The following is a 57671-nucleotide window of genomic DNA, read 5'->3' as shown; positions in this document are numbered from 1 at the left end:
GCAGCCGGTGACGGGACGTTCGGTGTGCGGCATACTCGCATCGCCTGATGTGAACGGCCGTTCACCGCGACCCGGTGCCGACCGCTCCGACCAGCGACGATCCGTGCCGCACCCGGCGAATCCCGGGTCCGGCGCCCGACCGAGGAGGCTTGTGCCCGTGACCGCCGGACGTCCCGAGCCCGTGGACCGCCAGCTGCCCAGCGACGAGGCGCGGGAGCTGCTGGCGCTCACCCGCGACCTGGTGGACCGCGAGGTCCGCCCGCGCTCCGCGGAGGACGAGGCCGCCGCCCGCTTCCCCCGCGAGGTGTTCCGCACCCTCGGCCGGGCCGGCCTGCTCTCGCTGCCCTACGGCGAGGAGTACGGCGGCGGCGACCAGCCGTACGAGGTGTACCTGCAGGTACTGGAGGAGCTGGCGAACGGCTGGCTGGCGGTCGGCCTCGGCGTCTCGGTGCACACCCTGTCCTGCCACGCGCTGGCCGGCTTCGGCAGCGAGGAGCAGAAGCGGCGCTGGCTGCCCGGCATGCTCGGCGGCGAGCAGCTCGGCGCGTACTGCCTCTCCGAGCCGCAGTCCGGCTCCGACGCCGCCTCGCTGCGCACCCGCGCCGACCTGGACGGCGAGCAGTACGTGGTCAGCGGCACCAAGGCGTGGATCACCCACGGCGGGCGGGCCGACTTCTACTCGACGATGGCCCGCACCGGCGACGAGGGCGCCTGCGGCATCTCCTGCCTGCTGGTCCCGGCCGGCAGCGAGGGCCTGTCGGCGGCCCCGCCCGAGCGGAAGATGGGCATGTGGTCCTCGCCGACCGCGCAGATGCACTTCGACGGGGTGCGGGTCGACCGCGAGCGCCTGGTCGGCAGCGAGGGCCAGGGCTTCCAGATCGCCCTCGCCGCGCTGGACTCCGGCCGGCTCGGCATCGCCGCCTGCGCGATCGGCGTCGCCCAGGCGGCCCTGGACCTGGCGGTGGAGTACGCGGGCACCCGGCAGCAGTTCGGCCGGCCGATCGCCGACTTCCAGGGGCTGTCCTTCCTGCTGGCGGACATGGCCACCCAGATCGAGGCCGGGCGCGCGCTCTACCTGGCCGCCGCACGCCGCCGCGACGCCGGACGGGCGTTCACCAAGGAGGCGGCGATGGCCAAGCTGTTCTGCACCGACACCGCGATGCGGGTCGCCACCGACGCGGTGCAGGTGCTCGGCGGGTCCGGGTACACCCGGGACTACCCGGCCGAGCGGTTCATGCGGGAGGCGAAGGTGCTGCAGATCGTCGAGGGCACCAACCAGATCCAGCGCCTGGTGATCGGACGGCACCTCACCGGCCGGTGACCCCGGGGGCCCGCCGAGCGGCCCCGGTGCGCGGCTCAGCCGCGGACCGGGGCCTTCCGCTGTGCGGGCACGTGGGCCCGGACGGCGCGGTGGACGGCGGCGTGCGAGAACGGCTGGGTGCGCCAGTCGAGCGCGCCCGGCGCGGTCAGCAGCGCCTCCAGGCCGGTGCCCTGACCCTCGTGCTCCTCGCACTCGGGCAGGTCGTCGGTCGGCGCGCCGGTGCCCTGGCACAGCGCGGGGGAGAAGGGGTGCCAGGCGGACGGCAGGACGGCGTGCTGCGGGAGGCGCTCCTCGTCGGACAGCAGCGCGATCGGGCGGTCGCAGGCGGGGCAGTGCACCCGCACGATCTCCCAGGTGTCGGAGTCGCCCGGGTCCACCCCGAAGGTGGTCTCGGGCTCGGTACGTTCGCCCTCGGCGTTGCTGGAACGCTGGTCAGTGGCAGGCATGTGATCCCCCTCGGATCGGGCCGGACCACCTGCGGTCCGAGCCACCAGCAGCATTTCCCGCCGACACGGCGTCATAACCCTGCGGAGGAGCGCACGGTGATGCACCGGGTGTGGCGTTCGCCACATTCCCTCGGCATGTGCCCCCCGAATGCGCCCCCTGCGGGGTATCGACACGCCGGGCGCCCGATCGAGTAGGTTGGCGCCCGTGGAGGATCTCGACCAGCGCATCGTCCAGCTGCTCCTCCAGGACGGCCGGATGAGCTACACCGACCTGGGCAAGGCCACCGGCCTGTCCACCTCGGCCGTGCACCAGCGTGTGCGCCGCCTCGAACAGCGCGGGGTGATCCGCGGCTACACCGCGATCGTCGACCCCGAGGCCGTCGACCTGGCGCTGACCGCGTTCATCTCGGTCAAGCCGTTCGACCCGAGCGCCCCGGACGACACCCCGGAGCGGCTCGTCGGCCTGCCCGAGATCGAGGCCTGCCACAGCGTCGCCGGCGACGAGAACTACATCCTCAAGGTCCGCGTCCCCGGCCCCGGCGACCTGGAGGACCTGCTCGCCCGGATCCGCTCCGCGGCCGGCGTCTCGACCCGCACCACCGTCGTCCTGTCCACCCCGTACGAGGCCAGGCCCCCGAAGCTCTGACAAAGGTTGAGCGGGTGAAAGACTGGCGGCATGACCGAACGCACCAACCGGACCGTGCTGCTGCGCGGCGGCAACGTCTACAGCCCCGCCGACCCGTTCGCCACCGCGATGCTCGTCGAGGGCGAGCACGTCGCCTGGGTCGGCAGTGACGGCGCCGCCGAGGCGTACGCCGACGTCGCCGACGAGATCGTCGACCTGCACGGCGCCCTGGTCACCCCCGCGTTCGTCGACGCCCACGTGCACGCCACCTCGACCGGCCTCGCCCTGACCGGCCTGGACCTGGGCGGCTGCGCCTCGCTGGATGCGGCGCTGGCCCGGATCGCCGCCCACGTCGGCCACAACGGCGCCGAGGTGCACATCGGGCACGGCTGGGACGAGACCGCCTGGCCCGAGGGCCGTCCGCCGACCCTGGACGAGCTCGACCGGGCGGCCGGCGGGGCACCGGTCTACCTCTCGCGCACCGACGTGCACTCGGCCCTCGCCAGCACCGCGCTGCGCGCCCTGGTCGACGGCCTGGACGGCCTCGCCGGACACTCCGCGACCGGCCCGCTCAGCCGCGACGCCCACCACGCCGTCCGGCGGGCCGCGCTCGCCCACCTGACCGCGGAGCAGCGCCGCGCCGCCCAGCTCGCCACCCTGCGGCGGGCCGCCGAACTCGGCATCGCCGCGCTGCACGAGTGCGCGGGCCCGGACATCTCCTCCGCCGAGGACCTGGCGGCGCTGCTCGCCCTCGCCGCGGAGACCGACGGCCCGGAGGTCTTCGGCTACTGGGGCGAGCTCGGCAGCGCCGGGGTGGCGACCGCGCAGCGGCTCGGCGCGGTCGGCGCCGGCGGCGACCTGTTCGTCGACGGGGCGCTCGGCTCGCACACCGCCTGCCTGCACGCGCCGTACGCCGACGCCGAGCACACCGGGACGGCGTACCTGAGCGCCGAGCAGGTGGCGGAGCACGTCGCGGCGTGCACCGAGGCCGGGCTGCAGGCCGGCTTCCACGCGATCGGCGACGCGGCGATCACCGCCGTGCTGGACGGGGTCCGGGCGGCCGGGGAACGGGTCGGCGAGGCCCGGGTGAAGGCACTGCGCCACCGGGTGGAGCACGCCGAGGCGCTGGACGACAAGACCGTCGCCGCGTTCGCGGAGCTGGGCTTGACCGCCTCGGTGCAGCCCGCCTTCGACGCGGCCTGGGGCGGGCCGGACGGCATGTACGTGCAGCGGCTGGGCGCCGAGCGGGCGGCCGCGCTGAACCCGTTCGCGGCGATGCTGCGGGCCGGCGTCCCGCTGGCCTTCGGCTCGGACGCGCCGGTCACCCCGCTCGACCCGTGGGGCACCGTGCGGGCCGCGGCCTTCCACCGCACCCCGGAGCACCGGATCTCCGCGCGGGCCGCGTTCACCGCGCACACCCGCGGCGGCTGGCGCGCGCTCGGCCGGGACCAGGACGGGGTGCTGGTGCCCGGCGCGGTCGCCAGCTACGCGGTCTGGGACGTCGCCGTGCTGGTCGTCCAGGCCCCCGACGACCGGGTGGCGGGCTGGTCCACCGACCCCCGCTCCGGCACCCCGGGCCTGCCCGACCTCACCCCGGGCGAGCCGCTGCCGGTCTGCCGCCGCACGGTGGTCCGCGGCCGAACCGTCCACAGCCGGGGCTAGCCGGGAGCGGCCGGGCCGGTGGTCCGGACACTGGGGTACCTTTGCTGGTCAGTGTTGATCGGATACGGCCAGAGAGGTGGTGCGCGCGTGGCACTGCCCGTGGAGCAGGAGCGCCCGGTGGCGGAGGACGTGGAGCCGCCCGTGCCGGCGAGGCCGGGACGGCTCGCGCGCCTGCGGGCCGGACTGCCCAGGACCGCCGCCGCGGCGGTGAGCGGCGTCCTGATGGCGCTCGCCTTCCCGCCGTACGACCTGTGGCCGCTGTCGATCGTGGCCGTCGCGGGCCTGTCGCTGCTGACCCGGGGCCGCACCGTCCGCCAGGCGGCGTGGACCGGCTTCGCGTTCGGCCTGCCGTTCTTCCTCGGCCTGCTCAAGTGGCTCGCCGTGATCGGCTGGGACGCCACGATCGGGCTGTCCGTGGTGGAGGCGCTGTTCGTCGCCGCGATGGCGGCCGGCCTCGCGCTGACCTCGCGGCTGCCGCTCTGGCCGCTGTGGGGCGCCTGCCTGTGGGTCGCCCAGGAGTGGGCGCGCGACCGGCTGCCGCTGGGCGGCTTCCCGTGGGGCCGGCTCGCGTTCGCCAACACCGCGAGCCCGTTCACCCCGCTCGCCGCGCTGGGCGGAGCTCCGCTGGTGACCTTCGCGGTCGCGCTCTGCGGCACGCTGCTGGCGTGGACCGCGCTGCGCCTGCGGGCCGCGCCGCGCCGGGCGCCGCTGCTGACCGCCGCCGGTGCGACCGGCGCGCTCGCCGCGCTGCTCGGCGGCTACCTGGTGCCGGTGCCCACGGCCGCCGACGACGCGGTGAAGGTGGCGCTCGTCCAGGGCAACGTGGACAAGCCCGGCATGGACTTCCTCGGCCGCCCGATGATGGTGCTGAACAACCACGCCGCCGCCACCGAGCAGTACGCCGCGGACGTCGCGGCGGGCCGCACCCCCAAGCCGGACCTGGTGATCTGGCCGGAGAACTCCTCCGACCTCAACCCCTTCCTCGACCCGGCCGCCTACCGCCGCATCGACGAGGCCGTGAAGGCGGTCGGCGTCCCCACCCTGGTCGGCGCGCTGGTGGACGGCCCGGACGCGGTCCACGTCCAGAACGAGGGCATCGTCTGGGACCCGGTGACCGGCCCCGGCGCCTCCTACACCAAGCAGCACCCGGTGCCGTTCGGCGAGTACGTGCCCTTCCGGGACGAGCTCTCCAAGGTGATCACCCGGCTGCAGCGGGTCGGCCGGGACTTCTACCCCGGCACCGGCAACGGTGTGATGCAGGTCGGCCCGGCCCGGATCGGCGACGTGATCTGCTTCGAGGTGGCCTACGACGAGATCATCCGGGACACCGTCAACGACGGCGGCCGGGTGCTGGTCGTCCAGACCAACAACGCGACGTACGCCAACAGCGGGCAGCCCGAGCAGCAGCTGGCGATGTCCCGGCTGCGTGCGGTCGAGCACGGCCGCGCGGTGCTGATCGCGGCGACCAGCGGCATCAGCGCGGTCGTCGCCCCGGACGGCACGGTCGTCACCCAGAGCCGGCAGATGACCGCCGAGGTGCTGACCGCCACGGTGCCGCTGCGCGACGCGCGCACGGTGGCCGACCGGGTCGGCGCGGTGCCCGAGTGGACGCTGGCGATCGCCGGCCTGCTGGCCGCCGGATTCGCGGTCGCGCTCGGCGCCCGCGGGCGGCGCAAGGGTGGAACACCCGAAGCCGACGAGCCGTTGTCCCAGGTGGTGCCGTAGTCGCGGCCGGGAGCTGCCGGCCGGTGGAGAGCACCGCGTTGGAGTGAAGTCGCCCGTGACCCAGCAAGCAACCCCGACCCGTCCCGAACGCCGCGGCCCGCTGCGCCGGGTGCTGCCGCTGCTGGCCGCCGCCTGGCTGGTGCTGGAGATCTGGCTGGTGACGGTGGTCGCCGACGCGATCGGCTGGGGCCCCGCGCTGCTGCTGCTGATCGCCGGCATCTTCGTGGGCGGCGCGGTGATCAAGCGGGCGGGTGCCCGGGCGTTCTCGGCCGCCGTCGAGCAGTCGAAGAACCCCCAGTCGGCCCAGCCGCAGACCGGCACCAGCATGACGGTGCTGGCCGGTGTGCTGCTGATGGTGCCTGGCTTCCTGTCCGACCTGGTCGCGCTGACCCTGCTGCTGCCGCCGACCCGGGCGCTGTGGCGGATGGCGGGCCGCAGGCTGGCGGGCAGCGCGCTGCGCTCGACCGCCCCGGTCGGCGCGGACCGGTTTGCCGACGCGGTGCGCCTGCAGGAGCAGATGCGGATCCACCGCCCCGACGGCAAGGTGATCCAGGGCGAGGTGGTGGACCCGGCCCGCGGCCCGCAGGGCCCGGACACCGAGTACCGTCCGCCGATCACCAACTGAGAACGATCACCGGCTGAGAGCGGAAAACGGGACGGGAAACGGGAGGGGCCCCGGGCGATTCGCCCAGGGCCCCTTTCCGTTTTCCGGTGTGTCGCGCGTGTCGCCTAGGCGGTCACGCGCTCTTGCGGCTGTCCCGCGGGTGGACCGCGAGGTTCATGCCGCCGGAGCGGAGGACGGCCAGCCGCTCGGCCAGCACCTCCTCGAGCTCCTCCCGCGTCCGGCGCTCCATCAGCATGTCCCAATGGGTGCGGGTGGGCTTGATCTTCTTCTCCTCAGGCTCCTCACCGTCGAGGAGTGCGGCCTCCTGACCGCAGAACCGGCACTCCCACACCGCCGGGATCTCCGCCTCGACGGAGAAGGGCACCTCGAAACGGTGTCCGTTCTGACATGCGTACTCGACGGTCTGGCGCGGCGCCAGATCAATGCCGCGGTCGGTCTCGTAGCTGGTCGCCCCGAGTCGCGTGCCGCGGAGAGCTCGCTCGCTCATGAATCGTGCCTCCCGGGCTTCTGGCCCACAGGACTAGTGGTCGTTGTCTTCGTCGTTCGGTCAACGCTCGGCCACCGACGAAGATTCCCGTCCCGGGACATGCGTCGCCTGTCGTGCCGCCCCTGTTTGTACCCATCGTCGCCCGATTTGTCACATCTGATCGTTTATATCACCCGGTGTGTCACATATTGTGCACATCGTGACCGTGTCGGCGGGCGGCCGGATCTGGAAGATCACCCTATCGCCGTCGGGTCACCAGACCGGGCGCGGACGCACGGCGGGCGACTCCTTGGTCAGCCGCACCTCCTCGTCGGCGTCGGGGACGACGGCGACGAGCTGTTCGACGTTCTGCGGGGTGGCCTTGGGAGCGACCTGCGGGGCGGCCGCCTCGGTGCGGGTGTCACGGTGCGGCAGCAGGGCGATCACCGCGTCGCGCAGCGCGGCCGGCGCCTCGTCGTCCAGCGGGTCGACGGTCGCCGGGACCTGCAGCCGGACCGGGGCGGTGGTACCGATCCGGGCGTAGCCGCGGCCGGGCGGGGTCTGCGCGGCGGGCACGATGTCCAGCGGCACGCCCAGTGCCGACGAGCCGGTCTCCGGCGTCACCGGGCCGAGCACCACCCGGGCCCGGGCGGCCGAGCGGACGGTGGGCGAGATCCGGTCCCGCGCCTCCAGGTCGTCCACGAACACCACGGTGACGCGCGCTGCCCGGCCGTGCCGCAGCGGGGTCTCCAGCAGCTCCTGCGGATCCGGGTGACCCTCCGCCTGGGCCAGCTCGCTCAGCTCGGTCGGGTGGTCGAGCAGCAGCCACAGCGGGCGGGTGGCGTCCTCGGGCGCGGCCACCCCGTGGTGGCGGGCCGCGTTCAGCGCCACCAGCCGGCGCTCGGTCTCCTTCGCCACCCACTCCATCGCGGCGACCGCGCCGTGCAGGCTGGTCTCCACGGTGTGCACCCCGGGCCGGTTCACCAGGCAGGCGTGCTCGCCGGTGCCCGCGCCGTCGATCACCACCAGGTCCCCGTGCGGCAGGGCCTGCAGTGCGATCGACCGCAGCAGCGTGGACGTCCCGTACCCGGCGGCGCCGAGCGCCAGCAGGTGCGGCTCCGCCGACCGCGGCCCGACCCGCCACACCACCGGCGGCTGCTGCGCGGTCGCCCCGGCCTGGGTCACCGGGATGGTGCGCCGGCTGCCCAGCCCGTCGGTGAAGCCCAGCACGATCTCGCCCGGCGCGGTGACGAACGGCTGCGCCGCGATGTCGGCGGGCAGCGCCGCCAGCGCCGCCACCCGCAGCCGGTTGGACTCCTCGTCCCAGTCGAAGCGGTATTCGCGGGAGCGGCCCGCCTTGCCCTGGATCACCTGCTCGATCCGGGCCCGGGCGGCCGGCTCGGTGTCGGTGAAGTACGGCGGGTAGGCGAGCTCCAGTGCCGCCAGCCGGCCCTCGTCGTCGAACTCCCAGGAGGAGAACGCGCCCTTGTAGCCGCCCTCGGCCCCGTACAGCGGGCAGGGGTCGTCGAGGCCGGCCAGGTACGGGGTGAGTGCCGCGTACAGGGCGGTCAGCTTGATGTCCGCGACGTCCGGCTCGGGCGGCGCGGCGGGCTTCGGGTCGCGGCCCACCCACGCGGCGCTCGCCATCAGCGCGACCACCGCGAGCAGCGGGCCGTGCGGCAGCAGGAAGACGCCGAGCACCGCGGCGGCGGCCAGGAACAGCGTCGGGCCGCGCCGCTCCTTCGGGGTGGCCGCCCAGCGGGCCTTCGCCCAGTCGGCGTGGCGGCGCAGGCCCCGGCCGATCAGGGACAGCGGGGCGAACATGTCGGCGGCGTGGTCGCCGGCGGTACGGGCGAGGTCGCGACCCCGGGTGAGGTGGCGGGTGAGGGACATGCAGGCTCCGTTGGCTGTGGGGCGGGCCCGGTGGGACGGGGGCGTTCGGATTCGAAGAAGGCCCGGGCGGTGGGATCCGCGCCCGGGCCGACAGGGGAGCGCTCGCTCAGAACTTCAGGCCGCCGATCAGGCTGGCCAGGCTCGCGCCGCCCGCCTGGATGCTCGGGGCGATCGAGGAACCCGCGACGTAGAAGCCGAAGAGCGCGCACACCAGGGCATGCGAGATCTTCAGGCCGTCCCGGCGGAAGAAGAGGAAGGCAATGACGCCGAACAGGACGATTCCGGAGATGGAAAGGATCACGGTTCTGCTCCTCGATGAGGGGAGGGGGACAGTGTTACAGAAAGTGCCTTTATGGTGACAAAAAGTAATAGATGATGTGGCGTGGCAAATGGGTGGATCTCGGTCGGTGTCGCACATCGGCGGTATACGTCCGGCCCCCCGGACGCCGCGCGGGGCCGTGCAGGCAGGGCTCCCCGGGCCTCGACGGGGTGCGCGGGCCCGTTCGGAAGTTCGCCCGAATGGACGCGCGACCCGCGGGGCCGACCGCTTCCGCTACCGTGCGTGGTGACACGAACTGTTGAGACCGACCAGTGAGGCCATGACGTGACCGACTCCGCCGACGCCGCGTTCGACCCCGAGGTGATCGAGCTCGCCGGGAAGCTCTTCGACGCCGCCCGGGCGGGCGACGCCCCGCTGCTCGCCGCCTACCTGGACGCCGGGGCGCCCGCCGACCTCGCCAACGACCGCGGCGACACCCTGGTGATGCTCGCCGCCTACCACGGCCACGTCGACGCGGTCCGGGTCCTGCTGGAGCGCGGCGCCGACGCCGACCGGGTCAACGACCGCGGGCAGACCCCGCTGGCCGGCGCGGTCTTCAAGGGCGCCGAGGCGGTCGTCGACGCGCTGCTCGCCGGCGGCGCCGACCCGAAGGCCGGCACGCCGTCCGCGCTCGACACCGCGCGGATGTTCGGCAAGGACGCGCTGGTGGCGCGCTTCGAGGCCTGCTGACCCGGTCACCTAGGCTGGGGACCATGGAAATTCGTATGACCGGCTTCGGCCATCCGGACGCCGTGAAGCTGTCGGACGAGGTGCAGCAGGAGTACGTCCGCCGCTACGGGGACGGGGACCAGACCTCGATGCACACCGACCACTTCGACCCGCCCGCCGGGCTCTTCGTCGTCGCCTACCTCGACGACGAGCCGGTGGCCTGCGGCGGCTGGCGCGCCAAGGAACAGGACGACGACGGCCTGCTCGACGGCGACGCCGAACTGAAGCGGATGTTCGTGGTGCCCCAGGCCCGCGGCAAGGGCCTCGCCCGGGCCGTGCTGCGCCACCTGGAGGAGCGCGCGGTCGAGGCCGGGCGGACCCGGCTGGTGCTGGAGACCGGCAACAAGCAGCCCGAGGCGATCGCCCTGTACCTCTCCGAGGGCTACGCCGACATCCGCAAGTTCGGGTACTACAAGGACCACCCGGACAGCGTCTGCATGGGCAAGCAGCTGGTCTGACGGCTCTGACAGCGCTGACAGCTCTGACGGCCGACGGAAAACGGCTGGACGCGGGTGGGGCGCCCGGTCATGATCATGGGTCGATGGACGACGAACTCATGGACCTGGCCGGGCGCCTCGCCCGCGTCGACGGCGTCGTCGGTGTCTGCCTCGGCGGCAGCCGCGCCCGCGGCACCCACCGGCCCGACTCCGACTACGACCTCGGCCTCTACTACCGCCGCCCGCTCGACACCGGGCAACTGCGCGACCTCGCCCGGCAGCTGACCGGCGCGGACGTGGAGGTCACCGAGCCCGGCGGCTGGGGCCCCTGGGTCGACGGCGGGGCCTGGCTCACCGTCGACGGACACCGGGTCGACTGGCTCTACCGCGACCTCGACCGGGTCGCCCACAGCGCCCGCGAGGCCCGCGCCGGACGGTACGAGATCGGCACCCAGCCCGGCCACCCGCTCGGCGTCCACTCGCACGCGTACGCCGGGGAGCTCGCCCTCGGACGCGTCCTCGCCGACCCCGGCGGCGAGGTGACCCGGCTGCGCGCGGAACTCGCCGACTACCCGGTGGCACTCGGCGAGGCGCTGGTCGCCCAGGCGCGCTGGGAGGCGCCGTTCGTCCTCGCGGGCGCCCGCAAGGGCGCGGCCCGCGGCGACGCGTTCTACGTGCACGGCTGCCTGTTCCGCGCGGTCGGGGCGCTGGTGCAGGCGATGCACGGGCGGGCGGGGCAGTGGCTGATCAACGAGAAGGGCGCGGTGGCCTCGGCCGCGCTGCTGCCCGGCGCGCCGGAGGACTTCGCGGAGCGGGTGCGGGAGGTCTTCGCCGGGGACGACCTGGACGGCGCGGTCGACGCGGCGCTCGCGCTCGTCCGGGACGTGCTGGGCTGACCCGGCGTCACGGACGCCCCGGGCGTGTCGACCGGCCGGAGCGAGCTGACGCCGCGGTCGCGGGCCTGTTCGCCCGGGCGTGTCGACCGGCGTGGCGTCGGGAGTGCCCGGGGGCCGGTTCCCTCGACCGGCCGGGGTGGGATGCCGGACGATCGAGGGCTCGTCGGTCCGGGTCGTGGCAGTCGACCGTGCGTCAGGAGCGTTCGGGGTGTGGGCCTTCCACCGACTGGAGCGGGCGTCGCATGGTGACGCGCGGCCAGCGGTCGAGGCCGTGGGCCCGTTCGGTCGCGCGGATCCGGCGCAGGTCCGGCCCGAGGGCGGCCTCGTCGAGCACGTGGAAGCCGCAGCGGCGGTAGTACGGGGCGTTCCAGGGCACCTCGGCGAAGGTGGTGAGGGTCAGCGCCGGCAGGCCGAGCGCGGCCGCCCGGGCGGCCGCGTGCTCGATCAGGGCGCGGCCGATGCCCCGGCGGGCGTGGTCGGGGTGGACCGAGACCTGCTCGATGTGCAGGCCCCCGTCGGCGGGTTCGGCGATCAGGTAGGCGACGGGACGGCCGTCGGGGTCCTCGGGGTCGACCGCGACCCAGGCGAGGCCGGTCTGCCGGTAGCGGTCGAGCTCGGCCGGCGGGAACGGCTCGTCGTCGGCGATCTCGGCCATGCCGAGGTCGCGGAAGGGCCCGCCGGCGGCCCGTTCGACGTCCTGGAGCAGCGGCAGGTCGGCGGCGGTCGCGTCGCGGATCGGTGCGGGCCGCGGCCGCGGCGTCTTGCGGCCGTGCACCGACTCGTACTCGGCCGCCAGCCACGGCGCCAGGTCCTCGACCAGGACGGCCAGTTCGGCGCGGGCGGTGGCGGCGGGGGTGCGGGCGGTGCGCGCGGCGAGGGCGAACTGCTCGGCGCGGTCCGGGTAGTAGTGGCCGGTGACGGCGGCGGAGACCTCCAGGTCGCTGGTCCAGCCGCCCCAGCGGTCCATCACCAGCGTCAGGCCGGTGCGGACCAGCCGGCGGGAGACGGCGCGGCCGAGCACGGCGAGCCCGGCCTCGTCGGCGCCGGCCAGCCGCTGCCGCCAGCCCGGGAGGGCGAGTGTCAGGTCGCCGTTGGTCTCCCGGGCGAGCAGCGAGGTGGGGCGGTAGCGGGGGAGGTGCTCGGCGAGGTCCGGGCCGAGCAGCGGGGTGCACAGGCAGGCCAGGAACCAGCCGAGGTCGTACCGCTCCTGCTCGCTGAGCAGCCCGGCCGCGCCGAACAGCAGCACGCCGGCGCCGTTCAGCTGCGGGAACGCGGCGTCGAGCTCAGCTTCGAGGGCGTCGGCGCGCCGCCGGTCCGCCGGGGTGGGCTCGCCGTGCAGGGCGATCAGCAGGTCTAGGTCGGAGACGCCCGGGACGGCCGCGCCGCGCGCGATGCTGCCGTACAGGTAGGCACTGTGCAGGCGTTCGGGGCCGAAGGCGGCGGCTACCCGCTCGCGGGCGGCGGCCACCACCGGCTCGTACGCCGGCTGCACGCGGCGCAGGGATCCCTCGCGGGCGAAGAAGCCGTGCTCGTCGAGGCCCGGCCCGGCCGTCGTGACCAGGTCGGGGGCGGCGGTGAACGGCTCGGCCTCGCAGCGCAGTTCGTCGGCGAGCGCGAGCAGGCGGACCGCGCCGGAGGGGAAGAGCAGCTCGCCGCCGATCTCGCGGTCGGTGGACCGCCGGCGCACCGGGCGGACACCGGTGACCCGTTCGCCGAGGAAGGCGCTGAGCGGGTGGCCGGGGGCGGGGGCGGGGGCGGACCGTGTGGGCGTCGCGGGGGAGAGGACCAGCCGGTGGTCGACGGCCTCCGGGCGCAGCGGCGCGAGGCCGTCGAAGTGCAGCAGCAGGCCCTCCGGTCCGTCGGTGACCTGGTCGAGGCGGCGGCCGAGCAGGGCGGCGAGGTGCTCCATCCGGCGATCGTGGCACCTCCGGGCGCGCCGTACAACGGATATTCGCTGGTCGGCGGCGGTGCGCGGGGCTAGGGTCCGCCCCATGGCGGAACTGCGCGAATTGCGGACGGAGCGGCTGCGGCTGCGGCAGTGGCGGGACACGGACCTGGAGCCGTGGGCGGCGATGAACGCCGACCCGCAGGTGCGGGAGTTCTTCCCCGAGGTGCTGACCGCGGAGCGGAGCGCGGCCTCGCTGGCGTACTTCCGGGCCGGGCTGGCGGAGCGCGGCTGGGGCTGGTGGGCCGTGGAGGTCGCCGCCACCGGGGAGTTCATCGGGTTCACCGGGCTGGACCCGGTGGACGAGGAGATGCCCTTCGACGGTGTCGAGATCGGCTGGCGGCTGGCCCGCTCCGCGTGGGGCCACGGCTACGCGACCGAGGCGGCGCGGGCCGCGCTGGCGTACGGCTTCGGGACGCTCGACCTGCCGGAGATCCTGGCGGTCACGGCGGCGGGCAACCTGCGCTCGCAGGCGGTGATGGAGCGGATCGGGATGACCCGCGACCCGGCGGACGACTTCGACGACCCGACCGTCCCCGAGGGCCCGCTGCGGGCGAGCGTGCTGTACCGGATCGCCCGGTAGCGGACCTGGGGGGCAGCGGCTGACCTGCGCTGACGGCCCCTCGCGGGCTGCGGTAGGGTCGCGCGGTCAACCGCTGCCCGCCCTCCGCGCGGGCCTCGTGAGGGAGTGTCCGGTATGTCGCTGCGGTCGGATCAGGACGCGGCTGCGGCCGTCACGGTGCAGCCGCCCTCCCGGTTGGCCGAGGCCGTGGCGCTGCAGGACGGCGGCCGCCGGGCGGGGTGGCGCGGGCGGCCGTGGCTGCGGCGCTCGGTCGTCGTGGTGGTCGTCGGCGCCGTGGTGGCGGGGGCCGGGTGGCTGTGGGCGGACGCGCGGCCGGTCGCGCTCGGTTCGCTCGGGCCCGGCGACTGCTTCAGCTGGCCGTCGCCGCAGTACCTGGACAAGCATCCGGAGGAGGTCGACAGCTTCGGGCTCATGGTGGTGCGGACGTCGTGTGTCGGTAACCACGACGGGGAGGTGGTCGACGTGGTCGCGCTCGAACCCGCGCGGGCAGCCGAGGTGGCCGAGGAGCGTCCGGGCGTCTCGACGTCGGCGTGCGGCAAGGCCTTCACCCGGGCCAACCCGGACTACTGGGCGCTGCCGGCCGACATCGGCTTCGTGCCCGTGCTACCGGGGAAGGAGGACCTGGCCGACCACCCGAACGTCAGCTGCCTCTACCTGGGCGACTTCGGGATCACCGGCAGCCTGCGGGCGGACGCCTCCCGGCTGACCGACGGGCAGCGGCGATACCTGGACGCCGTCGATCCGTACAACGAACTGTCGGCGATGGCCCTCGACCTCAAGGGGGTGTCGGTCGACCGGCTGTCCGCCTGGGCGGGCGAGATGGCGGCCGCCGAGCAGACCATGGTGGAGCGCCTGGAGCAGCTGGGCGCCCCGGCCGGGGCCGAGCAGGCGTTCGCCCGGGTGGTCGAGCGGCACCGGGCGGCGCAGTTCGACTGGCAGCAGGTCGCTTCGGCCCGGACCTCCGCGGAGGCCCGTCGCCTCGCCGAGGCGGCCCGGGACACCGAGCACGAGGCGATGGACCCGGCGCTGGCGGTGCGTGCGGCGCTGGGGCTGTCGACCACGATGCGGCCGGCGGGCTGGTCGCTCTGACCGTGCAGTGTCGGCTGCCGGGCGCTCAGGGGAGCAGGGCGCTGGTGACCCAGCCCGGGAGGCGGTCGAGGTGGCGGCCCGGGGTGCGGCGGTGGTGCAGGAACTCGCGCGGGGCGCAGCCGGTCAGGGCGCGGAACTCGCGGTTGAGGTGGGCCTGGTCGTAGAAGCCGCAGGCGGTGGAGGTGTCGCTGAGCGGGTGTCCGGCGGTGAGCATCCGCAGGGTGCGGGCGAGGCGGGTGACGCGGGCGGCGGACTTCGGGGTGAGGCCGATGTGTTCGGCGAAGTGCAGCTCCAGGCTGCGGGTGCTCCAGCCGACCTCGTGGGCGAGGGCGGCGACGGTGGTCGGGGCGGTGCCGCGCAGCAGGTGGCGCCAGGCGGCGCGCAGTTGTGGGGCAGGTTCCGGGCCGGCGGCGCGCAGCCGCAGCAGGTGGCGGTCGATCAGGGTGAACCGGGCCTGGCTGGTGGGGAGTTCGGCGAGCTGTTCCTCCAGGTGCCGCCAGCGGCGGCCGAGCAGCTGGTCCAGTTCGACCTGGTGGTCGCGCAGTTCGCCGAGGTGGACGCCGAGCACGGTGCGGGCGAACCAGGGGGTCAGGTTGACCTCGATGCCGCGCATCGCGCCGTTGTGCTCGCCGATCACGGCGCGGGTGCGCGGGCCGATCGCGAAGGAGTCGGCGGAGCTCCAGGCGCCGCTCTCGCCGGGCCGGCCGATCCGCAGCGTGCCCCGGCCGAGGTTGGCGACCAGGGTGACCGCGCCGATGGGCACCTCCAGGCGTCGCTGCACCCGGTCGAGGGTGAGGTCGAAGGCCCGGTAGCCGAGCACCGCGTCCGCGAGCGCCGGATCGGGTCTGCCGCGGACCAGCCGCCAGTCGGTGTTCATGTGTGTTCTCCCCTGGGGTCGCCGGTCGGGGCCCGGCGACGGGTCAGAGCTATCACCGACCCGCCGGTATGACCAGGGCATGCCGACATGTGGAGGTCGACCGTCCGGCTCGGCCGGGTGGTGTGACCCGCATCACATCCCGTTATTAGACCTACCGTCAATAGCGTCGGCGGGGCTAACCTCCGACCACGCCGCACCTCCGGCGTCGATCCCCCACCCCTCGGCCCTCCTCGGAGGAGACCCATGCCATCCGCACCCCCCGCGCCCGCGGTCCCGCACGTGAAGGTCGCCGTCATCGGCTCCGGCTTCGGCGGCCTCGGCGCCGGCGTCCGGCTGCGCCGGGCGGGCATCACCGACTTCGTGATCCTGGAGCGCGCCGACGCCGTCGGCGGCACCTGGCGCGACAACAGCTACCCCGGCTGCGCCTGCGACGTCCCCTCCCACCTGTACTCGCTCTCCTTCGCGCCCAACCCCGACTGGCCGCGCAGCTTCTCCGGCCAGCCGCACATCCGCGCCTACCTGGAGAAGGTCGCCACCGACTTCGGCCTCCGCCCGCACCTGCGCTTCAACGCCGAGGTGACGGAAGCCCGTTGGGACAACGCCACGGCCCGCTGGCAGATCACCACCGCCGCCGGGCAGTGGACCGCGGAGGCGCTGGTCTCGGCGACCGGCCCGCTCGCCGACCCGCAGATCCCCCACCTGCCCGGCCTCGACGCCTTCCCCGGCAAGGTCTTCCACTCCTCCCGCTGGGACCACGACTACGACCTTGCCGGCAAGCGCGTCGCCATGGTCGGCACCGGCGCCTCGGCGATCCAGATCGTCCCCAACATCCAGCCGAAGGTCGGGAAGCTCACCGTCTTCCAGCGCACCCCCGCCTGGGTCCTGCCGCGCGCCGACCGGCGGATATCGGCCGTCGAACGGGCCCTGCACCGGGCGCTGCCCTTCACCCGGACGCTGCGCCGCGGGATCCTGTTCGGCGTCCGCGAGATCCAGGTGGACGCCTTCGTCCGCCGGCCCCGCCTGCTCGCCGCCGTCCAGCAGATCGCCAAGTGGCACATCGGACGGTCCGTCAAGAACCCTGCGCTGAAGGCGAAGCTGACCCCGGACTACCGGATCGGCTGCAAGCGGATCCTGATCAGCAACGACTACTACCCGGCGCTCGCCGCCGCCAACGCCGAGGTGGTCGCGGCCGGCCTGCGCGAGGTGCGCGGCTCCACCCTGGTGGCCACCGACGGCACCGAGCACGAGGTCGACGCGATCGTCTTCGGCACCGGCTTCCACGTCACCGACATGCCGATCGGCAGCCGGATCACCGGCGCCGCCGGGCGCAGCCTCGCGGAGGAGTGGAAGGACGGCATGGCGGCGCTGCGCGGCACCACCGTGCACGGCTTCCCCAACCTGTTCCTGGTGATCGGCCCCAACACCGGCCTCGGCAACAGCTCGATGATCCTCATGATCGAGTCCCAACTGAACTACATCATCGACGCGTTGACCCGACTGGACGGGCTCGGTGCGGCCGCCCTGCACCCCACGCCCGACGCCCAGCGCAACTGGACCGAGGACGTCCAGCGCCGGATGCGCACCACCGTCTGGGAGACCGGCGGCTGCACCAGCTGGTACCAGGACGCCCAGGGCCGCAACACCACCGTCTGGCCCGGCACCACCGGCCACTTCCGCCGCGCCACCCGCCGGATCGACCCCGCCGAGTACGAGCTGGTGCCGCACCCCGCAGCGGTGCCCGCCCGCGACCGGGCCCGGGCCCAGGAGGTCGGCGCATGACCGCCACCGAACTGCGCAGCGCCGCCGGCACCCGGCTGCACGTGGAGACCTTCGGACCGCAGGACGCGCCGACGGTCGTCCTGGTCCATGGCTGGGCCTGCTCGATCGAGTTCTGGGCACCGGTCGTCGAGCGGCTCGCCCGGGACCACCGCGTGGTCGCGTACGACCAGCGCGGCCACGGCCGCAGCGAAGCCGCGCCGAACGCCGCCGGCTGCTCCACCGGCGCCCTCGCCGACGACCTGGTGACCGTGCTCGGCGCCACCGTCCCGGCCGGGCAGCGGGCCGTGATCGCCGGACACAGCATGGGCGGCATGACGCTGATGGCCGCCGCCGGCCGGCCCGAACTGCGCGAGAAGGCCGCGGCCCTGCTGCTCGCCTCCACCGGCAGCGGCAACCTGGCCGCCGAGGCCCGCGTCCTGCCGGTGCCGGGCCGCGCCGCGCGCCGCGCCGCCCACCGGGCGCTGCTCACCGGGCGCTGCTCACGGCCGCGCTGCCGCTCGGCCCGGTCAACGCCGCCGGCAAGGCCCTGGTCAAGTACGCGGTCATGGGGCCGGGCGCCGCACCGGCCGAGGTCGAGAGTTGCGCGCGGATCGTGCACGGCACCGCCCGGGTGCCCCGCTCGCACTGGGGCCGGGTCCTGGCCGGCCTCGAACTCGACCGGAACGTGCCGAAGTTGGACGTCCCCACCAGCGTGCTCTACGGCACCCGGGACCGGATGACCCCGCCCCCGCACGCCCACCGCCTGCACGCCGCACTGCCGCGCCCCGAGCGCCTGATCGAACTCCCCTCGATCGGCCACATGTCGCCGGTGGAGAGCCCCGACGCCGTCGCCGCCGAGATCCGCCGCCTGGTGGCGGACCACCTCACCGCACCCCACCGTCCCACCGCCGCCGCCCCCACCCGGAAGCGGCCCGAGCAGGGGAGAGCCGCCCGATGACCCGCACTCCGCCGCTGTCCGACCAGGTCGCCGTCGTTACCGGAGCCGCCCGCGGCGTCGGCGCGCTGCTCGCCCAGCGCCTCGCCGCCCGCGGCGCCAAGGTCGCCCTGGTCGGCCTGGAGCCGGACGAACTCGCCGCCGTCGCCAAGACCTGCGGACCCGACGCCACCAGCTGGGAGGCCGACGTCACCGACCTGGAGACGCTCGCCGCTGTCGCCGACGCGATCCGCGCGCACTACGGCCGGATCGACACCGTCGTGGCCAACGCCGGCATCGCCCTCGGCGGCCCGCTGCTGGACGCCGACCACCGGATGTTCAGCCGGGTGATCGAGGTCAACCTGCTCGGCTCCGTCGCCACCGCGCGGGCCTTCCTGCCCGCCCTGATCGACAGCGGCGGCTACCTGCTGCAGGTCGCCTCGCTCGCCGCGCTCACCCCCGCCCCGCTGATGACCGCCTACTGCGCGTCCAAGGCCGGCGTCGAGTCCTTCGCCCACGCGCTGCGCGCCGAGACCGGCCACAAGGGCGTCAAGGTCGGTGTCGGGTACCTCAGTTGGACCGACACCGACATGGTCCGAGGCGCCGACCGGGACGAGGTGCTGCGCGAGATGCGGGCCCGGCTGCCGTGGCCCGCCAACAAGACCTACCCGCTGGAACCGGCCGTCGAGCGGATCGTCGCCGGCATCGCGCGGCGCTCCCCGCACGTCTACGCCCAGTGGTGGCTGCGCGGCATGCAGGCCGTCCGCGGCGCGATCCCCGGCGTGCTCGGGCGGCTCGGCCCGCGCGAGGTCGCCCGCCTCGAACCCCGGCTCGCCGCGACCGCCGCCGACCGGCTGCGGCCGGTCGGTGCGGGCGGAGCGGCCGGTGCGGGCGGCAGCGCCGTCGGCGCCGCGACGGACGGGAGCGCCTGACCATGCGGCACCTGCTGGCCGCCGCCGGCCCCGCGCCGGCTGGCGGCGCCCCGTTCACCCAGATCCTGGTCGTCTTCGGCGTGACGATGCTGGTCTTCGCCGCCGTCGCGTACGTCGTCTGGCGCGAGTCCCTCGGCCGCGCCACCCTGGTCGGCAAGCTGGCCGACCGGCTCGCCGCGCTCACCGGCGTGCCGCGCTGGGCCGCGCTCACCGGGCCGCTGCACCTGCAGGCGATCGTGCTCGCCGGCATCGGCGTCTACTGGGACGTCCCCTACCACTACGACTACGGCCGCGACGAGGGCCCGCTGGCCAACCCGGCCCACTACTTCATCTTCTTCGGCCTGCTCGGCATGGTCGCCACCGGCGGCTTCGCCATCGCCCTGGCCCGCCGCCCGCTGCCCAGGCGGCCGCTGCGGATCGGGCGCGGCTGGCGGGTCCCGTACGGGGCCGCGCTGATCCTGATCGGCGGACTCTTCGGCTTCGTCGCCTTCCCGATGGACGACGTCTGGCACCGGATGTTCGGCCAGGACGTCACCCTGTGGGGCCCGACCCACGTACTGCTGCTCGGCGGCGCGCTGTTCGCGCTCTTCGGCTCCTGGCTGCTGTGCGCGGAGGCGCAGCAGGTCGTCGGACGGAAGGGCTTCCTGGTCGGCTACGAACTGGGCACCGCCGCCTGGGTGGTGCTCTGCCTCTCCGCCTACCTGATGGAATTCGACCTCGGCGGACCGCAGTTCCCGCTGCTCGCCGACCCGGTGCTGCTCACCGCGTTCGCCGCGATCGCCCTGCCGGCCGCCCGCGCCCGGCTGTTCCGCGGCAGCCTGCTGCTGGTCTGGGCGGTGTACTTCGTGCTGCGGCTGACCATCGGCGGGATCGACCGGCTGCTGGACACCAGCGTGCCGCACATCCCGCTGGTGCTCGGCTCCGCCCTGCTGGTCGAGGCGGTGGCCCTGACCCTGGGCACGGCGCGCCGGATCCGCTTCGCCGTGGTGTCCGGCCTGCTGATCGGCACCGTCGGCGTGCTCGTCGAGGCCGGGTGGACCCGGATCGGCATGCCGCTCGCCTGGCCGGCCGGCCTGCTCGCCACCGCCGTACCGCTGTGCGCGGCCGTCGGCGTCGCCGGAGCGCTCGCCGGGGTGTGGCTCGCCGGACGGCTGGACACCGTCGCCCCCGGCGCGGACCCGGAACCCGTCCGCAGTACACCCGGCCGGACGGTGGCCGCACTCGGCCTCGCCGCAGTGCTCGCCGCCTGCGCCTGGGTGATCCCGCCGACCGCCGACACGCACGGCACCGTCGCGCTGACCCTCACCGACGCCGGACCGGCGACCGGCGACCCCGCGGACCGCGAGGTGAACCTCACCGTCCGCGTCGAGCCCGCCGGACTCGCCGAAGGCGCCGTGTGGTTCAGCGTCTTCTCCTGGCAGGGCGGCGCCATCGAACGGCAGGACCTGCGGCGCATCGGCGACGGCCTGTACCGGACCGAGAAGCCCGTCCGGGCCGGCGGCGAGAAGTGGAAGACGCTGATCCGGCTGCACCGCGGCACCGGCGACCTGGTCGCCGTCCCGGTCCACCTGCCCGCGGACCCGGCCATCCCGGCCGCCGCCGTACCCGCCGAGGACGGCGCCGTCCGGCCGTTCGTCCGCGAGCAGAGCATCCTCCAGCGCGAGACCCGGCTGGACGTGCCCAGCTGGGCCTGGGCCACCGGCTACCTGTCGGTCGCCGTGGTCTTCGCCCTGATGCTGGGCACCACCGTGCTGATGCTCGCCCGGGCCTCCCGGCCCGCCGCCGCCCGAACCGGCCCCGCGGCCCGTACCGCCTGACACCGAAGGACCCGTCCGCCACCATGCCCAGGACCCCCGCCCGCGCGGCCGCCGGCGTCGCCGGAGCGCTGGCCGCGCTGCTGCTGCTCGCCACCGGATGCGGCACCGCCGCCCCGGCGTCCCCGCCCGTCGCCCCGACGCCTTCGTTCGCCGCCCCGGCCGCGAGCGGTACGGCGGCGGGCGGCACGGGGGCCGCGGGCGGGCCCTCGCCGACCGGGGCGACGGCCGCCCCGGCGCCGTCCGCGACCGACGTGGAGCTGCGGGTGCGGGTGAGCGGCGGGCAGGTCAGCGGCCCGGCCGGGCGGCCCGTGGTGCCGCTCGGCCGGGCCGTGGTGCTCACCGTGGAGGCCGACGTCAGCGACGAGGTGCACGTCCACGGCTACGACCTGCACGGCGACGCGGCGCCCGGCCGGCCGGTGACGATCCGGTTCACCGCCGACATCCCCGGCCAGTTCGAGGTCGAGCTGGAGGACGCGCACCTGCGCCTGCTGCGCTTCGAGGTCCGGTGACCACGCTCGCCCACGGCCTCGGCGGCCGCTCCGACCTGCCGCTGCCGCTCTGGCTCGCGGTCGGCGGGGCGGCCCTCGCGCTGCTGGTGTCCTTCCTGGTGCTCGGTGCGTTCTGGAGCAGCCCCCGCCTCGGCCGACCGGACGCCGGACGCCCGCTGCCCCCGCGCCTGGTCCGCGCCCTCGACCACCGGGTGACCCGCACCGCCGCCCGCCTGCTCGGCGGCGCCCTGCTCACCGCGCTGCTCGCCGCCGCCTGGGCCGGGCCGGACGACCCGGCCCGGAACCCGGCACCGACCTGGTGGTACGTCTGGTTCTGGGTCGGTCTGGTACCGCTCACCCTGCTGCTGGGCGCGGGGGCCTGGCGCCGGCTCGACCCGCTGCGTCCGCTCGCCGCCCTGGCGGGGCGGGCCCTGCCGCGCCGCCCGCTGCCGGAGCGGGTCTCCAACTGGCCCGCACTCGCCGGGCTTTCGGCCTTCCTCTGGCTGGAGCTGGTGTACGACCACTCCGCCTCGCCGCGCGCCGTGGCGGTGTTCGTCACCGGCTACGCGCTGGTCCAGGTCCTGGCGGGCGCCCGGTACGGCCCGGCGTGGTTCGAGCGTGCCGAGGCCTTCGGCGGGTACACCGCGCTGATCGGCGCCGCCTCGCCGCTCGGCCGGCGCGCCGACGGAACTCCCGTGCTGCGCAACCCGCTCGACGGTCTCGCCGGGCTGCCGCGGACCGGCGCGACCACCCGCGCGGTGGTGCTGCTGCTCGGCTCCACCGCCTTCGACGGCCTCAGCCGCACCCCGCTGTGGTCCGACGCCGTCCAGGGCACCGGCCGGGCCGCGTACCTGCTGCTGGGCACCGCCGGGCTCGCCGGCGCGGTCGGCGCGGTGGCGCTGACGTACCTGCTCGCGGTCCGGCTCAGCCTGCCGTACCTGCGCCGATCGGCGCGCCCGTACGCGGAGTTCGGGCACACGCTGGTGCCCGTGATGCTCGGCTACACGGTGGCGCACTACTTCTCGTTCGCGCTGTTCCAGGGGCAGGCCGGGCTGCTGCTGGCGGGCGACCCGCTGGGACGCGGCTGGGACCTGTTCGGCCTGGCCGGCCGGCGGATCGACTACCTGCTGCTGCCCGCCGGCGGCATCGCGCTGGTCCAGGTCGGGGCGATCGTGGCCGGCCACCTGGTCGGCGTGATCGCCGCGCACGACCGGTCGGTGGCGCTGATGCCGCGCCGGCACGCACGGGCCGGGCAGTACCCGATGCTGGCCGTGATGATCGGCTACACCACCGCCGGGATCGCCCTGCTGGCGGGCGCATGAGCGTCCGACTCGCCCACCAGGGCGGCTGGGACGAGATCACCGCCGCCGTGCTCGGACCGCTGCTGGTGATCGCCGCGCTGGTCGCGGCCGCGGTCCGGCGCCGCCCGCTCGACGACGACTGGGACGAGGACGAGGAGGATCTGCCGGAGGACGGCTGAGGCCTCCCGGGCGGCGTCCCGGGAGGCCGGCTCGGCGGGGGTCGGTCAGACCCGGTCGGCCGCGATCAGCACGTACTGGAACGAGCCGTCCTTGTAGGACTCCAGGAACGCCTCCTCGATACCGGTGACCAGCGAGGAGGTCGCCCGCAGCTCCCAGTACGGGATGGTGTCCGGGGTCAGGTCGATGACGGCCTGCGGCACCAGGCGGTTGTCGGCCATCGCGCGCAGGTACTCGCGGCGGGAGTGGATGTTGCACTCGAAGTGCGCGTTGATCTGCGACACCCACTTCGAGGGCTGCCCGTACTTCGGGTTCCAGCAGCCGGTGATGGTGACGTAGCGGCCGCCCACCCGCAGCAGGCGGGAGTGCTCGGCGAACAGGTCGTCCAGGTCGACGTACATGCTCGACTCGTTGTTCCACGACGCCGCCATCTGCCCCTTCTCGAAGGGGGTGTCCAGCATGTTGCAGACCTGCGCGCGGACCGAGCCGTCGATGCCCAGCTCGCGGGCCCGCCGGTTGCCGAACTCGGCCTGCTTGGCGGAGAGGGTGACACCCTCGACCTTGCAGCCGAAGCGCTGGTGCGCCATCACCGAGGAGCCGCCGCGGCCGCAGCCGGCGTCGAGCAGGGTGTCGTCGCGGCCGATCGGACCCAGGTGGTCCAGCAGCACCTCGGCCTGGGCGGACTCCAGTCGGTGCAGCTCGGCGACGACCTTCTTCTCGTGCTCGCTGTCCTCCGGGTCACCGACGGCCGCGTGGTCGACCTCGCCGATGCCGTAGTGGTGGTGGTACAGACCGTCGACGTCGCCGAGGCGAAGGTTGACGGGCCGGGCCTCGTGGTCCCAGTACCGGGCGATGTCGCCCTGGTACGGGGTGGCCGGACCGGGGATGGCAGCGGCGGAGAGGTCGGTCATGGTCATTAAAACGGGCTCCTTGGGATACGGGACGACTTCGGGTTACCAGAAGTCGGGCAGGCTGTAGCGGAACGTGTTGGTCTGGTGCCAGTAGTGGTTGCCGTCCACCCAGGTCGCCACACCGCGCAGGAAGCGCAGCACCACCGGGACCGGACAGGCGGCGGCCAGCTGGGCGGCCTCCGTCTCGAACGCGTGCATCAGGTCGTTGTGGACCTCGACCGCCTTCAGGTACGCCTCGCGCTCGGAGCAGCCCTCGCGCTCGGCGATCACCACCGGCAGGTTCATGTGCCGCCCGGGGGAGGCGAGTTCCTTGGTGTACGAGTAGAGGTCGTTGACGATCGTGGTCGCGTTGGAGGCGAGGCCGATCACCCGCTGCATCGCCGGCTGGGCGTGCAGGTCGATCGGCAGCTCGTAGCCGCCGACCGTGTCGGTGATGGTCGGACACGGCCGGAAGTTGTTGAACTGGCGCATCGCCAGGTACTCCCAGACCTCCGGGACGTGGTCCGTCTCCGCCCACGCCGCCTCGGCGAGGTAGCCGAGGTGCAGCCGGGCCATGTCGTGGCGGAAACGGTCCGCCTGGGACGGGGTGGCCGCCCGGTCGAAGTACTCCATCGCCGAGCGGTACGCCCGGCGCGGCGGGTCGGCGGACAGCGACGCCTCCCACGGGGCCCGGTACTCGGCGGTGGTGTGCACCGGGTCCAGCGCGGTGTGCGCCATCAGCAGCCGGCCGCCGAGGCCGATCGGCGAACCGCCGTGGTCCTCGCAGTAGTAGTCGTCCACCGCGTTCTCGGCCGCCATCAGCCGGGTGGCGATCATCAGGTGGTCGATGGTGGGAGCGTCCGGGTGGCACGCCACCATGTACTTGCCGATCGAGAAGCCGTCGAACTGGTCTTCCCACTCCGGCGGGTAGAGCTCCACCTCCTCCAGCGCCCACTCCTTGATCCGGCGGCCGACCTCGGCCACCCGCAGCGCGTCCGGCTCCGGCACCGGGTGGTAGTACAGGCCCGGGATCGGGTCGCCGAGCTTCGGCTTCCCGCTCGCGGGGGCGGGGGCCGGCGCGGGGACCGCGTGCGCGAGGAGCGCGGCGGCGGCCCCGGCCGGCGCGGGGATCGTCCGGGTGGCCGGCAGCTCGGCGGCCTCGGTCGCCTCGGTCGCCTCGACGACGGGCGGCTCCGGGTCCTGGGGTGTGGTGGGTGCGGCCGGTGTGCCGGGCGTCAGGTACAGGCCCGCGGTGCCCAGGCCGCGTGGGCCGCGGAGGATCTGTTCCAGGTTGGTGGCGCTCATCGCCGTACCGCCTCTGTCCGCAGTGGTCCGTCAACGTCGTTCGTCAGGCGCGTGCCCGCGCACCGCCGCCTTCCGGCCGCGCGCGGACACGGCGCGTCCACGACCGGCCGCCCGCCGTGCGGCGTACGACCGGTCGCGGATCACGTGGCGCGGGGAAACCCCCGGACGGACCGTCAGTTGCGGCCGTGGGCGATCTCGACGTTCTCCAGGACACCGACGGCGTCGGGGACCAGGATGGCGGCCGAGTAGTAGGCGGTGACCAGGTAGTTGATGATCGCCTTCTCGTCGATGCCCATGAAGCGCACCGACAGGCTCGGCTGGAACTCGTCCGGGATGCCGGTCTGGTGGAGGCCGATGACGCCCTGGTTGTCCTCACCGGTCCGCATCACCAGGATCGAGCTGGTGTTGTCGGCGTTGATCGGGATCTTGTTGCAGGGCAGGATCGGGATGCCGCGCCAGGCGGGGATCTTGTGCCCGTGCAGGTCGACGTGGTCCGGGTACAGACCACGGGAGTTGAACTCGCGGCCGATCGCCGCGATGGCCTTGGGGTGGGCCAGGAAGAACTCGCTGTCGCGGCGGCGCGAGAGGAGCTCGTCCAGGTCGTCCGGGGTCGGCGGGCCGGAGTGGGTCTGGATGCGCTGGTCGAACGCGGCGTTGTGGAGCAGGCCGAACTCGCGGTTGTTGATCAGCTCGTGCTCCTGGCGCTCGCGGAGCGCCTCGACGGTGAGCTTGAGCTGCTGCTCGACCTGGTTCATCGGGTGGTTGTACAGGTCCGCGACGCGGGTGTGGACGCGCAGCACGGTCTGCGCGATCGACAGCTCGTACTCGCGCGGCTTGAGCTCGTAGTCCACGAACGCGCTGGGGAGTTCGACCTCACCGGTGTGGCCGGACGACATCGCGATCTCGGCCTCGCCGAGCTCGTTCTGCCGCTGCAGGGGCAGCGAGGAGAACTCCGCCAGGTGCGCCTGCAGGGCCGGCGCCAGCGCGGCGATCCGGGCGAAGTCGGCGCGGGTGAGGGTGAGCAGGGTGCCGTTGGTCTTCGCGGTGGCGGTGTAGTCCCAGGTGGCGTCCTCGTCCAGCAGGGCGTTCTCGCCGAACCGGTCACCGTCCGCCAGGACGCCGACGACCGTGTCGTCACCGTACTTGCCGGTGCCGACCTGGTTGATCCGGCCGTGCGCGATCAGGTGGATCTCGGCCGCCGGGGTGCCGCGCTCGACCAGGACCTCGCCGGCGCGGAAGTCCCGCTGCACGCACCGGTCCGCGATCGCGGTCAGCACCTCGACGTCCTCGAAGCCGCGCAGCAGGGCCAACTCGCCCAGCTCCTGCGGGATCACCCGCACCTGCGCGCCGGTCTGCACGAACTCGATCCGGCCGTCACCGACGGTGTACACCAGCCGCCGGTTGACCCGGTAGGTACCACCGGAGGTCTGCACCCACGGCAGCATCCGCAGCAGCCACCGCGAGGTGATCTCCTGCATCTGCGGCGCCGACTTGGTCGTCGTCGCCAGGTTGCGGGCAGCAGCAGTCGCAAGGCTGGTCTGCGCCGGCTGCGCCGCCTGCGCCTCCGGGCTCGTCTCCACGGACATCGGGCAGTGCACTCCTTCGGGAACGGCCGGTGTCAGGGCAGCATGGCGCGACACCGGGGTGAGAGGAGGGGGTGAAAAGGCTTTGTAAGGGTCCGGAGTTGATCCCGGCTCCGCAGAGAACGCTAAACGATCTGATGCTCCATCAGAGCGATGCGCCTCGCCATGTACTCGATCAGGTGAACCTTGTCGTTGATACGACTTGAGATCATCATTCTGGGAAGAGGCGAGTGATACCCCCTCAACCCGTCGCGCTACGGCCGGGATTCGTAGCGTGCACGTCCGAAGTCGGCGGGCAGTGCGCCGCCGGTCAGGTCCCAGACCCACAGGCCGAGGAAGGCGCCGGTGAAGCCCATCGCGCGGATCACGCCGTGCTCGATCTGCTCCGCGTGCTCGTCCGACAGCACCGTCGCGTCGAGCACCGGGCCGAACGGGCGCCACGCCGCGTCCACCCGGTGGCGGAACCGCAGTTCACCGCCGTCCACGTCCACCCCGAGGCGCGGCACCGCGTCGTCCGCGAGGACCGCGTCGGCGGCCTCCTCGAACCGGACGGCTCCGCGGTCGCTGCTCGCGAGCCGCAGCACGCGCCGGCCGGCGTCGTCCGCGGTGACGTGCAGGAAATACCAGTTGAGCGTGTTGTAGTACGCGGTGACGCCCGCCAGCTGCTGGAACGACCGCGGCCGGAACTCCACCTCCGCCGTGAACGAGCAGCGCGGCGCGGTCATCCGGCGGGCCACCAGGCTCGGACCGACCAGGCTCTGCGGGGAGCGGCCGCCGCGCACGCGCAGACGGCCGGGCCGCTCGGTGAGGCTGAGCCAGTCCGCGGTGGCGGGGCGGCGCAGCGTGGACCACGCGGGGCCGAGCGTCGGACGGTCGAAGTCGTCCCGGTCCGGTTGCTGCGGGTGCGGGTGTGGGTCGGGGCGGCCCGTCGGCGGCGTGGTGAGGTGAACTGCCGTGGCGGGCAGGCCGGTGGGGACGCGGGGCCAGCCGTCGGCCGTCCACTCGACCGGCGCGAGCGCCGTCTCCCGGCCGAGGACGCACGGACCGCGCCGGCCGAGCGGGCGGGCGACCAGGTACGCCAGCCACCAGCGGCCGTCCGCCGCCTCCATCAGGCTGCCGTGGCCGGCCTTCTGCAGCGGCAGGTCGGGACGGTCGCGGGCGGTGACCAGCGGGCCGTGCGGGTCGCGCTCGTACGGGCCGGCGAGGGCGCGCGAGCGGGCGACGGTCACCCGGTGCTCCCAGCCGGTGCCGCCGTCCGCCGTCAGCAGGTAGTACCAGGGGCCCCGGCGGTACAGGTTCGGGCCCTCGATCCAGCCCGCCCGCGGCGGCAGCAGCTCCAGCGGCGTCGGCCCGCCGACCAGCCGGCGGGCCGCGCGGTCGTACCGGGTCGCCTCCAGCCCGGCCGAACCGCCGTACCCCGGACGCCAGTCGTGCACCAGGTTGAGCAGCCAGCTGTCCGCGCCGTCGTGGAACAGCGAGGCGTCGAAGCCGCGTGCGTGCAACGGGACCGGATCCGACCACGGGCCGTCGATCGCGGGCGCGGTGACCAGGAGGTTCGGGCAGTCGGTGAATCCGCCCGTGTAGCTGGAGACGTTGGAGAAGACCAGGTGGAACAGTCCGTCCGCGTAGGAGAGGTTGGGCGCCCACACCCCGGCCGAGTCCGGGCAGCCGGTCAGGTCCAGCAGCCGTGCGTCGGTGAGCGCGCCGCCCAGCGGGCGCCAGTCGACCAGATCGGTGGAGTGGTGCAGCCGGACCCCCGGAAACCACTCGAACGTGGACGTCGCGAGGTAGTGGTCGTCACCCACCCGGAGGATCGACGGATCCGGATGCGACCCGGGCAGCACCGGATTGCGGATGATGCCTTCCCGCACGCGAGCCCCTCCCTGCCTCCGTCCCGCCCGCCGACCCACCTGTCGGCGTCCACCGCGGAACGTACGGGGGCGACGGCCGTCCGGGCAACGGTCGCGCCGGTTCCGGCCGACGGTCGGCGGCAGCGCGGTCAGCGGTGGGCGGGCAGCGCGGTGCGGGCGAGGGCGGCGGCGCCGACCAGGCCGGCGTCGGTGCCGAGCTCGGCCGGGAGCAGGCGCAGGCCGCGGGTGAAGGACAGCGCGGTGTAGGAGGCGAGATGCCGGGCCAGCGGGTCGAAGAGGACCGGGCCGGCCTTGGCGACGCCGCCGCCGACGACCGCGACGTCGATTTCGACCAGGGTGGCGGTGGCGGCGATGCCGGCCGCCAGGGCTCGGGCGGCGAGGTCGAAGGCGGCGAGGGCGAGCGGGTCGCCGGCCCGGGCGGCGGCGGCGACGGCGCCCGCGGTGGCGTCGCCGCCGGGGCCCGGCCGCCAGCCGAGTTCGCCGGCCGTGCGGGCGATGGCGGTGCCGGAGGCGAGCCCCTCGACGCAGCCGCGGGAGCCGCAGGGGCAGGGCCGGCCGTCGAGGTCGACGCTGATGTGGCCGAGGTGTCCGGCGTTGCCCGTGGTGCCGGTGTGCAGGTGGCCGTCGAGGACGAGCCCGGCACCGACGCCGGTCGAGACCACCAGGCAGAGGGCGTTGCGGTACGGGCGGGCGGCGCCCCGCCAGTGTTCGGCGGCGGCCATCGCGACCGCGTCGCCGCCGAGGACCACGGGCAGGCCGTGGACGGCGGGGTGCTCGGCGGCCTCGGAGCGCAGTGGGAAGTCACGCCAGCCGGGCAGGTTGACCGGGCTGACGGTGCCGGCGGCGATGTCGACCGGGCCGGCGCTGCCGATGCCGAGCGCCCGGACGCCCTGCCACTCGGGAAGCCGGGCGAGGTCGTCGAGAACGTGGTCGACGGCGGCCATCAGGTCGTGCCGGTCGCCGTCGGCGGGGGTGGGCACCTGGAGCTGGTGCAGCAGCGAACCGTCGGTGCCGACCAGGGCTCCCGCGATCTTGGTGCCGCCGATGTCGAGGGCCGCCAGCAGCGGCCTGGAGGCGGCCCCGCGGGGCGCCGACCACGGGGGTCCGGCGGCGAGGGCGGTACCGGCCATGTCGTAACTCATTGTGACGTCTCCGCGGGTGTAGCAGGGGAGCGCCGCGGTGCCTGGGCAGGGCGCTGCCGGGTCCTTCACGCCGATTCTGACCCGCTCTGACAACGTTGTCCAGCAAGTCGCGGTCGCGGTCCGATAACGAACCTGATCCACTTACTTGTTAAGCAAAGTTTTAGTAAATAAGGGCCTTGCTGGTAACAAATCTCGTGGATATCAATGTTGACCGCTCTATGGACATGGCCAGGATGTGACGTCTACGTTAAGCGTCCAGCAGCCAGGGAGGCCGATTGCGCCCCGGTGGTTGTCTCTCCCCCGTGTCACAAGACGATCAGCGCGAAGGATGAGCGAGATGCGCAGAGGATGGGTGGCCGTTGCGGCCGCGACCATGGTGGTGCTCACGGCGTGTAGCAGTGGCGGCGGCGGCGCTTCCTCCGCTCCGACGGTCAACTCGGACGCGAGCAAGGTGTCCGGCACCATCACGGTCCTGACGAACCGTACGGATCAGCTGGGCGACGGCACCCTCGACAAGTACGCCGCCGCGTTCACCAAGATCTACCCGAACGTCAAGGTGAAGTTCGAGGGGATGAAGGACTACGAGGGCGAAGTCAAGATCCGCATGAACACCGAGAACTACGGTGACGTGCTGCCGATCCCCTCGGACCTGTCGATCGCCCAGTTCCCGAACTTCTTCTCGCCGCTGGGCGAGGCCACCGAGCTGTCGAAGCAGTACCAGTGGACCGACTACTCGACGGTCGCCGGCAAGGTCTACGGCATCGCCAACTACGGCACCGTGACCGGTTTCGTCTACAACAAGAAGGTCTGGGCGGACGCCGGCGTCACCGAGTGGCCGAAGACCCCCGAGGAGTTCGTCACCGACCTGAAGGCCATCAAGGCCAAGGGCCAGGCGACCCCGTACTACACCAACTACCACGACGGCTGGCCGCTGCGGCAGTGGACCGACGCGATCAGCTCGCCGAGCTGCAACCCCGCCGCCAAGGACGCGATGGCCACCACCGCCACCCCGTGGACCAGCGGCAACGACATCTTCACCATCGACAGCCTGCTGTACTCGGCCGTCCACGAGAAGCTCACCGAGGACGACCCGACCACCACCAACTGGGACAACTCGAAGACCCTGCTGGCCACCGGCAAGATCGGGTCGATGTACCTGGGCTCGTGGTCCATCTCGCAGATGCGCGATGCCGCCACCAAGGCCGGTGCGAACCCGGACGACATCGGCTACATGCCGTTCCCGTCGACCAGCGGCAAGCCGTGCACCGTCCTCCAGCCGGACTACAAGTACGCGATCAACAAGCACTCCAAGAACCAGGAGGCGGCCCGCGCCTGGGTCGACTGGTTCATCAACAAGTCGGGTGCCGCCCAGAACGAGCAGGGCATCTCCTCCGTCAAGGGCACCGAACTCCCCAGCGCGCTCAAGCCCTTCACCGAGAAGGGGGTGCAGATGATCGGCCAGAACCAGGAGAAGCTGGCCACGGTCAAGAAGATCGACAAGGGTGCGGAGATCAACCTGGACGCCCCGGACTACCGGCAGAAGCTGGTCGACATCGCGCGCGGCGCCGCCGCCGGCGACCAGAACAGCTACTTCGCCGAGCTGAACAAGAAGTGGTCCGCGTCGCAGAAGACGGTCGGCTGACCGATCCGGCCGAGCGGCGCGACCCGCGCCCGGCCCTGACGACGAGAGCGCCGGGCCGCGCCGCTCACCGGGTGCCAGGACCTACGAAGGAACGAAGATGACTGCACTGCAGAGGGACCGGGGCACCGGAAAGCCCCCCGCGCAGACCGCCGCGACCGGCGTGGCGAGGGCGGCCGACGCCGCGACCGACGTGTCGGCGCCGATCGACCGACGCCGCGCCTCCCGGCGCAAGGGCGTCCGCCGGCACTGGTGGTTCACCCCGTGGCTGTACCTGCTGGTACCGCTCGCGCTGCTGGTGACGTTCACCTACTTGCCGATCGGCGACATGATCGGCTACAGCTTCAGCGACTGGGACGGCATCAGCCCGGAGAAGAACAACGTCGGGCTCAAGAACTACACCGACCTGTTCACCCGGCCCGAGCTGTTCAAGGTGTTCCTGGTCAGCGGCGTCTACCTGCTCGCCGCCGTGGTGCAGATCTGTCTGGCCCTGTACTTCGCCACCGTGCTCAGCTTCAACACGAAGTTCCGGAACCTGTTCAAGGGCATCCTGTTCTTCCCCTACCTGATCAACGGTGTCGCGATCGGCTTCGTCTTCCTGTACTTCTTCCAGCCCCACGGAACGCTCGACTCGCTGCTCGAACTCGTCGGCATCCACGGCAAGTTCCTCTGGATGGGTGACCCCGACCTGGTCAACAAGTCGCTGGCCGGCGTGTCGGTCTGGCGTTACACCGGTCTCAACCTGGTGCTGTTCCTCGGCGCGATCCAGTCCATCCCGCCGCACCTGTACGAGGCCGCCGCGCTGGACGGCGCCAACCGCTGGCAGCAGTTCCGGCACATCATCGCGCCCAGCATCAAGCCGGTGATCAGCCTCAGCGCGATCCTCGCGGTCTCGGGCTCGCTGGCGGTGTTCGAGATCCCGTACATCATGACCGGCGGCGCCAACGGCTCGCAGACCTTCGTCATCCAGAGCATCACCATGGCCTTCAAGTTCGACAAGTTCGGCCTCGCCTCGGCCAGCGCCGTGGTGCTGCTCGCCATGATCCTGCTCGTCACCTGGATCCAGCGCCGCCTGGTGCCGGAGGAGAGGGTTGAACTCTCGTGACCACCGCCCCCGCCACCCCCGTGAAGCACCCGCGCACCGCGCGGAGGATCCACGCCCGCTCGGCCGCCGCGAGCGGAGCCAAGTACCTGTCGCTGGTCCTGGCCTCCGCCGTCGTGCTGGTCCCGCTGGTCGTGATCCTCCTCACCTCGCTCAAGACCCGCTCGGAGGCACTCAACACCGGGCCGCTCGACCTGCCGGGCAACTGGCTCAACCTCGAGAACTTCCGGATCGCCTTCACCCAGGGCAAGATGCTGCCCGCCTTCCTCAACACCTCGTTCATCCTGCTGATCTCGGTGACCGGCACGGTCGTCATCGGCTCGATGACCGCCTACGCCATCGACCGGTTCGAGTTTCGGCTGAAGAAGCTCGTGATGGCGCTGTTCCTGCTGGCCAGCCTGGTGCCCAGTGTCACCACCCAGGTCGCGACCTTCCAGATCGTCAACGACCTGGGCGCGTTCAACACCCGCTGGGCGCCGATCCTGCTGTACCTCGGCACCGACATCATCTCGATCTACATCTTCCTGCAGTTCATCCGCTCCATCCCGATCTCGCTGGACGAGGCGGCCCGGCTCGACGGCGCCAACACCTTCACCATCTACTGGCGGATCATCCTGCCGATGCTGAAGCCCGCCATCGCCACCGTGGTGATCGTCAAGGGTGTGACCGTCTACAACGACTTCTTCATCCCCTTCCTCTACATGCCGTCCAGCGACCTGGGCACCATCTCCACCTCGCTGTTCCGCTTCCAGGGGCCGTTCGGCGTGAACTGGGAGATCATCTCGGCCGGCACGATCCTGGTCATCCTGCCGACCCTGGTGGTGTTCCTCGCCCTGCAGCGTCTGATCTACGCCGGCTTCGCCGCCGGATCGAGCAAGTGAGCGGACCGTCGGGGGAGCCGGGGGGGGGGGGGGGGGGGGGGGGCGGGGGGGGGGGGGGGGGGCGGGGGGGGGCGGGGGGGGGCGCGCGCGGGCGGGGGGGGGGGCGGGGGCGCCGGGGGGGGGGCGCGGGGCGGCCGCGCGGCCCCCCCCCCCCCCCCCCCCCCCCCCCCCCCCCCCCCCCCCCCCCCCGGCGGAGGTCGGCACCGCGAAGGAGGCGAGGAGATGAACGGACGTGTCACCATCCGCGACGTCGCCGCTCTCGCCGGTGTCTCCGCCGGGGCCGTGTCGCTGGCCCTCAACGACCGGCCCGGGGTGTCCGGCCCCACCAGGGAACGCATCCGGGCCGCCGCCGCCGACCTGGGCTGGGTTCCGAGCCAGGCGGCCCGGAGCCTGGCCCGACTCGCCCCGGGCAGCGACACGGTCGGACTCGTCATCACCCGGCCGGCCCGCCAACTCGGCCTGGAGCCCTTCTACATGGAGTTCATCTCCGGCATCGAGAGCGTGCTGGAGGAACGCTCGGCGACCCTGCTGCTGCGCCTGGTGCGCGACCGCGAGCAGGAGATCTCCGTGCACCGCACCTGGTGGCGCACCCGTCGGGTCAGCGGCTCCGTCCTGGTCGACCTCACCGAGGCCGATCCGCGGATCCCCGCGCTCCGCGCGCTCGGCATGCCCGCCGTCGCCGCCGGACACCCCGGACTGGTCGGCGACGAGCTGCCCGCGGTGTGGACCGACGACTCCGCCGCCGTCGAGGACGCCGTCCGCTACCTGGCGATGCTCGGCCACCGCCGGATCGCCCGGGTCGGCGGCGACCCGGACCTCGGCCACACCGCGATCCGCACCCGGGCCCTCGCCGCCGTCGCCGAGCAGCTCGGACTGGAACCGCCGCGCAGTATCCCGACCGACTTCTCCGGCCAGGCCGGCGCCCGGGCCACCCGGATGCTGCTGGCCTCCGCCGAGCGCCCCACCGCGATCATCTACGACAACGACATCATGGCCGTGGCCGGGATCTCGGTGGCCGCCGAGTTCGGCCTCCAGGTACCCGGCGACCTGTCGCTGATCGCCTGGGACGACTCCCAGTTGTGCCGGCTCACCCACCCCGCGCTGTCCGCGATGAGTCACGACGTCCACGGGTACGGCGCCCAGGTCGCCCGCACCCTGTTCGACGTCGTCGAGCACCGCGGAGCGCCCACCGGGCCGGCCCCCACCCCCGTCCTGGTGCCGCGCGGCAGCAGCGCCCCGCCGGCCCACTGATCCACCTTTCCAAGACTCCCGGCCCGTCCCCGACTTCTTTTGAGGGTAAGGAAGTTCGGGGCCGGGCCGGGTCCCAGCCCTCCGGAGCGCCGCATGACCGCCGACCTGCTCGCCACCACCGTCCGCCCCTACGCCTGGGGATCGACCACCGCCCTGGCCGAACTGACGGGACGGCGGCCCACCGGTGAACCCGAGGCCGAACTCTGGATGGGTGCCCACCCCGGCGCGCCCTCCCGGGTCGACCGCGGCCACGGCAGCGAAACGCTCGACACCGTCATCGCCCGGGATCCGCAGCGCGAGGTCGGACCGCGGGTGGTCGGGCGCTTCGGACCCCGGCTGCCCTTCCTGCTGAAGGTGCTGGCGGCCGAGCACGCGCTGTCCGTGCAGGTCCACCCGACGGCCGAGCAGGCCGCGGCGGGGTACGCCGCCGAGGACGCCGCGGGCATCCCGCTGGACGCCCCGCACCGGATCTACCGCGACCGCAGCCACAAGCCCGAACTGATCTGCGCACTGGGCGAGTTCGACGCCCTCTGCGGCTTCCGCGACCCGCGGGCGACCGCCGGGCTCTGGGAGCGGCTGGCGCTGCCGGTCCTGGATCCGTGGATCGAGGTGCTGCGCGACGAGCCGGCCGAGCAGGCCCTGCGCACCGTCCTGACCTCGGCACTCGCGGGGGAGCGTGCGCGGGGCGAGCGGGCCGCCGCCGAACTGCCGCCCGTACTCGCCCGGCTGGCCTCGGGCGACGACGCGGACGCGCCCACCTGGGCCGCCTACCGGGATGCCGCCCGCGACTACCCGGGCGACCCGGGGATCCTCGCCGCGATGCTGCTCAACCACGTCCGACTGGCCGCCGGCCAGGCCCTCTACCTCGACGCCGGCGTCCCGCACGCCTACCTGCGCGGGCTCGGGGTCGAGATCATGGCCAACTCGGACAACGTGCTGCGGTGCGGGCTCACGCCCAAGCACGTCGACACCGCGGCGCTCGCCGCGGTGGTCGATTTCCGGCCCACCGTCCCGCAGTTCGCGCCGGCCGCCCCGGTCGGCCCCGGCGAGCTCGAGTTCCGGACGCCCGCCGAGGAGTTCGGCCTCTCCCGGATCGAGCTCGGCCCGCCCGCGGAGATCGCCGACGACGGCCCGCAGATCCTGTTGTGCGTGCGCGGCATCGCGCGGATCGACGGCGGCCCGGCCCTCGGTCCCGGCGAATCCGCGTACCTGCCGGCCTCCGCCGGCCCGCTCCGGCTGACCGGAGACGCCACCGTGTTCCGCGCGAAGGTCCCCGGGCCCAGCTGAACCGCCGCGCCGCCCCAGACTTCACGACCCCCAGGCACCACCCCACCCCTTGTCCGGAGGACGCACGTGAACGACCGACCCCGCACCACCAGCCGCCGCACCCTGCTGGGAGCAGCCGCCCTCGGCCTCGCCGCCACCCCGCTGCTCGGCAGCACCGCGTTCGCCGCCGACCGGGACGCCGAGGCCGGGATCCCGGACGGCCAGGCCCGCGGGAACGGCGGGAACCGCCCCTTCGTCACCGCCAGGGGCGGCGAACTGCGGATCGGCGGATCGAAGTTCCGCTTCGGCGGCACCAACTGCTACTACCTCCACCAGCAGTCCCACTACATGATCGACGCGGTCCTGGACGATGCCGCCGCGATGGGCCTGACGGTGGTCCGCGCCTGGGCCTTCGCCGACGGCGACGGCCGCTCGTACCGCGCGCTGCAGCCGAAGCCGTTCAGCTACGACGAGGCGGCCTTCGACAGCCTCGACTACGCCGTCCACAAGGCCGGCCAACTCGGCCTGCGCCTGGTCCTCCCGCTGGTCAACAACTGGCCCGACTACGGCGGCATGCAGCAGTACGTCTCCTGGTTCCTCGGCCTCCCCGACGACTCCTACGGCGAGGGCACCAACCACGACCGCTTCTACACCGACGCCAACTGCCGGAAGGCCTACCGGGCCTGGGCCAAGCACGTGATCCAGCGCCGCAACCGCTACACCGGCCTGCGGTACGACGCCGACCCGACAATCATGGCCTGGGAGCTCGCCAACGAGCCGCGCTGCCGCAGCGACAAGTCCGGTGCCACTCTGCTCGGTTGGGCCCGCGAGATGAGCGCGTACGTCAAGTCGCTGGCCCCCCGCCAGCTGCTCGCCGTCGGCGACGAGGGCTTCTACGGCCGGGCCGGCGACGCCGACTACCCGTACTCGGACTACGAGGGCAACGACTGGCTGAAGCTCACCGCGCTGCCGGCCGTCGACTACGGCACCGTGCACGTCTACCCGCAGAACTGGGGCGAGACCAGCGGCAGCAAGCCCGGCACCGACGCCACCGACTGGGGCACCCGCTGGATCACGGACCACCTCGCGGACGGCCGCGCCCTCGGCAAGCCGGTGGTCGTGGAGGAGTTCGGCCTGCAGATCGACGCCGGGCGCGACATCCCCGACACCGCCGCCCGCGACCGCGCCTACGCCGCGTGGACCGAGGCCGTCCGTACCGGCGGCGGCGCCGGCGACCAGTTCTGGCTGCTCACCTCCCGGGTCGACGACGGGTCTTTCTACCCCGACTACGACGGGCACCGCGTCATGTGGAACAACGACCCGGCCAACCCGACCCGCACCACCGCCCAGCTGTTCGCCGCCCACGCCAAGGCGATGTCGGCCTGATCCGACACACCGCCGTCGATCGGCCTCCGCCGCCCGGTGACCACCGTCCCGGGCGGCGGAAGGCGTCGTCGCACTATCCTTCCTGCCATGACCAGCACCCCTTCCGGAAACCCGCGCACCGGTGCCCGCCCGACCATGAAGGACGTGGCGGCGGCCGCCGGCGTCGGGCTGAAGACCGTCTCCCGGGTGGTCAACGGGGAGAGCGGGGTCACCCCCGAGATGGCCGCGCGGGTGCAGGCGGCGATCGCGGAGCTCGGGTTCCGGCGCAACGACAGCGCGCGGCTGCTGCGGACCGGCCGGACGGCGAGTGTCGCGCTGCTGCTGGAGGACATCAGCGACCCGTTCTCCTCCGCGCTGTCACGGGCCGTCGAGCAGGTCGCGGCGGCCGAGGGATGCCTGCTCTTCACCGGCTCCAGCGGTGAGGACCCGGACCGTGAAAGGGAGTTGGCGCTCGCCTTCTGCGCCCGCCGGGTGGACGGGCTGATCGTCGTCCCGGCCGGGGACGACCACCGCTACCTGCTGCCCGAGGTCGAGTCGGGCACACCCGTGGTCTTCCTCGACCGGCCCGGCAGTGACATCGACGCGGACGCCGTGCTCAGCGACAACGCGGGCGGGGCGCGCCAGGGCACCGCCCACCTGATCGCCCACGGACACCGCCGGATCGGCTTCATCGGCGACCAGCCGGGCATCCACACCGCTGCCGAGCGCGCCCGCGGCTACCGGGAGGCGATGGCCGACGCCGGGCTGCCGGTCGACGAACGCTGGATCGACTGCGGGACCACCGACCGGGCCCGGGTCGCCGCCGCCGTCCGTCGCCTCACCACCGGCCCCGACGCCGTCACCGCCCTGTTCACCGCCAACAACCGGATCACCCTCGCCGCGCTGCACCACCTTCCCGCCGCGGGCCGCCCCGCGGTGGTCGGCTTCGACGACCTGGAACTCGCGGACCTGCTCACCCCTGCCCTCACCGTCGTGGCCCAGGACCCCACGGCGCTCGGCGCACTCGCCGCCCGGCGCCTGTTCGACCGCCTGGGCGGCGACGCCGCCGCCCCGGCCCGGCTGGAGATCCCCACCGTGCTGATCCCACGCGGCTCCGGCGAGGTCCCGCCGGGGCGCTGACGCCCACCTCGCGGCAGCCGCGGCGCCGTCCGGAGCCGCCCCGGGGCGCGCGGCCGGCGGAGGCCGCGCGGCGGCGGGAGCGGGTGCCTGCACGGCCGCGGACACCTGACAGGATGGGGACCGGCAGGTGGCCGCGGGGGCGTGGACGGGAGTGAGGCGGAGGATGCAGCGTCGGGTGACGATCCGGGACGTGGCCGCGCGGGCCGGCGTGTCCGCCGGGGCGGTCTCGCTCGCCCTCAACGACCGGCCGGGCGTCTCCGAGGCGACCCGGCAGCGGATCGTCGACGCGGCGCGCGAACTCGGCTGGTCGCCGAACCTCGCGGCCCGCTCCCTCGCCCAGGGCGACCGGGTCCACACCATCGGCATGGCCCTCACCCGCGGTGCGGCCGCCGCCGGGCTCGACCAGGTCCAGATGGCGCTGATCGGCGGCATCGAGCAGGTGCTGGCCGAGCGGCCCTGCTCGCTGCTGCTGCACACCGCCCCGGACCGGGACGCCGAGATCGCGCTCTACCGGCAGTGGTGGCAGTCGGGCCGGGTCAACGGCTCGGTGCTGGTCGGGGTCGTCGCGGACGATCCCCGGCTCGACCCGCTCCACCGGCTCGGCATGCCGGTCGTGGCGGTCAGCCAGCCGGCGCTGTCCGGCCCGTTCCCCGCGGTCTGGACCGATGACGCCGCCGCCGTCGCCGAGGCCGTCCGCTACCTCGCCCTGCTCGGCCACCGCCGGATCGCCCGCGTCGCCGGCCCCGAGACCCTCGGGCGCACGCTGCTGCGCTCCGAGGCCTTCACCGCCACGGTCTCGGACCTCCCCGACGTCACCGCGCGGATCCTCCCCACCGACCTCTCGGCCCAGGCCGGTGCCCGGGCCACCCGGACCCTGCTCACCGCCGCGGACCGCCCCACCGCCATCGTCTACGACAACGACCTGATGGCGGTCGCGGGCATCGCGGTGGCCGAGGAGCTGGGGCTCTCCGTCCCCCGGGACGTCTCGCTGGTCGCCTGGGACGACTCGGACCTCTGCCGGATCACCCGCCCCCAGCTGTCCGCCCTCAGCCACGACCCCTTCGCCGTGGGCGAGGAGGTGGCCCGCTGTCTGTTGGAACTGATCGACACGGGCCGTGCCGATTCCCGCCCCGCGGGCACACCCGTGCTGGTGCCGCGGGGCACCACGGGGCCCGCGCCGGGCCGGTAGCCGGAGTACCGGTCCGGTAGTCGGGGGGACCGGCCGGACCGCCGCCCGGCGAGGACCGGCGGGCCGTCAGCCGGCGACGGCCGGTACCGCGGTGGATCCGCGGGGGGTGAGCTGCGGCGCCCGGTCCTGGTAGCCGTCGACCGGGCGCCCTTCGATGAGCGCGAGCAGGGTCCGGGCGGCGTTGGCACCGTAGGCGTGGATGTCGCGGGTGAGGGCGGTCAGCGGGGGCCGGACGACCTGGACGAGCGGCGAGTCGTCCCAGGCGACCAGGGAGAGGTCTCGGGGGACGGAGAGACCGAGTTCCTGGGCGACCGAGAGTCCGGCGACGGCGGTGATGTCGTTGTCGTACAGGATCGCGGTGGGACGGGTGGGGGAGAGGAGCAGCCGGCGGGTGGCGCGGGCGCCCTCCTCTCCGGTGTAGTCGGTGTGCGCGACCGGAAGGGATTCGAGGCCGAGGTCGGCGCAGGCGGCGTCGTAGGCGCGGTCGCGGATGGCGGTGTGGACCAGGCCGGTGAGGCCGGCGATCCGTGCGATCCGGCGGTGGCCGAGGGCGGCCAGGTACTCCATCGTCTCGCGGACGGCGGCGGCGTCGTCCGACCAGACGGGGGTGAGCCGGCCCGAGCCGGAGGGGTGGCCGATGACCACGGTGGGCAGGCCCATCTCCTCCAGGGCCGGGATCCGGGCGTCGTTCTCGCGCAGGTCGACGAGGATCGCGCCGTCGATGTGGCGCTCGCCCCACCACCGGCGATAGGCCTCCAGGCCGCGCTCGTGGTCGGAGACGACCTGGAGCGCGAGGGAGTAGGAGGCGTCGGAGAGGACGTTCTCGATCCCGCCGATCAGTTCCATGAAGAACGGCTCGGTGCCGAGCATCCGGGCGGGTCGGCACAGGGCGAGGCCGACGGCGGCGGACTTGGCGCCGCTGAGGGCGCGGGCGGCGCTGTTGCGGACGAAGCCGAGCTCCTCCGCGACGGCGGCGATCCTGGCGCGGGTGGCGTCCGAGACACCCGGTTGACCGTTCAAGGCGTTGGAGACGGAGACCTTGGACACGCCGACGATCCTGGCGATGTCGGCGATGGTGGGCCGCTTCGCCGGCGGGCTCTGCTGCTGGGACACCTGCTCCACGGGACCTTTCGGGACGGTTCGTCGCACGGGTGGTGCGGGCCTGTTCTGCCCTCTCAAGCTACTACGCGCGCCCTGCGCACTGTAGCCCGGTACCCGTCGACCGGGCCAGCTTCGAAACAAGCGGTTAACCACCCGTTGACAACGATGTCTAACCGCCCATACGGTCTGCATGCATTAATCGGTTAAGCAACCGATTTGGCGGGTGGCTGCCGGCCCCGCCCCATGCGTCAGGAGCACCTCCCCGCAAGACCCGGTGCGGACGGTCACGCCCCAACACCCGTCGCCGTCCGCACCGCTTCTTCCACCCACCCCTCCCACCCCCACTCACGGGACGAAAGGGATCAGCGTGCACCAGAGAATCCGGACCCGCCGCGCCTCGCGCCTCGCGCCGATGGCCTTCCTGCTCGCCGCCGCCGTCGCGGCGGGCGGCCTCACCCTCGGACGGGCCGACACCGCGCAGGCGGGCACGGCCGATGCGTTCGCCACCCGGTGCGGTGTCCACTTCTGCCTGAACGGCAAGGAGTACTACTTCGCGGGCACCAACACCTACGACATGTTCACCTACGGCTCGGCGTCGGGGGACACCGAGTCGCAGTTCATGGACAAGGCCCGGATCGACGCGCAGTTCGCCAACCTGCAGGCGGACAAGGTCGACGTGGTGCGGCTGTGGATGTTCAACCACGAGAACTGGCACGGCTTCGAGAGGTCCAAGGGCGTCTACGACGAGCAGGAGTTCGCCCAGTTCGACTACATCATCCAGTCGGCGAAGGCTCACGGCATCCGGCTGATCCCGGTGTTCGAGAACTACTGGGAGGCTTACGGCGGAATCGACGCCCGTCTCCAGTGGGAGGGGGTGTCCGGCGGCCAGCCCGGCCGGGCGGCCTTCTTCGACCGGGCCCGCTGCCCCGGCTGCTTCACCTCGTACAAGAACTACGTGTCGTACGCGCTCAACCGGGTCAACCACTACAGCGGCGTCGCGTACAAGGACGACCCGACCATCTTCGCCTGGGACCTGATGAACGAGCCCCGCTACGAGGGGCAGAGTGCCGCCGAGAACGTCAACGGCACCACGCTGCGGGCCTGGGTCGACGAGATGGGAGCGTTCGTCAAGGGCATCGACTCCAAGCACCTGCTGGGCGTCGGCATCGAGGGCCACGGCACCGCGTACGGCTTCGGCGGCGACGAGGGCAATCCGTTCGTGTATGTGCAGCAGTCGCCGTACATCGACTACACCTCGGCGCACCCGTACCCGACCGAGGCCTGGGCGAACCTGAGCATCGACCAGACCAAGGCGCTGATCCGGTCGTGGATCGCCGACTCCCATGACAAGGTCGGAAAGCCCTTCTTCATGGGCGAGTTCAACGTGCACAACGTGGACCGATCGGCCTGGTGGAGCCAGATCTTCCCGGACTTCGAAGCGGCCGGCGGTGACGGCAGCGCGTTCTGGTGGTACGAGGACCACAACGTGGACGGCAAGTTCGGCGTCATGGCCGGAGCTCCCGAACTCGCCGTCTTCCGCGCCCACTCCGACCGGATGCGGGCCAAGTCCGGCCTGGTGGACGGCACGTCGAGCCCGAGCCCGAGCCCGAGCCCGTCCGCGTCCGCGTCCGCGTCCGCCTCGGCGTCCCCCTCGGCGTCGACGTCCTCCTCGCCGTCCCCCTCCGCCTCGTCCAGCACCCCGGCCCCGGCCGGGAACTGCGCGGTGCACTACGTCCTGTCCGACTGGGGCAGCAGCTTCAACGGCGACGTCACCATCAAGAACACCGGGAGCGCCACCGTCAACGGCTGGCAGCTGGTCTTCTCGTTCCCCGGGAACCAGCAGGTCAGCTCCATGTGGAACGCGGTGAGCACGCAGTCCGGCAAGCAGGTGACGGCCGGCAACCCGGCGTCCTACAACACCACCATCGCGGCCGGCGGCAGCGTGAACTTCGGTTTCAGCGGCACCTCCACCGCCGGCACCAACGGCATCCCGACCGCCTTCACCCTCAACGGGACGGCCTGCAGCACGTACTGACGCTCCGACGGTCCCTCCGCCGGCCTGCGGCGCGCGCCACCCCGCGCCCGCAGGCCGGCTGTGGGCGTTCGGCGGCGGGGAGCGACGTGCGATGCCGGATGGCGGCCTGCTGCCCGGGTCCTGCATGAACCGGTAAAGCTCATTCTTGGCCGGCACAGCCTTCTGTGGCTGCCTCTGAGGGCTCGACTCAGCATACTCCCAGCTTGATGCCTTGCTGGCGCCGACTGAAACCATCAAGGTATTCACGTAACCGGTTTATAGACAGGGTCGCCCAGCCGGGTTACGGTTCTGCTCGCGCCGCACATTCGACCACCGGTCCGCCCGACGTCCACGAGGAGCCGCACAGATGAAGGACACCACCCCGCTCGACCAGGGCTGGAGCCTCCACCACGGAGAGGACCGGCTGCCCGCCGCGGTGCCCGGCTGCGTCCACACCGACCTGCTGAACGCGGGCCTGATCCCCGACCCGTTCCTGGACGCCAATGAGCTGGACGTGGCCTGGGTCGGCCACCGCGACTGGACCTACACCCTCGACCTGCCCGCCCACGGCAGCCGCCACGAGCGCACCGACCTGGTCTTCGACGGCCTCGACACCGCCGCCACCATCACCCTCGGCGGCACCGAGCTCGGCTCCACCCGCAACATGCACCGCCGCTACCGCTTCGACGCCACCGGCCTGGCCGGCGAGCTGGAGGTGCGGTTCACCAGCGCCTACACCGAGGCCGAACGGGTCCGCGCCCTGGTCGGCGGCCGGCCCAACGTGTACCCGGAGCCCTTCCAGTACATCCGCAAGATGGCCAGCAGCTTCGGCTGGGACTGGGGCCCGACCCTGCCCGGCGCGGGCATCTGGAAGCCCGCCCGCTTGGAGCACTGGTCCACGGCCCGGATCGCCGAGGTCCGCCCGCTGGTCACCGTCGACGGTTCCACCGGCCGGGTCGAGCTCCACCTCACCCTGGAGCGCACCGAGAGCGGCGCCGGGCGCCCGCTCACCGTCCGCGCCTCCGTCGCCGGCGCGCACGCCGAAGCCGTCCTCGACGGCGACACCGGCGTCCTCACCCTGGAGGCCGCCGACGTCGCCCTCTGGTGGCCCCGCGGCTACGGTGACCAGCCCCGCTACGAGCTCGACCTGACCCTCGCCGACGGCGACGCCCCGCTCGACGGCTGGAACCGCCTGATCGGCTTCCGGACCGTCGAGCTGCACCGCACCGCCGACGAGACCGGCACCCCCTTCACCCTGGCCGTCAACGGCGAACCGCTGTTCGTCCGCGGCGCGAACTGGATCCCGGACGACACCCTGATCACCCGGGTCACCCCCGACCGGTACCGCACCCGCCTGCAGCAGGCCGCCGACGCCAACCTGGACCTGATCCGGGTCTGGGGCGGCGGCATCTACGAGCAGGAGGCCTTCTACGAGACCTGCGACGAACTCGGCCTGCTGGTCTGGCAGGACTTCCTGTTCGCCTGCTCCGCCTACCCCGAGGAGCAGCCGCTGCGCGGCGAGATCGAGGCCGAGGCCCGCGACAACGTCGTCCGCCTGATGCCGCACCCGTCGCTGGTGCTGTGGAACGGCAACAACGAGAACCTGTGGGGCTTCCGCGACTGGGGCTGGGAGGAGGAGCTCCGGGGCGACTCCTGGGGCGAGGGCTACTACCTGGGCGTGCTACCCCGGATCGTCGCCGAACTCGACCCCACCCGCCCCTACGCCGCCGGCAGCCCCTGGTCCGGCAGCTGGGACCACCACCCCAACGACGTCGACCACGGCACCCACCACTCCTGGGAGGTCTGGAACCGGCAGGACTTCGCCGAGTACCGGGACTCCGTCCCCCGCTTCGTCGCCGAGTTCGGCTGGCAGGCCCCGCCCGCGTACGCCACCATCCGCCGCGCCCTGCCCACCGAGGCGCTCGCCGCCGACTCGCCCGGCATGCTGCACCACCAGAAGGCGGAGGACGGCAACGGCAAGCTGGACCGCGGCGTGGCACGGCACTTCGAGCTGCCGGCCGACTTCAACCGCTGGCACTACCTCACCCAGGTGGTCCAGGCCCGGGCCATCGCCACCGGCATCGAGCACTGGCGCTCGCACTGGCCGCACTGCGCCGGCACCGTGGTCTGGCAGATCAACGACTGCTGGCCGGTCTCCTCCTGGGCGGCCATCGACGGCGACGGCCGGCTCAAGCCGCTCCACCACGAACTGCGCCGGCTCTACGCCGACCGGCTGCTCACCCTGCAGCCCGCCGACCGCGACGGCGCCCCCCGGATCGCCCTGGTCAACCAGGCCGCCGAGGCCTGGAGCACCACGCTGCGCCTGCGCCGCCTGGATGCCGACGGCCGGCTGCTGGCCGAGAGCGCCGTGCAGGTCACCGCGGGTCCCCGCGCCGTCCACCGGCTGCCCGTCCCGGCCGAACTGCTGCCCGGGGAGGGCTCCGCCAAGGAGTACCTGGTCGCCGACGCGGACGGTCTGCGGGCCGTCCACTTCCCGGTCGCCGACAAGGCGTTCGCCTACCCGAAGCCCGAGTTCGAGCTGGCGGTCGAGGCCGTGGAGGACACCGCCGGTGCCGTCGTCGACGTCGTGGTCACCGCGCGCACGCTGGTCCGCGACCTGCTGCTGCAGGCCGACCGGATCGACCCCGCCGCCTCGGCCGACCGTGGGCTGATCACCCTGCTGCCCGGTGAGCGCACCACCGTCCGGGTACGCGGTGCGGGCGTGCCGACCGCCGAGCAGGTGCGGGAGGCGGTCTTCTGCGTCGAGCCGGCGCGGACGGCCCTGTAGTCGAGTCGCCTTGCTCCGACCCCCTTTCGGGCCGGGTCCGCCTTCGGGTGGGCCCGGCCCGAAGGCGTTCCGGGGCCCGAAGGCGTTCCGGGGCCCGAAGGGTGCGAAGGGCGCGAAAGATTAATCGGTTAAGTGCATTCCATTGACCGGCGGCTGACGGCGTGCCAGCATCTCGTTGACAACGTTGCCAGATCCCCGCCGCCACCTCTGGCGGGTAGACGAGCGCGCCGTTGACGATCGGCCTGACCGTGCTCCCTCCGCCTGTCGAGGGCCCCGCTTCCCGGGGTCCTGCCTCGACCTGCGTCGGCCGGCCGGACCCCACCCCCACGATGTGAGGAGAGCCATGGAAAAGCCGCCGAGCCGCAGGGCGCTCACGGCCGTCGGAGCAGCGGTCGCAGCCGTCCTCGGGCTGCTGTTCTCGGTCTTCGGGTTCGCCCCGAACAGCGCCGAGGCCGCCGCGTCCGGCATCCACGTCAGCAACGGCCGGATCTACGAGGCCAACGGAAGCCAGTTCGTGATGCGCGGAGTCAACCACGCGTACGCCTGGTACCCCGGCCAGACCACCGCGATCGCCGACATCGCCGCCAAGGGCGCCAACACCGTCCGGGTCGTGCTCAGCAACGGCGACCGCTGGACCCGCACCAGCTCCGCGCAGGTCTCCGCGCTGATCGGGCAGTGCAAGGCCGCCAAGGTCATCTGCGTCCTGGAGGTCCACGACGCCACCGGCTACGGCGAGGACGGTGCCGCCACCACCCTCGACCGGGCCGCGCAGTTCTGGGTCGACAACAAGAACGTCCTCGACGGCCAGGAGAGCTACGTCGTCGTCAACATCGCCAACGAGCCCTGGGGCAACACCGGTTACAGCGCCTGGACGGCCGCCACCAAGAGTGCCGTCGCCAAGATCCGCGGTGCCGGCCTGCACCACGCCCTGATGGTCGACGGCCCGAACTGGGGCCAGGACTGGTCCAACACCATGCGCGACAACGCGGCATCGGTGTTCGCCGCGGACCCCGACCGCAACACGGTCTTCTCGATCCACATGTACGGCGTCTACGACACCGCGGCCGAGGTGCAGAGCTACCTCGGCAGCTACGTCAACGCCGGACTGCCGATCGTGGTGGGCGAGTTCGGCGCCCAGCACAGTGACGGCAACCCCGACGAGGACGCCATCATGGCCACCGCGCAGTCGCTCTCGGTCGGCTACATCGGCTGGTCCTGGAGCGGCAACGGCGGCGGCGTCGAGTACCTCGACCTGGTCAACAACTTCGACAAGAACTCGCTGACCACGTGGGGCAACCGCTTCTTCAACGGCGCCAACGGCATCGCCGCCACCGCCCGGCCCGCGACGATCTACGGCCAGCCCAGCCAGTCGCAGTCCCCGGTCGTCGACCCGCTGCCGAGCAAGGCGCCGAACGGGTACTCCTACTGCGTGAGTGCGTCGTCGGACCCGGACGGTGACGGGTGGGGTTGGGAGAACAGCGCCTCGTGCGTGGTGCGTGGCGGGAAGGCCGACACCGGTGCGACGGCGTCGGCGTCGGCCTCGCCGCTGCCGAGCAAGGCGTCGAACGGGTACCCGTACTGCGTGAGTGCGTCGTCGGACCCGGACGGTGACGGGTGGGGCTGGGAGAACAGCGCCTCGTGCGTGGTGCGCGGCGGGAAGGCCGACACCGGTGCGACGGCGTCGGCGTCCGCCTCGCCGCTGCCGAGCAAGGCGCCGAACGGGTACCCGTACTGCGCGAGTGCGTCGTCGGACCCGGACGGTGACGGGTGGGGCTGGGAGAACAGCGCCTCCTGCGTGGTGCGCGGCGGGAACGCCGATCACTGACCGCCGACCCTGATCGACAACGTGCCGCCCCCGGATCGGCCACCCGGCCCCGGGGGCGGCACACCCCTCCCGCAGAGAGATCACCGTCGTGCCCTGGTTGACCGCACTCCACGTCTACCCGCTCAAGTCGGCCCGCGGCCTGGACCTCGCGCAGGTCGGGGCCGAGCCGTGGGGCCTGGCCGGTGACCGCCGATGGATGCTCGCCGACCCCGCCGGCCGCGCACTGACCCAGCGCCAGAACCCGGCTCTCGCCCGCTACCGGGCACTGCCGCATCCGGACGGCTCGCTGACCGTCGTCGACCCGGCGGGCGAGTCGATCCGCGTGGCCCGGCCGAGCGCGCCGACAGGAGCCGCGCCCACCCTCGCCGACGTCTTCGGCTCCCGCTTCCCCGCGCTCCCGGCCGACAGCCGCACCGAGCCATGGTTCGGCGCGCGGCTCGGCGACGTCCGCCTGCTCCACCTGGCCGACCCCGCGACCGGCCGGCCCGTCGACTACGACGACGGCCGCGGGCATGCCAGCACCAGCATGGCCGACGGCTACCCGGTGCTGCTGACCACCACCGCCTCGCTCGCCGCGCTCAACCGGCACATCGCCGTGGACACCGGAGACCCGGCCGTTCCGATGGACCGGTTCCGACCCAACCTGGTCGTCTCCGGCGCCGAGCCGTGGGCGGAGGACACCTGGCGGGCGGTCAGGGTCGGTGGGCTGCTGCTGCGCCGCGCCGAGTCCTGCGGCCGGTGCGCGATGGTCACCGTCGACCAGGCCACCGGTGAGCGCCGCGGCCCGGCCGTGCTGCGCGCGCTCGCCCGGCACCACCGTTCCGGGAAGAAGCTGGTGTTCGGCGCGACCTTCGTCCCGGTTCGGCCGGCCGGTGCGACGGGGCCGGTGCTCGCGGTCCTGCGCCTCGGTGACGAGGTCGAGGTAGTCGACGCGTCCGACCCGTCCGGCCTGCGGTAGCTCGACGGGTCCGGCACCTCCGACCTGCGGTAGGAGGGGGACGAGCGGGGGGGGGGCAGCCGGTCGGCGGGGTCCGCGGGCTGCCCGGGGACGACCGGGCCGCTCTCGTGGCCGAAGGCCACGGCCTGCGCGCGGCACCCGGCTCACTGGCGTCGGCCTCATCCGTTCGGACGACTGTTGCTGACCGTCGCCGCCGGATGCGGGGGTGCTCAGCCGCCGGAGGAGTCGCGGTTGCGGATTGCCTGGCGCAGTGCGAGCGGCAGCGGGCCGGTGAGTTGGGCGAGTTGCCTGATCCGGTCGCGGTGTTCGCGTCGCCGACGGTGGTCCAGCACCAGCCGGAGGCGGGCCGCGTCGGCGAGGGCCACCATGGCGGCGGCGCCGGGCTCGACGCGGCCGAGGGGATCGCGGAGCGCCGCCTCGAAAGCGTGGACCAGCGACTTGCGCGAGCGGGGATCGCGCGGCTCGACCCGGGTGACCGGGAAGATCCCGAGGACGCGGTACCGCTCGGTGCGGATCAGGCCGCCCGCGGCGAGGTGCGCGGTGACCGTGCGGACGGTGCCGCGGCGCCGGGCGACGAGGTGCCGCCAGGCGGTCGGCCGGCGGCCGGCGACCTCGGTCAGCACCTCGGCGAGCAGCGGGTCGAGGCCGTGCAGGGCCTTGCCGGCGATCGCCGCCCTGCCGTCGGCGTCCCGCAGCAGACCGCGCTGCAGGAGTTCGGTCAGGGCTGCCGCGCGCAGCATCATCTCCAGGTTGTTCGTCCCGGTGAGGCGTCCGCGTTCCGGGTCGTAGGCGAGCAGGAAGAGCTTGCCGGGAAGGGATCCGGGCAGGTCGGGCATGGGGTCAACCTTCCGGTTCGGAGGATTCGGGGGATCGGTCGGGGTCCTCGCCGCCCCTGGTCGGGCGGCCCCGCTTGGGCAGTCCGCCCACTCCGCCGGGCATCCGGCCGCTGTCGGTCAGCGCCCGGCGGAGCAGGAACTCGATCTGCGCGTTGGTGCTGCGCAGCTCGTCGGAGGCCCAGCGGGCCAGCGCGTCGTGGACGGCCGGGTCCAGCCGCAGCAGGATCTTCTTCCGCTCCGTCGCCACTGGCGGCGCCTCCTACTGGTACAGGGAACCGGTGTTGACCACAGGCTGGGTCCCGCGGTCGCCGCAGAGCACGACCAGCAGATTGCTCACCATGGCCGCCTTGCGCTCCTCGTCCAGCTCGACCACGTCGTGCTCGGCGAGCCGTTCGAGGGCCAGCTCCACCATGCCGACCGCGCCCTCGACGATCAACCGGCGCGCGGCCACCACGGCGCCGGCCTGCTGGCGCTGCAGCATCACCTGGGCGACCTCGGGGGCGTAGGCGAGCCGGGTGATCCGGGACTCCACCACCCGCACGCCGGCCGAGGCGACCCGGCTGGCGATCTCCTCGTCCAGCTTGCGGGTGATCTCGTCGGCGCTGTCGCGCAGCGACAACTGCCCCGGCTGGTGGGCGTCGTACGGGTAGCTGTTGGCGATGTGGCGGACGGCGGTCTCGGTCTGTATGGCGACGAACTCCACGAAGTCGTCGACCTCGAAGACGGCCTTGGCGGTGTCCTCGACCTGCCAGACCACGACGGCGGCCATCTCGATCGGGTTGCCGTCGGCGTCGTTGACCTTGGCGGTCTCGGTCTCGTGGTTGCGGATCCGGGTGGAGATCCGGCGGCGGGAGGAGAAGGGGTTGACGAACGTCAGGCCGTCGGCGCGGATGGTGCCGCGGTAGCGGCCGAGCAGCTGGACCACCCGGGCCTGGCCGGGAGCGACCACGGTGAGGCCGCACATCAGGATCACCGAGGTGGCCACCGCGAGCGGGCCGAGGACGAGCAGCGTGACGCCGGCCGGGGACCCGCCCTGCGACTGCTGGACGGCACCGGCGGCGATCATCGCCGGCCCGCCGAGGAGGAGCAGGAGGCAGAGTGCCAGCATGGGCAGCCCGGCGCTGCCGGTGATCACGCGTTCGGTGACCGCGGGGGCGGGTGTTGCGACCTTGTCGTGCTCCTGAGCGGCCATGGGGCCGCCTCCTCTCTCCTCCGTCGCCCGCCGACGCGGGCATAGCAAAGTGATATCACTTTTTTGGTGAGCGGAGAAGGGCCGGTCGGGCGGCGAGGACGGCGGCGGCCACGGCGAGGCCCAGGCAGGCGACGAGCACGGTCAGGACCGGGCCGGCCGGCACCAGCAGCGGCACGGTCCGGCCGAGGGCCGAGGTCAGCCCGGCGCGGACGCCGAGGAGGGCGGCGAAGGCGACGGCCAGGCCCAGCGCGGCGCCCGTGCCTGCGACAACCGCGGCCTCGGTGGCGACCACCCGCACCACCTGACCGGCTGTGGCGCCGGACAGCCGCAGGACCGTGAAGTCCCTGCGCCGGCCGGAGGCGGCCATCACCGAGGTGTTGACGATCGCCAGGCCGGTGTAGCCGACGGACACCGAGATCAGGATCAGGACGAAGATCCGGACCAACTCGTCGTCGCGGGCCGAGCTGTCGGACCGGTAGTCGGCGCCCGCCACCGCCGTCGCGCCCAACCCGGCCAGCGTGCCGCGCAGCTCCTCCGGCCGGACCCCGTCGACGTAGGCGGCCTCGGTGAGCGTGTCCGCGTCGTGGGCCCGGACGGTGGCCCTGGGCAGCACCAGGCCGGGGGTCGCGAGCTCCTCGACCACGGCCACCACCCGTTGCGGCACGGTACGACCGTCCGCGAAGGTGACCGCCAGGCTGTCACCGACCTTCGGACCGGCCCCGGTCGGCCCGGCGTCCGTTGGCCCGGCGTCCGTTGGCCCGGCGTCCGTTGGCCCGGCACTCGTTGGCCCGGCGACGACCGCCGTGCCGGGTGCCCCGAAGTCGGCGAGCGAGCCGGCCAGCACCTTCGGCCGGAAGGTAGCCGGAGAGACGGCGGTCACCAGTCCGGCGGCGCCGTCCAGGCGGACGTCCACGGTGGTGAACGCCGTGGTCCGGTCGGCCGGGAGGGCGTCGAGGACCGCATCGGAGAGCCCCGGAGTGCCGTCGGGGCGCACCACCGTCTCGTGCCGCACCGCCGTCGCGCCCCGATCGCGGTAGGCGTCCGCCATGGTGGTGCTCTGACCCAGGATCAGCACCGCGAACCCGACCGTGGCGATCACCGGCGCGGCCGTCGAGGAGGTCCGTCGGACGGCACCGAGCGCACCCTCTCGGACCAGCAGACCGGTCGCGCCCCCGCGTCGGCCGAACGGACCGGTGACCAGCCGGACGACCCGCGGCACCACGGCCGGGGCGAGCACCGTCGCAGCCGTGATCAGCGCCATCGCGGCCAGCAGCGACGTGGTCACCATCGACTGGCCGTCGGCGCCGACGACCGACACCACCAGTGCCCCGCCGACCAGGGCCAGCAGGCCTCCGACGATCCGCCGGGCCCGGCCCATCGGCCGCCGGTCGTCGGCCGCCTCCCGCAGTGCCTCCAACGGCGCCACCGTGCCGGCCCGCCGGGCCGCGGACCAGGCACCGGCCGCCGCCACCGGCAGCCCGGCGGCCCAGGCCAGCAGCGGCGGCCAGACCGTGATCGCGGTGCTGAAATCGGGCGGCTCGAAGCCCGCCGAGGCCAGCAGCCGGCCGAGCGCCGGGGCGGCCGCCGTACCCAGCAGCGCGCCGACCGCCCCGGCGACCGCCGCCACCCGCACGGCCTCGCCGAGGACGGCCCGGCGGACCTGGCGGGGCGTCGCCCCCACCGCCCGCAGCAGGCCGAACTCCCGGCGGCGCAGACCGGCCGAGAACGCGAAGGTGGAGGCGGTCACGAAGACCGACGAGAACGCCGCGAGCGTGACCGTCGCCGACAGCACCTGGGCGCCGATCTCGCGGACGGCGGCCCGGCCGGAAGCCTCCAGGGCGGTGCGCCGCTCGCCGACCAACACCTCGGCCGGCTCGGCGACCACACCCGCGACAGCGCCCGCGACCGCGGTGGCCACCGCCGCGTCCGACGCCGCGTCCGACGTCGCCGGGTCGGTCCGTACGCCGAGCAGCCGGACGCCGCCCGCCAGGCGCAGGGCCTCGGCGTCACTCAGGTACAGGCCGGTGCCGTCGACCGTGCCGGTCACGGTCCGTCGGGCCGGCCCTGTCGCGGTCAGCACGGTCACGGTCGCGCCGGTGGCGACGCCGAGCGATCGGCCGACCACCACCTCCCCGTCGGCGGCCGGCGGGCGCCCGTCGCGCAGCGGGAAAGGTGCGAGGGCCGCCGCCGACCAGGCGTGCCCCTGCGGATCGCCGCGCTCGGCCCGGCCGACGGGCCGGCCGTCCAGCAGCAGTTGGGCGTAGAAGGAGCGGTCCGGTACCACCTCGACCACCCCGGGCAGGGCGCCGATCCGGTCGGTCAACTGCCGGACGGTCTCCGGCGACCAGGCCGCCTCGGCGCTGCGCACGTACACCGGTGTGCCGGCCAGCCGGTCCGGGACGCGCGGTCCGGCGGACAGCTGCACCAGCAGGGTGGCCGTGATCAGGGCGACGCCGATCGACAGGGCGAGGAAGGTGGCGACGAAGGCGGGCCAGCGGTGCCGGAGTGCGGAGAACGACAGCACCTCAGACCTCCGTCCGCGTCGGCCGGATGGTCTGGGCGGTCTGCGTGGTCCGGGTGGTCTGCGTGGTCCGGGTGGTCCGGGTGGCGATCTCGGAGGCGTCGAGGCCGTGCGCGACGTCGGCCACCCGGCCGTCCTCGAGGAAGACCACCCGGTCGGCGACGGCGGCCGCGACCGGGTCGTGGGTCACCATCACCACCGTCCGGCCGTGCCGGTCGACGGTGCTGCGCAGCAGGGCGAGGACCTCCCGGGAGGAGGCGGTGTCCAGTGCGCCGGTCGGCTCGTCGGCGAAGAGCACGGCGGGCCCGGTGACCAGCGCCCGGGCGATTGCGACCCGCTGCTGCTGCCCGCCGGAGAGTTCGTCGGGCCGGTGCCCGGCCCGGTCGGCGAGCCCGACCTCGGCGAGGGCACGGTGGACGGCCGCACCGTCCACCCGCCGGCCGGCCAGCCGGATCGGCAGGGTGACGTTCTGCTCGGCGGTGAGCGAGGAGACCAGGTTGAACGACTGGAAGACGAAGCCGATCCGCTCCCGGCGCAGCAGGGTCAGCGCGTGCTCGCTCAGCGGCCCGAGGTCCGTCCCGGTCACCAGCACCGTGCCCGAGGTGGGCCGTTCCAGACCGGCGGCGCAGTGCAGCAGGGTGGACTTGCCCGAGCCGGACGGGCCCATCACCGCCGTGAAACTGCCGGCCGGGAAGCCGAGGGTCACCCCGTCCAGGGCGGTCACCGCGCTCTCCCCGGTGCCGTGCACCCGCCGTACCGACCGCAGGCTCACGGCCTCGGCCTGTTCTGTCCGATTGCTCGTCATGGGCCCAGCCAACAGGCGCGAGAGGCTCGGCACACGGGCGCAGGGTGGAGTCCCGGGGGTATACCCAGCACTACTGTCGGCGCCGGTCGCGCTGGGTAGAGTCGGCCCGGTGACCGTACGGACCGCCTGGCAGGCCATCACCCGGAACCCGGTGCACTTCCTGGCCTCCTCCTGGCCCTGGCGGTCGCTGGGCTACCTGGTCTCCGGGGTGCTCACCGGCGCGGCGACGGCCGCGGCGCTGACCGCCCTGCTGGTGGGCGGCATGCTGCTGGCGCTCGCCCTGGTCGGTCTCCTCCTGCTGCTCGCCGCCGGCCTGTCCGGTCCGGTGGTGGCCCGGTTCGAGCGGTGGCGGCTGCGGCTGGTCGACCTCGACCCGGCGCCCGACCCGCACCGGGTGCCCGAGCTGCCCGGTCCACGGGCCTGGCTGGCCACCCGGCTGCGCGAACAGCAGACCTGGCGCGAACTCGGCTACGTGGCGGTGTCGGTGCTCGCCCTGTGGTGGCTCGACCTCGGCGTGCTGGTGGCCTCCCTGGCACTGCCCGTGATGGCGGTGACCGAGATCGTGGTCGACCCGTTCATCCCCTGGTACGGCGTCGCCTTCCTGCTGGTGGCGACCCCGGTGCTGCTCCTGGTCGCGGCGTTCCCCATCACGGTCTGGGCGGGCGCTCGGGCGGCGTTCGCCCGGTCGGTGCTCTCGCCCATGGACGCCGAACTCGGCGCCCGCCTGGGCGAGGTGGCCCGCTCCCGGGCCCGGCTGGTCGACGCCTTCGAAGTCGAGCGCCGCCGGATCGAACGCGACCTGCACGACGGCGCCCAGCAGCGGCTGGTGGCGCTCACCATCGCCCTCGGCATGGCCCGGCTCGACCTCGTCGAAGGCACACCCGCCGCGCTCGGCGTCGCCGAGGCGCACGAGCAGGCCCGGCTCGCGCTGGCCGAGCTGCGGGAGCTGATCCGCGGCGTGCACCCGCAGGTGCTGACCGACCGGGGGCTGGCCGCCGCGACCACCGAGATGGCGAGCCGCTCCCCGCTCCCGGTCACCGTCGACGTCGCCCTCCCCGGCCGGGCGCCGGCACCCGTCGAGGCGACCGCGTACTTCGTGGTGGCCGAAGCGCTGGCCAACGTGGCCAAGCACAGCGGGGCCACCCGGGCCGAAGTCCGCGGCCGACTGCTCGGCGAGCTCCTGGTCGTCGAGATCAGCGACGACGGGATCGGCGGCGCCGACCCCGCCGCCGGCACCGGACTGGCCGGGCTGGCCGACCGGGCCGCCGCGGCGGACGGCACACTGTCCGTGTCGAGCCCGACCGGCGGGCCGACCGTGATCACCGTGGAGATCCCTTGCCCGAGCGCGTAGGCGTCCGTGTCGTGGTCGCGGAGGACGCCGCACTGCTGCGCGCCGGACTCGTCGGCATGCTGGAACGCTTCGGGCACACGGTGCTCGCCGCCGTCGGCGACGCCCCGTCACTGCTTGCCGCCGTCGCCGAGCACGACCCCGACATCGTGGTGACCGACGTACGGATGCCGCCCGGCTTCACCGACGAAGGGCTGCGCGCCGCCGTCGCCCTGCGCAGCGAACGGCCCACGCTGGCCGTCCTGGTGCTCAGCCAGGTCGTCGGCCAGACCTTCGCCGCCGAACTGCTCGACTCCGGGCGGGGCGCCGGCGTCGGATACCTGCTCAAGGACCGCGTCGGTGAGGTGACCGAGTTCGTCGACGCCGTCGAACGCGTCGCCGCAGGCGGCACGGCGATCGACCCGGAGGTGGTCCGTCAACTCCTCGGCCACCACCGGGCCCCGCTCCAACGCCTCACGGCCCGCGAACGTGAGGTGCTCGCCCTGATGGCGGAAGGCCGCTCCAACGCCGCGATCGCCGCCCGCATGTCGGTCGGCGAAGCTGCCGTCGCGAAGCACATCGGCAACATCCTCGCCAAACTCGACCTCCCCCCGGCCGACACCGACCACCGACGGGTCCTCGCCGTCCTCGCCTACCTGCGGGGCTGACCCGGCCGTTGTGGAAGCGTGATGTGACGCTCCGGAGCGAGCGTTCGTAGGAAGTGTCGAATCGTCCGTGCTCGGAGCTGACGGGTCATCACTTCGCGTAATGGCCGGGCGTGGGATTGCGGGGCAAATGCGGGGCGATGGGGTCCAATCGCGCCGCTTGTTCGGATCGAGTGTATGCGGAAGGCTTGGGCTGCCGGGCCGCGCCGCAACGCGGAGCCCCCTCCCCGGGCAACTCCCCGACCGCATCCCGGAAGACCAATGATCGAAGCGATCTTCTCGTCAGCCCCCGCGCTCCTCCCCGTCTTCGCCCTCCTCGCCCTGGTCCTGGGGGCTGCGGCCCTGCGGCAGGCCCGGGCCAGGCAGTGGCCGCGGGCCGTCGCGGTGCTCTGGGGGCTGTCGCTGGCCGGAGAGGTCGCGGCGACCCTGACGCCGACCGGCACCGGGTCGTTCGGGACGAGCTGTTCGATCGGCAGCGGCGTGTGGGAGACCGCCACCACCCAGCAAGGGCTGATGAACGTCGCCCTGTACGTGCCGCTCGCCTACTTCGGCACGCTGGTCCTGCGCCGGCCGCTGACCGTCCTCGCGGCGTGCGCGGTGCTCTCCGCCCTCACCGAGCTCGGCCAGACGCTGCTGGGCACCGGCCGCTCCTGCGACGGCGCGGACCTCGTCGACAACGCACTCGGCGCGCTCCTCGGCACCGTCGCGGCCGTCCTCTGGCTGTGGCTCCGCCGCCGCCCGGTGCCCTTCTCCCGCCGGGACGTCCTCCACGGCCTCAGCACGGCAGGCGCCGGCCTCGCCGCCGTGACGACCGTCGTCTGGCTGTTCGTACCGCTCCACCACGACGCGCCGGGCTTCGGCGCGCACTCCGCGGCCGACGAGACCGAGCTGCCCCGACGCATCGCCGCCCAACTCTTCGGCGCCGAAACCCTGTTGCAGACCACTCGCCTGACCGTCGCCCCCGAGGATCCCCCTCAGCAGGCCCTCGAAGTTGCCACCGACCGCGGCCAGTTCCGGATCGAATGGCCCACCGGGCGTCTCCTCAGCAGTGCTTCGGCCGACAGCCGGACCGACCCGGGCCCGCTCAGCCGGGACCAGGTCCTCAAGGTCGGTACCGACTTCGCGACGACCTGGTTCTCCGATCTCACGCATGCCGCGACTCCGGCCCTCACCCCGACCGACCGTGCCTACCTGCTCACCTACCGCCGGTACAACACCGACAACGTCCTGATGCCGATGCGCCTGGACATCACCGTCTCCACCTCCGGCCGGGTCATGGCGTCATCCGCACGCTGGGACGCCGACCCCCAGCTGCCGCATCCCACCCTCACCGCCGACGCCGCCAAGCAGCGCGCCGTCGCCGCCGCGCCGGGATCCCGCGCGGACACCCCACTCCTCCTCGCGAAGAAGGTCGACGGACAGTGGCGGCCGTGCTGGTCGGTCACCCTGACCAAGCCGGGCGACACACAGACCTCGGGCACCGCCGAGTTCATCGACGCCGTCACCGGTCAGCCGGTGGCACCCCAACGGCCGTTGACGTGGCACGGGCGGAACACATCCGGCGGTACGCGCTGCTCTGTTTCGGCGGGACCTGATTGCTCGGACCGTGCAGTACTGCTGTTCTCACAGTTCGTCGATGGTCATGCTTGCCTCAGCGTTTCCGCGAATTCTGAGCGGCCGGAAGCGTGTGCTCTATCCGAGCTGCCAGACTGGGTGCTAATGGCTGTGTTAGCAGTGAGCGCCAGTAGTGCCCGAAGTGGCGCGCCGCCAATCTGATCAAGGTGTCGTCACCAGAAGCCGTGGTGGCCTGCGGAAGCTCATTATCGACCGTCAAGTTTGGGCGCTGTCGGCCACTTTTGCGCGGCCGATATCGGCCCAGTGAACCTCTTTCATCCTGAGTCTTCGCAGGTGAGAAGGGTGTGGACGGCGGAGACGAGGAGGCCGATGCGGTTGGTCGAGCAGCGGGCTTT

At 73.5% G+C, this 57671-nt stretch carries 50 protein-coding genes and 1 pseudogene; 33 read left to right on the top strand and 18 right to left on the bottom strand.

Features of this window, described 5'->3' with window-relative positions; genetic code table 11:
• Positions 1–157 precede the first annotated feature (157 nt).
• Positions 158–1321 (top strand): acyl-CoA dehydrogenase family protein, encoded by a 1164-nt coding sequence (locus ACGFX4_RS32805; protein ID WP_393082262.1) that lies wholly within the window; start codon positions 158–160, stop codon positions 1319–1321.
• A gap of 35 nt (positions 1322–1356) precedes the next feature.
• Here ACGFX4_RS32805 and ACGFX4_RS32800 read toward each other — a convergent pair whose 3' ends face one another.
• On the bottom strand, positions 1357–1767 hold the full coding sequence (locus ACGFX4_RS32800; RefSeq protein WP_393082259.1) for a hypothetical protein: 411 nt from the start codon (positions 1765–1767) through the stop codon (positions 1357–1359).
• 205 nt (positions 1768–1972) lie between these two features.
• Between ACGFX4_RS32800 and ACGFX4_RS32795 the strand changes: the two genes are divergently transcribed.
• The 4 genes from ACGFX4_RS32795 (at position 1973) to fxsA (ending at position 6404) form a co-directional block, all read left to right on the top strand.
• Positions 1973–2413, top strand: a complete 441-nt coding sequence (locus ACGFX4_RS32795) for an Lrp/AsnC family transcriptional regulator (RefSeq protein ID WP_345700409.1) — start codon at positions 1973–1975, stop codon at positions 2411–2413.
• Positions 2414–2443: 30 nt separating this feature from the next.
• Entirely contained in the window at positions 2444–4054 is a 1611-nt protein-coding gene (locus ACGFX4_RS32790) for an amidohydrolase (RefSeq protein ID WP_393082256.1), read from the top strand.
• 87 nt (positions 4055–4141) lie between these two features.
• On the top strand, positions 4142–5779 hold the full coding sequence (gene lnt / locus ACGFX4_RS32785; RefSeq protein ID WP_393082253.1) for an apolipoprotein N-acyltransferase: 1638 nt from the start codon (positions 4142–4144) through the stop codon (positions 5777–5779).
• Between the two features lie 55 nt (positions 5780–5834).
• Positions 5835–6404, top strand: coding sequence for an FxsA family membrane protein (gene fxsA, locus ACGFX4_RS32780; protein WP_393082250.1), 570 nt, complete (start codon positions 5835–5837; stop codon positions 6402–6404).
• Between the two features lie 112 nt (positions 6405–6516).
• Here fxsA and ACGFX4_RS32775 read toward each other — a convergent pair whose 3' ends face one another.
• The 3 genes from ACGFX4_RS32775 to ACGFX4_RS32765 form a co-directional block, all read right to left on the bottom strand.
• Complete coding sequence (locus tag ACGFX4_RS32775) at positions 6517–6891, bottom strand: RNA polymerase-binding protein RbpA (protein WP_345700412.1); 375 nt, start codon at positions 6889–6891, stop codon at positions 6517–6519.
• Positions 6892–7143: 252 nt separating this feature from the next.
• A complete protein-coding gene (locus ACGFX4_RS32770) occupies positions 7144–8763 on the bottom strand; it encodes a hypothetical protein (RefSeq protein WP_393082247.1) in 1620 nt (539 codons plus the stop codon).
• Positions 8764–8869: 106 nt separating this feature from the next.
• Entirely contained in the window at positions 8870–9064 is a 195-nt protein-coding gene (locus ACGFX4_RS32765; protein WP_014134294.1) for a hypothetical protein, read from the bottom strand.
• 303 nt (positions 9065–9367) lie between these two features.
• On the opposite strand from ACGFX4_RS32765, the gene ACGFX4_RS32760 reads away from it, so the two are divergent.
• The 3 genes from ACGFX4_RS32760 (at position 9368) to ACGFX4_RS32750 (ending at position 11144) form a co-directional block, all read left to right on the top strand.
• A complete protein-coding gene (locus ACGFX4_RS32760) occupies positions 9368–9772 on the top strand; it encodes an ankyrin repeat domain-containing protein (protein ID WP_393082244.1) in 405 nt (134 codons plus the stop codon).
• A gap of 23 nt (positions 9773–9795) precedes the next feature.
• Entirely contained in the window at positions 9796–10269 is a 474-nt protein-coding gene (locus ACGFX4_RS32755; RefSeq protein ID WP_393082241.1) for a GNAT family N-acetyltransferase, read from the top strand.
• Positions 10270–10352: 83 nt separating this feature from the next.
• The gene (locus ACGFX4_RS32750; protein WP_393082238.1) at positions 10353–11144 is read left to right on the top strand and encodes a nucleotidyltransferase domain-containing protein; all 792 of its coding nucleotides are present in this window, start codon (positions 10353–10355) and stop codon (positions 11142–11144) included.
• A gap of 193 nt (positions 11145–11337) precedes the next feature.
• Here the strand turns inward: ACGFX4_RS32750 and ACGFX4_RS32745 are convergent, their stop codons facing one another.
• A complete protein-coding gene (locus ACGFX4_RS32745) occupies positions 11338–11880 on the bottom strand; it encodes a GNAT family N-acetyltransferase (protein WP_393082314.1) in 543 nt (180 codons plus the stop codon).
• 597 nt (positions 11881–12477) lie between these two features.
• Positions 12478–13053 (bottom strand): annotated as a pseudogene (locus ACGFX4_RS32740) (nucleotidyltransferase domain-containing protein); the annotation flags it as partial.
• 91 nt (positions 13054–13144) lie between these two features.
• Here ACGFX4_RS32740 and ACGFX4_RS32735 point away from each other — a divergent pair.
• Positions 13145–13672 (top strand): GNAT family N-acetyltransferase, encoded by a 528-nt coding sequence (locus ACGFX4_RS32735; RefSeq protein WP_393082311.1) that lies wholly within the window; start codon positions 13145–13147, stop codon positions 13670–13672.
• A 114-nt stretch (positions 13673–13786) separates the two neighbouring features.
• Entirely contained in the window at positions 13787–14761 is a 975-nt protein-coding gene (locus ACGFX4_RS32730; protein ID WP_393082235.1) for a hypothetical protein, read from the top strand.
• A 25-nt stretch (positions 14762–14786) separates the two neighbouring features.
• Here ACGFX4_RS32730 and ACGFX4_RS32725 read toward each other — a convergent pair whose 3' ends face one another.
• A complete protein-coding gene (locus ACGFX4_RS32725; RefSeq protein ID WP_393082232.1) occupies positions 14787–15638 on the bottom strand; it encodes a helix-turn-helix domain-containing protein in 852 nt (283 codons plus the stop codon).
• Positions 15639–15881: 243 nt separating this feature from the next.
• Here ACGFX4_RS32725 and ACGFX4_RS32720 point away from each other — a divergent pair, with 243 nt between their 5' ends.
• From ACGFX4_RS32720 to ACGFX4_RS32685, 8 genes are read left to right on the top strand one after another with little or no spacing between them, the layout of a single operon-like run.
• Positions 15882–17417, top strand: a complete 1536-nt coding sequence (locus ACGFX4_RS32720) for a flavin-containing monooxygenase (protein ID WP_393082229.1) — start codon at positions 15882–15884, stop codon at positions 17415–17417.
• Complete coding sequence (locus ACGFX4_RS32715; protein WP_393082226.1) at positions 17414–18136, top strand: alpha/beta fold hydrolase; 723 nt, start codon at positions 17414–17416, stop codon at positions 18134–18136. Before ACGFX4_RS32720 ends, ACGFX4_RS32715 begins: the two co-directional genes overlap by 4 nt.
• Positions 18091–18354, top strand: a complete 264-nt coding sequence (locus tag ACGFX4_RS32710; RefSeq protein ID WP_393082223.1) for an alpha/beta fold hydrolase — start codon at positions 18091–18093, stop codon at positions 18352–18354. The genes ACGFX4_RS32715 and ACGFX4_RS32710 overlap by 46 nt, the downstream gene beginning before the upstream one ends.
• Complete coding sequence (locus ACGFX4_RS32705) at positions 18351–19262, top strand: SDR family oxidoreductase (RefSeq protein WP_393082220.1); 912 nt, start codon at positions 18351–18353, stop codon at positions 19260–19262. Before ACGFX4_RS32710 ends, ACGFX4_RS32705 begins: the two co-directional genes overlap by 4 nt.
• Positions 19263–19264: 2 nt before the next feature.
• Entirely contained in the window at positions 19265–21079 is a 1815-nt protein-coding gene (locus tag ACGFX4_RS32700; RefSeq protein WP_393082218.1) for a hypothetical protein, read from the top strand.
• Between the two features lie 23 nt (positions 21080–21102).
• A complete protein-coding gene (locus ACGFX4_RS32695) occupies positions 21103–21588 on the top strand; it encodes a hypothetical protein (protein WP_393082215.1) in 486 nt (161 codons plus the stop codon).
• Positions 21585–22889, top strand: coding sequence for a hypothetical protein (locus tag ACGFX4_RS32690; RefSeq protein ID WP_393082212.1), 1305 nt, complete (start codon positions 21585–21587; stop codon positions 22887–22889). The genes ACGFX4_RS32695 and ACGFX4_RS32690 overlap by 4 nt, the downstream gene beginning before the upstream one ends.
• Positions 22886–23047 (top strand): hypothetical protein, encoded by a 162-nt coding sequence (locus ACGFX4_RS32685; RefSeq protein ID WP_393082209.1) that lies wholly within the window; start codon positions 22886–22888, stop codon positions 23045–23047. Before ACGFX4_RS32690 ends, ACGFX4_RS32685 begins: the two co-directional genes overlap by 4 nt.
• Positions 23048–23092: 45 nt before the next feature.
• Here the strand turns inward: ACGFX4_RS32685 and ACGFX4_RS32680 are convergent, their stop codons facing one another.
• The 5 genes from ACGFX4_RS32680 to ACGFX4_RS32660 form a co-directional block, all read right to left on the bottom strand.
• Positions 23093–23962, bottom strand: a complete 870-nt coding sequence (locus ACGFX4_RS32680) for a geranyl diphosphate 2-C-methyltransferase (protein WP_393082206.1) — start codon at positions 23960–23962, stop codon at positions 23093–23095.
• A 36-nt stretch (positions 23963–23998) separates the two neighbouring features.
• Positions 23999–25240 carry a family 2 encapsulin nanocompartment cargo protein terpene cyclase gene (locus ACGFX4_RS32675; RefSeq protein WP_393082203.1) on the bottom strand — a complete coding sequence of 414 codons (1242 nt, stop codon included), beginning with the start codon at positions 25238–25240 and terminating at the stop codon, positions 23999–24001.
• A 173-nt stretch (positions 25241–25413) separates the two neighbouring features.
• Entirely contained in the window at positions 25414–26826 is a 1413-nt protein-coding gene (locus ACGFX4_RS32670) for a family 2B encapsulin nanocompartment shell protein (protein WP_393082200.1), read from the bottom strand.
• A 251-nt stretch (positions 26827–27077) separates the two neighbouring features.
• Positions 27078–28694 (bottom strand): family 43 glycosylhydrolase, encoded by a 1617-nt coding sequence (locus ACGFX4_RS32665; protein ID WP_393082197.1) that lies wholly within the window; start codon positions 28692–28694, stop codon positions 27078–27080.
• Between the two features lie 128 nt (positions 28695–28822).
• Positions 28823–29836, bottom strand: a complete 1014-nt coding sequence (locus ACGFX4_RS32660; protein ID WP_393082194.1) for an ROK family protein — start codon at positions 29834–29836, stop codon at positions 28823–28825.
• Between the two features lie 337 nt (positions 29837–30173).
• Between ACGFX4_RS32660 and ACGFX4_RS32655 the strand changes: the two genes are divergently transcribed.
• The 8 genes from ACGFX4_RS32655 to ACGFX4_RS32620 all read left to right on the top strand — a co-directional run bounded on the left by ACGFX4_RS32655 (position 30174) and on the right by ACGFX4_RS32620 (position 39669).
• On the top strand, positions 30174–31478 hold the full coding sequence (locus ACGFX4_RS32655; protein WP_393082191.1) for an ABC transporter substrate-binding protein: 1305 nt from the start codon (positions 30174–30176) through the stop codon (positions 31476–31478).
• 97 nt (positions 31479–31575) lie between these two features.
• Complete coding sequence (locus tag ACGFX4_RS32650) at positions 31576–32580, top strand: carbohydrate ABC transporter permease (RefSeq protein ID WP_393082188.1); 1005 nt, start codon at positions 31576–31578, stop codon at positions 32578–32580.
• Between the two features lie 47 nt (positions 32581–32627).
• Positions 32628–33458, top strand: a complete 831-nt coding sequence (locus ACGFX4_RS32645; RefSeq protein ID WP_393082309.1) for a carbohydrate ABC transporter permease — start codon at positions 32628–32630, stop codon at positions 33456–33458.
• Positions 33459–33680: 222 nt separating this feature from the next.
• A complete protein-coding gene (locus tag ACGFX4_RS32640) occupies positions 33681–34709 on the top strand; it encodes a LacI family DNA-binding transcriptional regulator (RefSeq protein WP_393082185.1) in 1029 nt (342 codons plus the stop codon).
• Positions 34710–34802: 93 nt separating this feature from the next.
• The gene (gene manA, locus ACGFX4_RS32635) at positions 34803–35996 is read left to right on the top strand and encodes a mannose-6-phosphate isomerase, class I (protein WP_393082182.1); all 1194 of its coding nucleotides are present in this window, start codon (positions 34803–34805) and stop codon (positions 35994–35996) included.
• Between the two features lie 66 nt (positions 35997–36062).
• Positions 36063–37361, top strand: coding sequence for a cellulase family glycosylhydrolase (locus ACGFX4_RS32630; RefSeq protein ID WP_393082179.1), 1299 nt, complete (start codon positions 36063–36065; stop codon positions 37359–37361).
• Between the two features lie 87 nt (positions 37362–37448).
• The gene (locus ACGFX4_RS32625; protein WP_393082176.1) at positions 37449–38480 is read left to right on the top strand and encodes a LacI family DNA-binding transcriptional regulator; all 1032 of its coding nucleotides are present in this window, start codon (positions 37449–37451) and stop codon (positions 38478–38480) included.
• Between the two features lie 163 nt (positions 38481–38643).
• Positions 38644–39669: a LacI family DNA-binding transcriptional regulator gene (locus ACGFX4_RS32620; RefSeq protein ID WP_393082173.1), complete on the top strand. Its 1026-nt coding sequence runs from the start codon at positions 38644–38646 to the stop codon at positions 39667–39669.
• Between the two features lie 66 nt (positions 39670–39735).
• Here the strand turns inward: ACGFX4_RS32620 and ACGFX4_RS32615 are convergent, their stop codons facing one another.
• Positions 39736–40791, bottom strand: coding sequence for a LacI family DNA-binding transcriptional regulator (locus ACGFX4_RS32615; protein WP_393082170.1), 1056 nt, complete (start codon positions 40789–40791; stop codon positions 39736–39738).
• A gap of 346 nt (positions 40792–41137) precedes the next feature.
• On the opposite strand from ACGFX4_RS32615, the gene ACGFX4_RS32610 reads away from it, so the two are divergent.
• The 4 genes from ACGFX4_RS32610 (at position 41138) to ACGFX4_RS32595 (ending at position 48355) form a co-directional block, all read left to right on the top strand.
• Entirely contained in the window at positions 41138–42805 is a 1668-nt protein-coding gene (locus tag ACGFX4_RS32610; protein ID WP_393082167.1) for a cellulose binding domain-containing protein, read from the top strand.
• A 346-nt stretch (positions 42806–43151) separates the two neighbouring features.
• Entirely contained in the window at positions 43152–45572 is a 2421-nt protein-coding gene (locus ACGFX4_RS32605; protein ID WP_393082164.1) for a glycoside hydrolase family 2 protein, read from the top strand.
• A 343-nt stretch (positions 45573–45915) separates the two neighbouring features.
• Positions 45916–47397, top strand: coding sequence for a cellulase family glycosylhydrolase (locus ACGFX4_RS32600; RefSeq protein ID WP_393082161.1), 1482 nt, complete (start codon positions 45916–45918; stop codon positions 47395–47397).
• 88 nt (positions 47398–47485) lie between these two features.
• On the top strand, positions 47486–48355 hold the full coding sequence (locus ACGFX4_RS32595) for an MOSC domain-containing protein (RefSeq protein ID WP_393082158.1): 870 nt from the start codon (positions 47486–47488) through the stop codon (positions 48353–48355).
• Positions 48356–48564: 209 nt separating this feature from the next.
• On the opposite strand, the gene ACGFX4_RS32590 is transcribed toward ACGFX4_RS32595, so the two are convergent.
• From ACGFX4_RS32590 to ACGFX4_RS32570, 5 genes are read right to left on the bottom strand one after another with little or no spacing between them, the layout of a single operon-like run.
• Positions 48565–49191 carry a GPP34 family phosphoprotein gene (locus ACGFX4_RS32590; RefSeq protein WP_393082155.1) on the bottom strand — a complete coding sequence of 209 codons (627 nt, stop codon included), beginning with the start codon at positions 49189–49191 and terminating at the stop codon, positions 48565–48567.
• A 4-nt stretch (positions 49192–49195) separates the two neighbouring features.
• Positions 49196–49438, bottom strand: coding sequence for a hypothetical protein (locus ACGFX4_RS32585; protein WP_393082152.1), 243 nt, complete (start codon positions 49436–49438; stop codon positions 49196–49198).
• 12 nt (positions 49439–49450) lie between these two features.
• On the bottom strand, positions 49451–50383 hold the full coding sequence (locus ACGFX4_RS32580; RefSeq protein WP_393082149.1) for an SPFH domain-containing protein: 933 nt from the start codon (positions 50381–50383) through the stop codon (positions 49451–49453).
• A gap of 55 nt (positions 50384–50438) precedes the next feature.
• Complete coding sequence (locus ACGFX4_RS32575) at positions 50439–52907, bottom strand: FtsX-like permease family protein (RefSeq protein ID WP_393082146.1); 2469 nt, start codon at positions 52905–52907, stop codon at positions 50439–50441.
• A 1-nt stretch (position 52908) separates the two neighbouring features.
• Positions 52909–53709, bottom strand: coding sequence for an ABC transporter ATP-binding protein (locus tag ACGFX4_RS32570; RefSeq protein ID WP_393082143.1), 801 nt, complete (start codon positions 53707–53709; stop codon positions 52909–52911).
• A gap of 109 nt (positions 53710–53818) precedes the next feature.
• Between ACGFX4_RS32570 and ACGFX4_RS32565 the strand changes: the two genes are divergently transcribed.
• The 3 genes from ACGFX4_RS32565 to ACGFX4_RS32555 all read left to right on the top strand — a co-directional run bounded on the left by ACGFX4_RS32565 (position 53819) and on the right by ACGFX4_RS32555 (position 57477).
• A complete protein-coding gene (locus tag ACGFX4_RS32565; protein WP_393082141.1) occupies positions 53819–55060 on the top strand; it encodes a sensor histidine kinase in 1242 nt (413 codons plus the stop codon).
• Between the two features lie 11 nt (positions 55061–55071).
• On the top strand, positions 55072–55704 hold the full coding sequence (locus tag ACGFX4_RS32560) for a LuxR C-terminal-related transcriptional regulator (protein WP_393082306.1): 633 nt from the start codon (positions 55072–55074) through the stop codon (positions 55702–55704).
• A 258-nt stretch (positions 55705–55962) separates the two neighbouring features.
• The gene (locus ACGFX4_RS32555) at positions 55963–57477 is read left to right on the top strand and encodes a VanZ family protein (protein ID WP_393082138.1); all 1515 of its coding nucleotides are present in this window, start codon (positions 55963–55965) and stop codon (positions 57475–57477) included.
• Positions 57478–57671: the final 194 nt, after the last annotated feature.

This window comes from Kitasatospora sp. NPDC048365 (assembly GCF_043200835.1).
GTDB lineage: Bacteria > Actinomycetota > Actinomycetes > Streptomycetales > Streptomycetaceae > Kitasatospora > Kitasatospora terrestris.
Note: the sequence above shows the minus strand (reverse complement) of the source record. Positions and strands in the feature narration are given on the sequence as shown.

Coding starts and splice junctions, on each gene's coding strand:
- ACGFX4_RS32695 (WP_393082215.1), top strand. CDS start 21,103: ATGCCCAGGACCCCCGCCCGCGCGGCCGCCGGCGTCGCCGGAGCGCTG.
- ACGFX4_RS32720 (WP_393082229.1), top strand. CDS start 15,882: ATGCCATCCGCACCCCCCGCGCCCGCGGTCCCGCACGTGAAGGTCGCC.
- ACGFX4_RS32620 (WP_393082173.1), top strand. CDS start 38,644: ATGCAGCGTCGGGTGACGATCCGGGACGTGGCCGCGCGGGCCGGCGTG.
- ACGFX4_RS32600 (WP_393082161.1), top strand. CDS start 45,916: ATGGAAAAGCCGCCGAGCCGCAGGGCGCTCACGGCCGTCGGAGCAGCG.
- ACGFX4_RS32725 (WP_393082232.1), bottom strand. CDS start 15,638: ATGAACACCGACTGGCGGCTGGTCCGCGGCAGACCCGATCCGGCGCTC.
- ACGFX4_RS32675 (WP_393082203.1), bottom strand. CDS start 25,240: ATGAGCGCCACCAACCTGGAACAGATCCTCCGCGGCCCACGCGGCCTG.
- ACGFX4_RS32605 (WP_393082164.1), top strand. CDS start 43,152: ATGAAGGACACCACCCCGCTCGACCAGGGCTGGAGCCTCCACCACGGA.
- ACGFX4_RS32590 (WP_393082155.1), bottom strand. CDS start 49,191: ATGCCCGACCTGCCCGGATCCCTTCCCGGCAAGCTCTTCCTGCTCGCC.
- ACGFX4_RS32580 (WP_393082149.1), bottom strand. CDS start 50,383: ATGGCCGCTCAGGAGCACGACAAGGTCGCAACACCCGCCCCCGCGGTC.
- ACGFX4_RS32705 (WP_393082220.1), top strand. CDS start 18,351: ATGACCCGCACTCCGCCGCTGTCCGACCAGGTCGCCGTCGTTACCGGA.
- ACGFX4_RS32650 (WP_393082188.1), top strand. CDS start 31,576: ATGACTGCACTGCAGAGGGACCGGGGCACCGGAAAGCCCCCCGCGCAG.
- ACGFX4_RS32660 (WP_393082194.1), bottom strand. CDS start 29,836: ATGAGTTACGACATGGCCGGTACCGCCCTCGCCGCCGGACCCCCGTGG.
- ACGFX4_RS32685 (WP_393082209.1), top strand. CDS start 22,886: ATGAGCGTCCGACTCGCCCACCAGGGCGGCTGGGACGAGATCACCGCC.
- ACGFX4_RS32680 (WP_393082206.1), bottom strand. CDS start 23,962: ATGACCATGACCGACCTCTCCGCCGCTGCCATCCCCGGTCCGGCCACC.
- ACGFX4_RS32670 (WP_393082200.1), bottom strand. CDS start 26,826: ATGTCCGTGGAGACGAGCCCGGAGGCGCAGGCGGCGCAGCCGGCGCAG.
- manA (WP_393082182.1), top strand. CDS start 34,803: ATGACCGCCGACCTGCTCGCCACCACCGTCCGCCCCTACGCCTGGGGA.
- ACGFX4_RS32715 (WP_393082226.1), top strand. CDS start 17,414: ATGACCGCCACCGAACTGCGCAGCGCCGCCGGCACCCGGCTGCACGTG.
- ACGFX4_RS32750 (WP_393082238.1), top strand. CDS start 10,353: ATGGACGACGAACTCATGGACCTGGCCGGGCGCCTCGCCCGCGTCGAC.
- ACGFX4_RS32800 (WP_393082259.1), bottom strand. CDS start 1,767: ATGCCTGCCACTGACCAGCGTTCCAGCAACGCCGAGGGCGAACGTACC.
- ACGFX4_RS32700 (WP_393082218.1), top strand. CDS start 19,265: ATGCGGCACCTGCTGGCCGCCGCCGGCCCCGCGCCGGCTGGCGGCGCC.
- ACGFX4_RS32655 (WP_393082191.1), top strand. CDS start 30,174: ATGCGCAGAGGATGGGTGGCCGTTGCGGCCGCGACCATGGTGGTGCTC.
- ACGFX4_RS32790 (WP_393082256.1), top strand. CDS start 2,444: ATGACCGAACGCACCAACCGGACCGTGCTGCTGCGCGGCGGCAACGTC.
- ACGFX4_RS32730 (WP_393082235.1), top strand. CDS start 13,787: ATGTCGCTGCGGTCGGATCAGGACGCGGCTGCGGCCGTCACGGTGCAG.
- ACGFX4_RS32555 (WP_393082138.1), top strand. CDS start 55,963: ATGATCGAAGCGATCTTCTCGTCAGCCCCCGCGCTCCTCCCCGTCTTC.
- ACGFX4_RS32640 (WP_393082185.1), top strand. CDS start 33,681: ATGAACGGACGTGTCACCATCCGCGACGTCGCCGCTCTCGCCGGTGTC.
- ACGFX4_RS32625 (WP_393082176.1), top strand. CDS start 37,449: ATGACCAGCACCCCTTCCGGAAACCCGCGCACCGGTGCCCGCCCGACC.
- ACGFX4_RS32755 (WP_393082241.1), top strand. CDS start 9,796: ATGGAAATTCGTATGACCGGCTTCGGCCATCCGGACGCCGTGAAGCTG.
- ACGFX4_RS32570 (WP_393082143.1), bottom strand. CDS start 53,709: ATGACGAGCAATCGGACAGAACAGGCCGAGGCCGTGAGCCTGCGGTCG.
- ACGFX4_RS32775 (WP_345700412.1), bottom strand. CDS start 6,891: ATGAGCGAGCGAGCTCTCCGCGGCACGCGACTCGGGGCGACCAGCTAC.
- ACGFX4_RS32770 (WP_393082247.1), bottom strand. CDS start 8,763: ATGTCCCTCACCCGCCACCTCACCCGGGGTCGCGACCTCGCCCGTACC.